This is a genomic window from Desulforamulus putei DSM 12395, from assembly GCF_900129195.1.
Classification (GTDB): Bacteria; Bacillota; Desulfotomaculia; order Desulfotomaculales; family Desulfotomaculaceae; genus Desulfotomaculum; species Desulfotomaculum putei.
The window spans coordinates 57,672-115,342 of record NZ_FQUY01000007.1 but is presented as its reverse complement, the minus strand read 5'-3'; the positions used below and the strand labels follow the sequence as shown (position 1 = coordinate 115,342).

The following is a 57,671-nucleotide window of genomic DNA, read 5'->3' as shown; positions in this document are numbered from 1 at the left end:
CGCAGGTTTCTTCCACCAGACGTCCCCAAAACAAGGTATCTTGGGTTCGGTCCCCTGGATGAAGTAAGCTGACATGGTACCGCTGGATAGGGCCGAGGCCTTTAACCCATCCGCAGTACAGACTTCTTCCCGAACAACTCCGGTGGGTACTTCAAAGTCCACTACCCTGGTACCCTTGAGGGCCTCTTCGATAAATTGCCCCCAGATGGGAGCTGCAATGTCCCCTCCGGTCAAGCCAACTTTTTTCTTCTTGTCGTCATACCCTACGTACACGGAAGCTACTAGATCTGGAGAGTAACCCACAAACCAGGCATTGGTGTAATCTTCAGTGGTGCCGGTTTTTCCTGCCACCGGCCTTGACACCATCCAGGACAACTGGGCGGCCGTACCCCCGGGCTGCACGGCGGCCTTCAGCATATCCGTGACAATGTAGGCCACCTTTTCATCAATGACCTTGGCCAGTTGGGGCCGGTGTTCCTCCAGTACTCTACCGGAACTATCGGTAACCTTTACGATGTAAAGAGGTTTGCATCGAATTCCCTGGTTGGCCAGGGGCCCGAAGGCAACCGCCATTTCCAGGGGGGTTACTTCCGAAGTCCCCAGCGCCAGAGACAGGTAGGGCCTTAAAGGGCTTTCAATTCCCATGGCCTTCGCGTATCGTATGATGACGTCGGGGCCAATCATATCCGCCAGCCGGACGGCAACAACGTTGTCGGAGATGGCTAGGGCCTGTTTCAGAATAAAGGGCCGGTAGTGATATCCAACCTTGTGGTCCTTCGGGGTATAGGGCTCTGCCCCTGCTTGCCGGTAAGTGACTGGCTCACAAAAAACAATGCTGGCGGCGGTGTAACCGGAATCAATAGCTGCGGTATATAGGAAGGGCTTAAAGGCTGAGCCTGGCTGCATTTTGGCCAGGGTACGGTTATACTGTGACTTTTGCCAGCTCCTGCCGCCTACCATCGCCTTTATATAGCCGTTTTTGGGGTCAATGGCCACCAGTGCCCCGTTAATTTCTTGATTTACCTTTCCCAATCCCTGTTCCAGAGCCCTTTCGGCGCTTTTTTGCATGGCCAAATCCAATGTGGTTTGAATGGTTAAACCGCTGGAATATAACATTTCCATACCGTTGGGATATTTATTTTTAAAGTACTTGATAATTTCCGCCACAAAATAAGGTGCCTGTTGTAATGCTTCGGTTTTGGCCTGTGGTTCGATATGTTCGGCCAGGGCCTCTTTCATAGCTTCTTCAGAAATCATGCCTAACTGCAGCATACGCTTTAATACGATTTTCTGTCTTTCCTTGGCCCCTTTCAGGTTGGTGGTAGGAGCATAATAACTGGGCGCCCTGGGTAAACCCGCCAGCATGGCACTTTCCCCCAGTGTCAAATCTTTGGCGGACTTATCAAAATAGGTTCGGGCCGCCGCTTCAACCCCATAGGCCCCCTGGCCAAAATAGACACGGTTTAAGTACATATTTAAAATTTCTTTTTTTGTATAGGTTCGTTCCAGTTGAATGGTATAATAAAGTTCCTTTATCTTCCTGCCCAGTGTCCGTTCGGGACCCAAATATAAATTTTTGGCCAACTGTTGGGTGATGGTGCTGCCCCCCTGTACGATATCACCGCTGCGCAGGTTTTGGTAGGCTGCCCGGGCCAAACCCCTAAAATCAATGCCCCGGTGCTGGTAAAACCGTTCATCTTCAATGGCCACAATGGCCTGTTGCATGGACAGGGCGATTTGGTCCAACTGCACCGGCACGGTATTCACCGGGGCAACCGTCGTGATTAATTTATTATTTACATCAACAATTTTGGAAGGCATGGGAATATCCGGGGGCTGCCCTTGATCTACTGTGGCACAACCGGAAACGCAGTAGAATAACATAATAAAACCTATGATGAGGAAACATTGATTGACCCGGTTCAATTTCTCCCTCCACCATTCCTGCTGGTTTGTGATCTTAACTATTATATCACTCAATCAGGTCCTTATGCTTTGCAAAAAAGCGGCACCCCAATGTGCCAAAAGAATATTATGTTATAATAGAAAATTTTGGGATGGTGATTTTATGCCAAGGCACGTCGTCCGGTCTGGTGATACAATAAAAGCCATCGTAAAAAAATATAATGTCAGTCTCAGTAATCTTTCCATTGCCAACACTAATCTGGAAAACCTGGATCGTCTTAATCCAGGAGACGTTATATATATTCCCGACCCTTCCGACGGCACATTCAGTCTCATTGAAAGTCGTCCACTAAAGGTCCAGCTCCTGTCTATGATCGGTTTTTCACCCAGGCAAATCCAAGAACACTATAAGATTTACCAGGGTTATGTTAATAAGACCAATGAAATCAGGATAAAGCTGCGCTCCATGGAACATGGCGAAAGCAACTCCACCTACAGCGACCTGCGATCTTTAAAAAACGCAGAGACCTGTACGGTGGGCAGTTATAAACTGCATGAATTGTATTTCGAAAACCTCGGAGGCAAAGGAGGATCTGCCACAGGAGCAATCCTGGAGGCCATCGTCAGAGATTTTGGGTCCTACGAGTTTTGGGAAAAGGACTTTCGGGCAACAGGGTTGGCCAGCCGTGGTTGGGTGATTCTGGGTTACGATTACGACGACGGCCACCTTCATAATTACGGACAGGATACCCAGGGACCGGTGATCCGCCTGGAGCCCTTGCTGGTCCTGGATGTACATGAACATGCCTATTTTCTTGATTACGGGACCAATTGTGCCAGCTATATGGATGCTTTTTTTCGCAACCTTGATTGGTTGGTTGTAAACTCCCGGTTAACCAATCTGAAGAACAATCAGGACAAATCATTCATAAATAAATTAGGCTAACCTTTTTCATAAGGGTTAGCCTTTTGTGGTATTATACCTTGGTGGCAAAAACATGGTTGCCAATTCGGGTAACTACGGGAAGGGTTTTTATCCATTTATCTGTAGCAACCACCGGGTTGTAAAAGAATAATGCTCCGCCGGTAGGGTCACGCCCCATGAGAGCTTCTATAGCAGCCCGCATGGATTCTTCATCAGGCTTAAGGTTGATGGAGCCGTCCTGAACGGGCGAAAACTGGTAAACCCGGTTGTTGTTTTGCAAAATGACGTCTCGAATATTTTTGGGGAAATCCGGGCTTGCCAGGCGATTAATGATGACGGCCCCTACAGCTACTTTTCCCTCAAAGGATTCTCCCCTGGCCTCGGCATGGATGAGTCTGGCCAGCAGTTCGATATCATCCCTGGAGATATCCCCCCGGGACAGTACCATGCCGTAGGCAGATACACTGCCTGTTGGAACGATTAGCTTTTGATTTGGATAGATTACCGTACTCTTTAAATTATTGGCCCGCATCAGTTGACCGAGTGACACATTGTAGTCCCTGCAAACCTGATACAGGGTGTCTCCCGGCCGGACAATGTAAGTGACTTCCTGGCATGATCGGTCCGGATCAGACCCTTCATAATCTAAACCGCCCGCACCGTCGCAAGTCTCCCCTGCAGCTGCCGTAGCGCCAACCAAGCCAGAGGTGACTGCCAACACAACCGCCAGTACAGTGGCGATCTTACGGTACTTCTTGTTCATTGGTTCCTCCTTTCTTACCCATATGATAGTTTGTACAATTATGTTAAGAATATACACATTAACTACAAGAAAAGCTCTGTCATTTTATATGGGCAGAAGGACAAAATATACTCAGTTATCAGAATTTTATAAATGCAGGACCTTAAATAATAAAAACGCCCCTCCGGGCGTTATCTGGGTAATTAACTATACATTGATCTCATCAATGTCTTTTTCTTTTGATCCGCTTTATTGACGGATTCCATACCGGTCTTTCGTTGCATTTGCCTGGCCCTGTTCTGTTCAAACCGTTGCTGGTAGGCTTCCACTTCCTGAAGGGTCCGGATATTGTTTTTGTGCCATTCCCTGAGAATGCTGCCGATGTATTTAAAATTATGTTTTCCCCTGATTACTGCCTGCCTTAACGCTTCTAATATCAGTTCAGTGTCATGTTCTTCCAGCCAGCCGATGATTTGTTCGATCTCCATGGGGGAGAGCAACCGGCCAAATTCATTTTCAAAGGTATGGCACAGATCCTGTTCCCGGGGGGTCAAAACAATTCCGGTCTTTTCCTGATCACGGCTCACATGGCCTGGAGAAGAATGCAATCTTTCAGCAATGCGGTCCAATTCTTTTTTTTGATTAAGGGCCCAGACCTCTGAAAGTTCAAACACCAGAGGTTCAAAGTCATACCCCTGTTTAATTGAACCGTCGTCACCGGTGAAATAATTTGTAATGCCAATGACTTTTTTGTCAAGTAAATTTTTAATCTGTCTTTCGATTTGTGCCGGTTCGGCAGACAGGCAGCCGGCCAGGGTCTCTATACTGGGCATTAACAGTTGTTCTTCATGGCGTAGTCTTAACAACTGAATAATCAGCATCATTTCGGAATCCGTGATACCCACGTCACGGTAATATTTTAGGAATAAGTTCGGTATACTTGTCATGCCGCCCGTAAAGATGGCAGAACCAAAGTAAACGGTCATGTTGGTAGCATCAAATTCTTTTTTGACTGCGTAACTGTTCTTATGCGACATGCCCCAACCCCCTCCTGAATTCCTTCCATTATTTTATGGTAAGGTTGGCAGCCTTGTCCACATCTGTTTGTCGACAAAGTTGCAGGAAAAGCTCCCTGATATAAGCCTATTTACAGGATGGTTTGGTTTTACTCCATTTAGTTCCAATCCGTGATTTTTTAACAAAATATGATTCATCTTATTTCACGGCAGTGGGGATTCTTTTCTCAAAACTATGCAAACACAGGCCGTGTGTATGAAGTAATTCCGTTGCTTGCACCAGCCCCTGGCCCAGTTCAGATATTCTATGGGCATCGGAACCCATTGTAAATATGGTAATGCCACATTCCTTGGCTAACTTCAGCAACCTTCCGGAAGGAAAAAAATCCTGTCCCTTTCGCCTCCCCGATGTGTTGATTTCCAATCCCATGCCCTGCCGGGAGATTTGCTTGAAAATCCTTTCCGCATGCTCCAATTCCGCCTGGTTAATTTCCTCTCCCAGGTAGTCAAGCCCATGTCTTCGATAGATATCAAGATGCCCGACACAATCGAAGAAACCCGTGGATACGGCTTCTTGCAAAATTTTATAATAATCCAGGCAAACCTGCTTTGCAGTACGACCCCGGAAATAAAAAGGACTTTCCCGGCCGGAGGAGATGGCAATATGGTTCAGGCAGTGCACAGAACCCAGGATAAAATCCCAGGGATAGTTGGTAACCAGTTCTTCAATAACCGCTTCCAGCCCGACATCATAGCCCACCTCCAATCCTGCTTTCACTTTTAGACCTGCCGATTTAAAGATACCTTTGGCCCTTTCAATATCATGAAGATAGTGATCAATCCAGGACCACCGGTCCATGGGATGGTACCGGCCGTTCAAACGCACCAGCCAGTCGATATGCTTTCGCCGCGGGTCACACTCAAAATGGGTGGTAAAGCATATTTCTTGAAGCCCCAACTCCACTGCCCGCTGGCAGTACTGTTCAATGGAGCAGGGTTCTGCATCCATAGAATAACCGGGGTGAACATGATAATCAGCCAAATACAACGGGGTCCCTCTCCTTCAGAATAGAATGATTTTCAATAGGGGATTATAGAACAAAAACGGGGGTATAAATGATGTTAACGGACCGTTTATGGGAGCAAATTAAATCCTTACCTCCTGAAGAACAAAGGTCTCTGCTCGACAATTTGTCGGATCATTTGTATCAGGAAGAGGAAAATCACGACCCGGGTCTTTATAACCTGGATATCTTTTAACATTATATCATTTACTTGAAACGCATAAGCAGTGCCCCGGGTGAGGCACTGCTTTTTTATGCTGCCAGGTTCGAACTCATTTTGCGCATAATTCGGTTGGCAATGCTATTGATAATAAAAATGAGGATTATTAATACCGTGGCGGTAGCATAGGCCTTTTCCATGGAAATACCTTCCATAGCTAATATATAAAGATGTACCGACATGCTGCGGGCCGGGTCCATAATCGAGGAAGGAATATTGAGAGAGCTGCCGGCTGTCAGAATGACCGCTGCAGTTTCCCCCACAACCCGGCCAATGCTTAAAATGACACCGGTCACAATACCGGGTAAAGCACTGGGCAGTACAATCTTCCAAACCGTTTGCCACTTGGTGGCCCCCAGGGCCATACTTCCTTCCCGGAAGCTTAAAGGCACACTTTTAATGGCTTCTTCACTGGTCCGGACAATGGTTGGTAGTACCATAAAAGCCAGGGTTAAACCGCCCGACAGCAAAGACCAGGAAAACCCCATGAATAAGACGAGAAAAGCAAAGCCAAACAAACCAAAAATAATGGAAGGAATACCGGCCAGGGTTTCAGTGGCAAACCGAATAATTTTTACCAGGGGACCCTTTTTTGTATATTCCGTAAGCTGTATGGCTGCCATAATGCCGATGGGTGTGGCGATGGCCAGTGAAATTAAAATAAGATAAACGGTACTGACTATGGTAGGGAAAATACCCCCTTCCTTCCCCATAAAAAGAGGCTCCCTGGTTAAAAATTCCCAATTTACATGCACCAGCCCGTGCTGCAGTATGTGAAAGATAACTGCCAGCAGCGCCCCAATGGTTACCAGTACCGAGGCCCAGAGAAACCCCCGGGCAATTTTTTCCTCCCAATATACGAATGATCTGACTTTCTGCATTTTATTCACCTATCCTTTTGGGCACTAGCGTTACCATGAAGTTTAAAATCATGATAATAACGAATAAAACAATACCTGTGGCAAACAATGCCTGGGCATGCTCCCCGGCGGCATAACCCATCTCGATGGCAATGTTCCCGGTGAGAGTTCGGATGGGATCAAGGATGCTTTCGGGAAGAGTAGCCACGTTACCAACCACCATAATCACTGCCATGGTCTCGCCGATGGCCCTTCCCATGCCTAGCACAATGGCTGTGAGAATACCGGAACGAGCGCTGGGCACAATGACCTTTTTAATGGTTTGCCAGTGGGTGGCGCCTAGGGCCAGGGAACCTTCTTTATATTCCTTTGGCACCGCCCGAATGGCATCTTCGGATATATTTACAACAGTGGGTAGGATCATAATGGCCAGGACGACGGAACCGCCCAGAATACTGAAACCTCTGCCACCAAATAGTTCTCGAATTAACGGAACAAGAATAACCAGTCCGTAAAACCCGTATACCACCGAAGGAATACCGGCCAGCAACTCAATGGCCGGTCGAATGATTCTTGTCACTTGCTTTGGCGCAATTTCCGCCAAAAAGATGGCACAGCCCACGCTGAGGGGAACCCCGATAATCAAGGCGCCCAACGTAACCAAAAAGGAACCCGCAATCATCGGCAACAAACCAAATTGTTTATCCAACGGATGCCAATCACTGCCGGTAATGAAATGAGCAATCCCATATTTCTGCATGACCGGGAAACCGTCGGCAAAAATAAAGTATGTGATTAAAGCGACCACCAAAACAGCAACCACGGCGCTAAACAGTAATAATTTTTCAATAATAGTTTCATGGATTTTTCTCATACCACTTATCCTCTCGCAAAAACAGGGACAGAGGGTTGCCAAATACAACCCTCTTCCCGTTTCATTTTGTCAGGCTGAGTACTGTAACTTCTAAACTTGACTTATTTCACAGGGATGAAATGAGCTTCTTTAACAATTTTCTGGCCTTCTTCACTCATTACAAAGTCGATATATGCTTTGGTGACTTCGTTCATTTCACCTTTGGTCAGGTACAGGAAGGGACGGGAAATTTTGAAGGAACCGTTTTTCACGTTATCAATGGTGGGTTCTACACCGTCAACCTTTACACCTTTAACTTCTTCGTTCAGGGTACCCAAGGAGATGTAACCGATGGCATTTTCGTCGCCGGCAACGGTGGTCCGTACAGCGCCGGTGGAAGGCTGGGTCAGAGCTTTATCGGTGAACTTGGTACCTTTACCCAATATCAGTTCTTCAAAGGCGCCACGGGTACCGGAACCTTCTTCACGGTTTACAACACTGATGGGAGCATCTTTGCCGCCTACTTCTTTCCAGTTGGTAATTTTACCGGAGAAGATACCTTTAATCTGCTCCATCGTTAATTCAGAAACCTGATTCTTGGGGTTAACCACTACAGCAATACCGTCCAGGGCAATCTTGGTTTCAGTAAGGCCCAGACCCTTTTCTTCTTCTTTCAGGTCACGGGAAGAAGCGCCGATCTGAGCAGCACCTTCGTTAGCAGCCTTAACACCGGCGGAGGAACCGCCGCCTTGCACGTTCACAGTTACGCCAGGGTTCTTAGCCATGAAAGCTTTTGCTAATTCTTCAGACAGGGGTTGTACAGAAGTGGAACCGGCAATGGTGATGGAACCGGACAGACCTTTCTTCTCGCCGTCAGCCTTGGGAGCCTCTTCCTTCTTTGCTCCACAGCCGGCGAAGGCAACAGCGGCTGCCAGGATTATGGCAAATACCAGCATAAGTTTTTTGGTGTTCTTAAACATAATACTCCTCCTTATTTTTATACATTATTAATTAAACTTAATTAAAAGGGCTTTATATTTTTAGGAACTCTTAAGGCTTTTTCCGAGTCCCGCTTTTCTTTCTTCTCCCCACCTCCTTATTGCATTTTATCTGTCCTTTGTTAATAAACAAGTTATTTCCGGTAAACAATCGGTTAAACTGATGTTAAGTTTCTATTAAGGCGGGTTTCCCAGTTAGGCTGCCTGTTCGATCAGCATCTTTTTCATCCTTTGGTCCCTCTTCCTCCCCCCGGGGCCTCTGCCGCAGGACTTCCTCTTCAGGAACTTTGTTCAAGGTAAAACCCTCCAATTTTGCCCTTAATGTCTCTGACAATTGATTCAGGGTGTTGGCGGTGTTGGCAATTTGACGCGCCGTAGCCCTTTCGTTGTCCCTGCCTGCATCACCCATGCCACCGGCCAGTTGTTTAATTAATTCTTCCACGGTAAATGTCCCCTGGGAGATTTTTTCAGCGCCATAGTGTATTTGGATAATCTGTTGTCCCGTTAGTTCAATGGTTTCAGAAATGCGTCGCAGGGCTTCCTCAGCACTCAAGGTGGCCGTTAAGCCTTCCCCGGCGATTTTTTTACTCTGGTCCACCTTATTTAATACCTCGGAGCTTTCCCGGACAATGGCAGCAATAATCTGTTCCACCTCCCTGGTGGTGGCTGCCGTTTCCTCTGCCAGGCGCCTGACTTCCGTAGCGACCACGGCAAATCCTCTGCCGTGTTCACCGGCCCTGGCTGCTTCAATGGACGCGTTGAGAGCCAACAGGTGGGTATCCTTGGAAATCTTCCGGATCAAATCCAGCAGTTGGCCAATCGCTTGAATACGTTGACCTAAGCTGCCAATAGCCATGGCCTGTTCTGAAATCACCCGGTGATTTTGGTTAATAACCTGGACAAGCTTTTTCACCGCCCGGGTTCCTTCCTCCGCCGAGTCCATCATGGCTTGGCTGGAAACTTGTGTTTCTTGAACAATTTCCGTGATTTGTTGAACGGAAGAAGACATGACCCGGACGGCCCGGTCGGTTTTTTCCACAGCAGCCAACTGCTGGTTTGCAACTTTACTCATCCCTCTGCTGCTCTCGGACAGTACAGAGGCGGTCTGATTAAGTTCGCACAATAAAGACCCGAAATCCGCCAGCATGGCATTAAAACAGGCTCCCAGTTGGTTAAACTCCGGGCCTGTGCCGGTTTCCTGCACCCTGACGGTCAAATTCCCGGCACGGGCCTGTTCCATGGTGGACATCATTTGTTGCAAAGGCCGGCAAAATTTCCGCGTCCCAAGCACACATACCATTGTAGCAATGGTAAAGGCCAAAAGCCCCACCACAAAGGCAGTGATTTGCATATGCTTGACCGGCGCCAGAAAATCTTCTTCCGCCACCCCCGCCACAAAATACCAGTCTCTGCCGGCAATAGGCTCCAGCACCACCGTACAAAGGGTACCCCCTAAAGGGGCGGAATAGGTACCCCCGTTCTTTGTCTTTTGAAGCAAAGAGATCAACTCTGAGTCTTTCGGTTTAATGGGTTGTTCCTGCTTGCCCGTAACCACAGACTTGCCATTTGTGTCTATCACATCTACATAGGCCCGGTATTTTAGGACTTTATAGGCATTTCGCTGCTTGGTAAGGTAATAGTCGGTCTTATTGGCAATTTCCCTTTTGTCCATGCTGTGTAACATAATTGAAATCTTATCGGCATTATCCGCTGCAGTAATTTTTATCCTGTTAGCCATTAACTCACTGACAGTTGATTCCGCTTCCTTAAAAATGGTGACAACCATAGCCACATTGATTAAAGCGATGATTATAGCAAAAGTTAACACCAATTTCCACTGCAACGACCAATTTTCCAAGGAGAATTTGTCTTTTGGAAAACGTACCTGCAAATTTCTTACAGCCAATTTCTTCAGTGAAAGCTTGAATGCCTGTTTGTCAAACCCTCTACTTCCTTTAAGCTTCTTTAATACGGTTAAAAACTTTGACAATAAATGTTCCTCCCATCGAATAGGCAATGTGGCCAGTTTTTACTAAATATAGATTAATACAGTCGATTTACAGCAGTGTAAAGGTAACGTTAAATTTCCCTAAATAAAAGTAATACTTTGACCAGAATCAATTTGACCATTATAAAATAGGAAATTTTACCTATCACTAATTGCCAAATATTGTTTGAAATCGGGAGGATATTCAAATTTTTCCACGAATTACGGGAGATAAGTTAAAAAACTATGAATGGCGGGTCTGGCTAATGAATATTGACATTAAAGCCCTGGACAACATCATTAAAGAGACCGTTTCTGTCATTGAAAAGAGCAAGGAACAAATCTATGAAATTGCTGAATCAGCCCGTTTGGAATGCCAGAGGGTTGAAGAAGAAATTCAACAGGTAAAAAGTCAAGTGGCAAAAATTATTGAGCAAGTAAATCAACTGGAGCTGGCCGAACGGAAAGCCAGAATTCGGTTAATGGAGGTAAGCAAGGATTTTCGCCGTTTTTCTGAGGAAGATATTAAGGAAGCCTACGAGAATGCTCAGATGATTCAACTGAAGCTGGTCATGCTAAGAGAGGAAGAAAAGACCTTACGTTTTAAGCGCGATCATTTGGAATTATCCTTAAAAAGGATGAGGGATACTGCAGATAAGGCTGAAAAACTGGTATCTCAGGTTGGTATGGCCATGCAGTTCCTGAGCAACGATTTATCGGGGTTAAGCGAAAAACTGGGAAATTTGCACGATATGCAGCAGTTGGGGATCTCCATTATCCGGGCCCAGGAAGAGGAACGAAAACGGGTGGCTCGGGAAATTCACGACGGTCCCGCCCAATCCATGGCCAATATCGTTATGAGGGCGGAGTTTTGTCTAAAGCTCCTCGAGGTGAACCCGAGCCTAGTCAGAGGAGAATTGATTTCCCTGCAGCAACTGGTCCGCCAGAGCTTGCAGGACGTGCGTAAAATTATCTTTGACCTGCGTCCCATGGTGCTGGATGACCTGGGGTTGGTACCGGCTATTAAACGTTATCTGGAGGACTACAAATCACAAAACAATATTCATGTAGAATTTGTTTTCCTGGGCAAAGAACGAAGGTTTGACACTTCACTGGAAGTGGCAGCCTTCAGGATCATTCAGGAAGCTTTAACAAACATTAAAAAACATGCCAAAGCCCAGCATGTTATAATAAAAATGGAGCTAATACCAACTCGCATTAACGTATATATAAAAGATAATGGTTGTGGCTTTAATATGGAGACTAAAAAACCTCGAAGTGACGGCAGCGGCTACGGTCTCATGGGGATGAAGGAAAGAATACAACTTCTTAAGGGAGGTTTAGCGGTATATTCAGCTCCCGGAAAAGGAACAGAGATAAATTTTTGGCTGCCACTGAACGATCAATCTTAATCAGGGAGGTGTTATTTTGGACCAGTCAATCAATTTATTAATCGCCGATGACCATGCCCTGATCAGAGAAGGTTTGCGAAAAATACTGTCCATAGAACCCCGCATCAATGTTGTAGGAGAAGTGGCCGACGGACAGCAAGCCGTGGAATTCTGCACCCGTAACCAGGTTGACATTGTGTTAATGGACATTAACATGCCTGTCATGAACGGCATTGAGGCCTGTCGGAGAATTAAAGAAATCAAACCAAATATCGGTATTATTGCCCTCACCATTCATGATCAAGACGAATATTTGTTTGAGTTGATCAAATATGGTATATCAGGCTATGTGTTGAAGGACGTGCATCCCGACCAGCTCATTCAAACCATTTACGGCGTGGCCCGGGGTGAATCCTTCATTCCCCCTGCCATGACGGCCCGGGTTTTAGCGGAATTCAGCCGGCTCACGTCCGGAGACCATCATGAAAGAAAACACCAGGCACTGACGGACCGGGAGATCGAAGTACTCAAGCAGGTGGCCAAAGGCCAGAGCAACAAGGCCATTGCCAAGGCCTTATATATTAGTGAAAAGACTGTAAAAAATCACCTCACCAGTATATTCAATAAGATTGGCGTGGAAGACCGAACCCAGGCCGCCCTGTACGCCATCAAAGAAAAACTGGTAGACCTTTAAACAGCTTAACCCTGAGCGATGCTCAGGGTGTTTTTTTTCGCTAAATAGGTCATAGGGCCTATTCTTTCAGTGACGATAGGCAACCTTCAAATTGTGACGATGGTCAGATAAAGTTTATGACTGTAGAATCATATCAGTAGCGGTAAAAACTGTTAATCTATAAACATCAAGGCAATACGGAACTCCCATTGAGAGGGGTGGTGGCTGAGACTGGATCGAGTAATGCAGTTGTGGTACGAAGAATACGCCCAAGGGATGGCTGAATATGGTTTGATTATAACACTTATAGTTTTATTTATCTTAGCATCTTTTCAATCAATGGTTAAAGCGATCCCGTCGGGCATCGAACCGGTTGCCAACAAACTAACACTTTCTGAACACAATTAATAAGAAAGGGGATCTCTCTATAATGAAAGAAGTGATTATGAACCTGCTGAAAGACGAAAATGGTCAAGGTATGGCGGAGTATGGTCTGATTTTGGCCCTGATTGCTGTGGTAGTGATTGGAACCTTACAATTATTAGGAACTAACTTAAATACCAAATTTACTCAAGTAAAAGATGCTGTAGGCGGCGCCGGCGGCACCGGCAATTAATGTTAACGCACCAAGTTTGTAAAATATCACGACCCTACTTAGCCCTCTAAGTAGGGTCGATTGTTAAGAAGGGGCTGGCGATAAATGTTGCCGGATATAGCTTTAGTTATAGTTATTTTAATTTCAATTTATACGGACCTCCGATACAGAAAAATTTATAATGTTGTTCTATTTCCTGCATTTCTTTTGGCTCTGGCATACCGTGTGTTCAACGGGGGCCTTGATGGATTGATCACCGGCATACAAGGTGCGCTTCTGGGGTTATCTCTACTGTTAATACCGTTTATTTTAGGTGGCATGGGAGCCGGGGACGTAAAACTCCTGGCAGTTATAGGCGCCTGGCAAGGTCCGCAATTTGTTTGGTTTTGTTTTCTTTGCACGGCCATTGTCGGTGGAGTCATTGCCATCGTCCAACTGACAAGAACAGGACGGTTATTTCAAACATTAAAAATGATTATTTTCACCTTCATTCCAGGTACGCCTAAAGTAAACGCCTTTGGCACCCTTGCCACGGCTAAAGCCGGTGAGGCTTTCCCCTATGGAGTAGCCATTGCTGTGGGTACACTGGCCACCTATGTCCTGAGGTGATCGACTTGTTTGTATACTTGAAAAAATTAAGAAAAAACCAACAAGGTCAAACGCTGGTGGAATTGGCCCTTATATTGCCAATCTTAGTTATTCTCCTGATGTGTACCATAGAATTCGGCCGCATTTTCTTTACCTACTTAACCGTTACCCACGCTTCCCGAGAGGCTGCCCGGGCTACGGTGATTTATACGGGCAAAGATGATGCTTTCATCAAACAGAAAGTACAGGAATCAGCTTCCTGGCTAAACGCCGGCAAATTGGTTGTAGAGGTTACCCCCTCCTCCCCTGCCAGTCGGACCACCGGTGTACCGCTGACTGTTTCAGTAAAATACCCGGTGGATTTATACACCCCTGTACTCAGTGATATCATGACCAACCCCTTCACAGTACAGGCTCAGACTACCATGCGCATTGAATGAGGTGAACCGGTATGAAAATTGGCAGGATCATAAAAAGATTAATGAACGAAGAGCGGGGATTGGCGGTTGTGCTGGTTTCTCTGGCCATGACAGCGCTGATCGGCGCCATTGCGCTGGTAACGGATTTTGGACTGGTGGCCTTAAACAAAAACAAACTGGCTAATGCTGCGGACGCTGCAGCGTTAGCCGGGGTGCAGGAATTACCTGAGGATCCGTCGCTTGCCTCGCAGATTGCACGAGATTATGCACATGAGAACGGCCTGACCGATGAACAGGTAGAAGTAAAACTTGTGCCTAACCTGGCCACCTCCCAGTTTGTAGGTGTTCAGGTAACCACCTGTAAAGCCGTGGATTACATCGTGGCCAAGGTTTTGGGCTTTACCTCAATTGATTTGCAGGCCAAAGCCACCGCCCAGGTGATGCCCATTACTTCGGTCTACGGCGCGGCCCCCCTTTTTATTCCGGATACCCAGCCTTTGGTGTTCGGCCAGCAATACACCCTGAGGTCAAAGGACTCAAATTTTGGACCAGGTAACTTCGGCGCACTGGATTTTCCCTACAGTTCCGGCGCCAAAGATTTTGCATACTACCTGGCAAACGGTTATGACGGAGTAATTAAGGTCAGTTACCAAATCGATACCTTAACCGGTGTAAAGAAAGAAAAAACCATAGAAGGCATTTCAAAGCGCATATCCCAGTGCAAGCACGGTTGCACATATGATAACTTTCAACCCGACTGCCCCAGGTTATTGAAATTACCTGTGGTTCATTACGATAACTTGAACGGTCATAAACCTGTAACAGTGGTCGGTTTTGCGGCATTTTTAGTGGATGATGTCCGGGACTCCGGCTCCATTGACATCACCGGACGTTTTGTGAAGACCCTCGCCGAAGGTGAAGGAAGCCTTAACCAGACAGACTACGGACTACGTACAGCGAAACTGGTCCAATAACAGGAGGAAATAAGATGCGAAATAAACTGATCTTCATTCTTGCCATTGTATTTGGGCTGGCAGCCGCCTTTGGTGTCTATCAATACCTGGACAATTTGAAAAAATCCTACCGTTCTTCCGGTAACTTTAAACAGGTGGTGGTTCCCAAACAAACCATCGGCCCCAAGACTATGGTTACCGAGCAGATGGTTAAGGTTAAAGATATTCCGGTGGAACTTATTCAGCCCGGCACCGCCATGGAACTTAATGAAGTGGTGGGCAAAATCACCCGTACCGAACTGTATCCTGAAGAACCCATTTTACTAAGCCGCCTGCATAAAGACAATGATTTGGAAGGCGGGCTGTCTCTCACCATTCCCGAAGGCCAGCGGGCCTTGACCGTAGCGGTGGATGATGTCAGCGGGGTGGCCGGTTTGCTGCGGCCCGGCGACCATGTGGATATTCTGGTGACCTTTGATCATGAAACCGAAAAAACCACCCTCACTTCCCTGCTGTTGCAGAACATCTCCATATTGGCAGTAGGGCAATCCTTGGACAGTGCACAAAAGGGTGATAAAAAGGTGAATACCCAGACCGTTACCCTGGCCGTCAAACCGGATCAGGCCCCACCCCTGACCCTGGCTTCCGAAAACGGTAAGATCCGGCTTATGTTACGCTCACCCAGGGAAGAAAGCACCGTAAGCCTGCCCTCCGCCCGTATGCAAAACCTGGTTCGTTAAATAAGGAGGATGTCGCCATGTCGGAAATTAATGTTTTGGTGGTTGATGATATTGCCAATACCCGGGAAGATATCAAACGACTGCTTTACTTTGAGGACGACATCACCGTCATTGGCGAAGCCGCCGACGGTGAGGAAGCCATCGCCATGGCAGCCGGTCTGAAGCCTGACATTATTTTAATGGATATCAACATGCCAAAAATGGACGGCATTCAGGCAACCGAAAACATTGCCAACAATTGCCCGGAATGTTCCATCATCATCATCTCCATTCAAGGGGAGCAAGAGTACCTGCGCCGTGCCATGGCTGCGGGGGCCAGGGAATACCTGGTAAAACCCTTCAGCAGTAATGAGCTGGCAGATGTGATCCGCCGGGTATACGAGTCCAATAAAAAGCGGTTAAGTCTTATGGGGCTGCAGAGCCAGGCCAGTCCCCGGCTAAAAATCCAAAAAGGTAAAATGATCACCCTGTTTTGTTCCAAGGGCGGTGTCGGTAAAACCGTCCTGGCCTCCAACCTGGCCATTGCTCTGGCCCAGACCACCAAGAAAAAAGTGGTCCTGGTGGATTTGGACCTGCAGGGCGGCGATATCGGTGTTATGCTCAATATCACAGTTAAGGGCACCATTGCCGAATTGGCCCAGGAAAGCGATGCTTTGGACATCAGCCTGGTGGACAGCTACCTGCTGCCTCATCTGTCCGGAGCGAAAATATTACCGGCGCCCCTGAGCCCGGAACAGGCCGAATTAATCTCATTGCAACGGGTGGAAGAACTGCTGCAAATTTTGCAGGAAAACTTTGATTACGTTGTCATAGATACATCCCCCCTGTTTAACGACATCAACTTGGCGGCACTGGATGCGGCCAACCAAATCCTGGTGTTACTCAGTCAGGACCTGCCCTGTGTAAAACACGTAAAAACCACCATGGATATCCTTACCACCCTAGGTTACAGTGACAAACTAAAACTGGTTATCAACTGCGCCGGTATGGAAGGTGGCATTAAAATTGCCGACCTGGAAAAGTCCTTTAACCAGACTGCCTATGCAATTATTCCCTATGACGTTAAGGTAGTCCGCAGCTCTATAAACAAGGGGCTTCCGGCGGTTATGACCCAACCCAACAGCAAACTGGCGGAAGCCGTTATAAATCTGGCCCATAGTCTTGTCGGTTCTAAACCGGAAAGTATCGATAACAAAGCGGTGGAAGCGCCCAAGCGTTCCATTATAGGCCGATTATTTAGCTTCTAGGAGTGATCCGGATGTCACTGTTACAGAGGTTAGAAAAACAAAAATCACTGCAGCAGGAACAGGCAGAACAGCAGGAACTCTCCCTTGTTCGGCGTGATATACGCCAGCATAACAGGAGCCAGCTCCAGGAACTAACCCTGAACCTGCACAAAAAGGTGATTGCCAAACTGAAGGATTTACCGGAGGATGTCAAAGAAAACCCGGAATTATTGGCCCAAAAAATTGATACCCTGGTCAACGAATTGCTGGATGAAGAAAATGAAAACATTGCCCGTACCCAAAGACAGCTCATTGTGGCAGAAATCATCGATGAAACCATCGGTTTCGGACCCATCACTCCCCTGCTCAACGACCCGAATATCTCGGAAGTAATGGTGAACGGACCAAATCAGGTTTATGTGGAACGGGATGGCAAGCTGATATTGACCGGTGTAAAATTTCGGGATAACGCTCACGTCCTTCATATCATTGAAAAGATTGTGGCGCCCATTGGCCGGAGAATCGATGAAAGCATGCCCATGGTGGACGCCCGTTTGCCGGACGGTTCCCGTGTGAATGCCATTATCCCTCCCCTGGCGTTAAACGGACCCACCGTCACCATACGAAAATTTTCCAAGGATCCCTATACCGTTGACGATCTGATCAAATTTGGCACCCTGACACCCCAAATGGCACAATTCCTAGAAGCCTGTGTCAAGGCAAGACTTAACATTGTGGTCTCCGGCGGTACCGGCAGTGGTAAAACCACCACCTTAAACGTACTCTCTTCTTTTATTCCGGCGGATGAAAGGATCATCACCATCGAGGACGCGGCTGAACTTCAATTGCGGCAGGAACATGTCATCACCCTGGAGAGCCGCCCACCGAATATTGAAGGTAAGGGCGCCATCACCATCCGGGACCTTGTGCGCAACAGTTTGCGTATGAGACCCGAACGGATTGTGGTGGGTGAGGTGCGAAGCGGCGAGGCGCTGGATATGCTGCAGGCCATGAACACCGGCCACGACGGCTCCCTGACCACCGGCCACGCCAACAGCCCCAGGGATATGCTGTCCCGTCTGGAAACCATGGTGTTGATGGCCGGTATGGACCTGCCCGTACGGGCTATCCGGGAACAGATCTCCTCTGCCATTGATTTAATCATCCAGCAAAACCGTTTCCGGGACGGTTCCCGGAGAATCACTCATATTACTGAAGTTCAAGGCATGGAAGGCGAAGTCATTGTTTTACAGGATTTATTTACCTTCCGGCAAACCGGAGTGGATGAAAACGGCAGGATTAAAGGCACTTTCCAGAGCACCGGCATTCGGCCCAAATTCATGCACAGGCTGGAGTCCAGCGGCATTAAACTTCCTCCGGATATTTTCAGTCCTTCTATTTTCTAAACGGGGAAAATTTCATTAATTATTAATTTAGGAGGTGCCTCAATGTCCCTGGAAAAGATCGCTGTTCTTATATTTATCGCCGGTAATTTAATGGTTTTGGGTATCCACCAGCTCCTTACCAAGGACAGCTCGGAAATCAGCCGGCGTATGAAAAAACTAACGGCTAAAACCTTTCGACAGCGTTTGGCCCAGAGCGGCCATGAGGATACTCCCCATACCACCTGGCGCCAATTGCTGGAACGTGCAGCCCGGATTTTTGCCAAACGCGGCATCAGCAAACGGATGGAAGTTGAGCTGACCAAAGCAGATATTCCCCTGCGGGGTGAAGAATTTGTTGTACTGGTCCTGCTGGCCGGTTTTGGCTGCACGTTATTTTTCCTGATGTTGACCCTGAATCTGACCTTTGGCGTTATGGCAGGAATCTGCGGCTTTATTATCCCTTTTTTGCTGGTGCGTATCGCCCGCCAAAAGCGGTTGGCCAATTTTAACGCACAAATCGGCGACGCCCTGGTGATTATGTCAAACTCACTGCGTTCCGGCTTCAGCTTTTTACAAGCCATGGATATGGTCCGTAAAGAACTGCCCGCCCCTATTTCCAAGGAATTTGGCCGTACCTTTAAGGAGATGAATCTGGGGACCCAGGCGGAAGAAGCGCTGCAAAATATGGCCCAGCGGGTAAAAAGTGATGACCTTGATTTGCTGGTAACAGCAGTATTAATCCAACGGCAGGTGGGCGGCAACCTGGCAGAGGTTCTGGACAATATTGCCGAAACCATCCGGGAGCGGGTGCGCATCAAAGGCCAAATCCGTACTCTCACTGCCCAGGGCAGAATTTCCGGGTTTGTTATCGGCCTGCTCCCGGTGGGACTGGCGGCGGTCATGTTTATAATCAGCCCGGGATATATTATGACCTTGTTTACCAGCCGGATTGGTTTGATGCTGGTTGCCGCCGCCATATTTTCTGAAATCATCGGTGTCATCTTTATTAAAAAGATCGTAGATATCGAGGTGTGAATCATGGAGAGTTGGCTGTATATTTCCCTGGGTCTTGTTTTCTTTGCTGTTTCCTTTGGCACACTGGTGATCTACACATTTCTTTTCGGGGAACGCATACAAATGGCCCAACGTATCGATCAGGTGGTTTCCCCCGCCCCGGTGCCGGTACGGGAACTGGAATTGAGCGTTCCCCTTTACCAGCGGGCCATACGCCCTGCCCTGGCCGGCATCGCCGGGCGGCTGGTGAGAATTATCCCCGCTGCCCGGGAGGCGGAGCTACAGAAAAAGATCATTACCGCGGGCAACCCGGGAAACCTCAGCGCCCGGGAATGGATGGTGATCAAATACCTGGGGGCTGTGGGCCTTGGTTTTCTGTTCTGGTCCTGGGCCGGGCTGACAGATAAATCTCTTCCCCAATCCATCTTTCTGGCCGGCGTGGGAATACCCCTGGGCTGGTTAAGCCCCGATCTGTACATTCATTCCAGGATCAAACAACGGAAAACCCAGGTGGAAAAAGCTCTGCCTGACGCACTGGATTTATTGACCGTCAGTGTAGAAGCAGGCCTCGGTTTTGACGGGGCCTTAATGAAGGTGGCTGAGAAAACCAGGGGTGTCTTAGCCGATGAATTTGTCATTATGCTGCAGGAGTGTCATATGGGGAAACCCCGCCGGGAAGCCCTGCGGGATATGGCCGACCGAGTGGCGGTGGATGACCTGTCCGGTTTCTGCGGCTCTGTCATTCTGGCGGATACACTGGGGATCAGCATTGGCAACGTTTTACGCACCCAGTCCCAGCAAATGCGCCAAAAACGCCGTCAAAGAAGTGAAGAAATGGCCATGAAAGCCCCTATCAAAATGCTGTTTCCTATGGTATTCTTCATTTTCCCGGCCATATTCGTCATATTGTTGGGCCCGGCAGTGCTGCAAATTATGAAAGCCTTTGCCAGTTAAGGAGCAAGTTATGCAGATCATCAACCGTTCCAAAGAAAAGGTCATAGCAAATACCGTTATGATGGCCGATACCTTTTGGTTGAGATTAAAGGGACTGTTGGGTCGTAAAGGTCTCCCTGCCGGTGAGGCTCTGGTTCTCTATCCCTGTTCATCGGTTCATACCTGTTTCATGAGGTTTGCCATAGACGTGGTTTTTCTCAACCGGCAGGGAAAAGTTGTTTACCAGCAGGAAAACTTGGTTCCCTGGCGATTCAGTCCCATGGTGCGGGACGCAGTTGCTGTGGTGGAATTACCCCTGGGAAGTATTAAAGCCAGTGGTATTGAACCAGGAGATACACTGGCATTTGTCGGAGGTGTTTCAAATGTTTAAACGCAAAAAAAATTCCATCAGCCCGCAACGGATCGGTAGGTTCTCCCTGGGTTTTAAACTTAGTTTAGGCATCACCCTGTTAATTATGTTCCTAATGATTTGTGTCGGAATCAATTCTTATCTTCGTAACCGTGCCATTATGCTGGAAGAAGCTCAAAACCGCGGTTGGATCACTGCCAGAACAGTTAGCGCCTTTGCGGCGGATTACCTGCGGGGAAATAACACCGCCCTGTTAGGCAACATCATGGACCACCTGGAACGGGATCCCTTTGTTAAAAGGGTGGCCATCTTGGACTTGTCCGGCACTGTGGTGATGGCTTCGGATAAGAGCCTCATCAATCAAAAATTGGAGAGTAATGAGATAAAATCAGCCATGGTGCAAAACAAAGATACGCTTAACTATAGAACAGACATCAAAGGGCGCCCCCTGGCCATGGAATTCACCTCCCCTATTGCCCCCCGCAATGAATCGCCGATAGGTTATTTTTGGATGGAGGCAGATTTGCGTTATATCAGCGCCCACCTGTTAAGTACGGCATATAACCAACTGTACACTTCTCTGCTGGCCATTCTGGCAGGTCTAATTATAAGCCGGCTCATCATCCTCAGGGTGGTCCAGCGACCTGTCAAGGAATTAGTTAAGGCCACTGACCGCGTTTCCACCGGTGACTTTTCCGGGGAAGTCCGGGTGTTTAACCGGGATGAACTGGGCAGACTTGCCACCGCTTTCAATACCATGACAGGGCACCTGAGTGTTTTATTTCAATCCATTCGCTCCTCTGTGAATGACATCAATCACACTGCCCAGGTGATTATTAACCGGTCCGAGCAATCGGATATTGCAACCAGAAAAATTCTTAAATCATTAAGGGAACAGTCAACCTGCTCGGAATTACATCAAACATCCCCTCCGGAGATTACTATAGCCGACCCCGACAAACTGACGGAGACCACTCTTAGCCAGCAGGAACACCTGAAAGAAATTAGAAATGCCTCCAAAAAACTGATTCGTTACATTGACCGGTTAAACAGCATTTCTTTACAATTTAAGTTTAATGAAAAATAAGAAGTGGTGAAAGTTACATCACTTCGTCTCTTTTACTAAAACATCAAAAATCTCTTGCGTAAAAATTTATAGAGAAGGACATAACCAAATCCTGATAAAGCAAGCAGCACCACGGCCATAACATGATATAAACTGATCCTGCCTTTCAGAGCATTTATCTTTTGATCCCGGATTTCAATTTGACGTTGAATATCTTCCTTTTCCCTGGCCACGATTTCTTGCTGTTGTTTAACCCGCAGTTTCTCCTTCTGCAATCGGCTCATTTCTTCCAGTAGCTGCGCATTGGCCAGACTAAGATCCTTTATTCTTTCGTTTAAAAGATACTCACCGGACTGACCGCCGATCTCTTTAAAGGAGTTCCATAATACCATCCCTGCAATGTTTTCCAGCTTAATGCCGTTCAGGTAGCCAATCGTAGGGGCAACATCGCAGATGCTGACCGGTGGGAGTTGGGTGCTCTCCTTAAAGGGCAGCCCCTTCATAATGAAGGGCGGTGATCCTAGGGTTCCGGTAATAATAAACATACTGTTATCGTAGCTGTTTTCATCGTGCAATTTCTTTAACAGTCGGCCAATCTGGCCGTCTGTCTTGGTAACTGCCATCTTATACTCATTGCTGTTGATGCCGTGTTTATTAAGGACGCTGCGAAGCTCAGGCAATACAATGATGTTTAAATAGGATTGACTCTGGGACCATTCATTTAAAAGATTCGTCATAACCAATTCGTCCTTCCCGTTAAAGGGACCGCTGCAATTATGACCTCCCTGGGCCAGCAAATTCTTTAATTCACCGTCAGCGCCAAAAAATGCGGTTTTAATCTTTTTTCCTTCCATTAACACCTGGATGGTTTTCCCCTCCGGTTTGTCTCCCTCTTGAACAAACTTATGTTGTTCCGGCAGCATACCGGTTAAGATGGAAGCCACTGTGGCCTGGGTGGTGTCGGGTAACACCGAAGTAGCCTTTGTAACTCTGACCCCGGCATTGGCAATTCCATTGATATTGGGAGCAGAGGTCTTTTGTAATGTCTCTGCCTGAAGGCCGTCGACAATAATGACAAAGATTTTACTGGTTACTTTAGATCCATCTTCTTTTTCTTTGGCCGATTGGTTGTTTGACGCCGGTTCCGACATGGCCAGAGATGATGTGGAAAAACATATCAATAAAACAATGATTAAATATAAGATTCTATTACGATACATAACCTTAACCCCCCTCCGGGCTGGCAATATTTATAAAATATATATAGGGGATTTGTCCAAGTTATGACCAATATTTTCCTGTATTTCTTGACAAGTTTCATATTTTCCAATAGATCGTGAATAAATTTTATTTTATTTGTCAAAAATATTAATACTCCGCTTTGGTGAGTTCTATCTCTCCCCGTCCAGCAACACGGCTGGACTGTTTTTTTATGGTTATTTTAACTATTGCCAAGAACCTATAAATTTGCTACAATAGCATTTGTCAGTTAAAGCAATCGGGGTGTGGCGCAGCTTGGTAGCGCACCTGCCTTGGGAGCAGGGGGTCGCACGTTCGAATCGTGTCACCCCGACCACAAAAGGAAATCCGTCAGTCCATAATCGGTCTGACGGATTTTTTGCATGCAAGGGGAGCTCGATAGGCAATACATTAGTTCGCTCTATCTTCCAGTATCCCTTGATTTTCTTTTTTCCCGAGTTATCAGTACTGTACTTATGACAATACCTAAGAAAATGGCAACTCCCGTAACTACTTGTGTAATTGTAATAAACCTTGCCGCTTGGGTAAGGGGGTAAACATCCCCGTAACCCACTGTGGTCATGGTTGTCAGACTATAATACCAAAAATCAATCAGGTGATTTGCGGGGGAGAGTCCATAAAAAGAGTTCGGCTCTATCACAGTCAGAAATTTATACATCATGGCAAATACACCACTGACGACCAACATTATTAGCATGGCAACCAGATAGTTATATTTTTTTATAAAATTTAACATAAGGACTCCCCCCTCTTTTGAGACCAGTTGTCGTTAAGCAACTTGCTGGGGCTTTGTATGTTTGCCATGAATTGCCTTCTTCTTAAACCTGCCACCCTGTACATCATGTACTTCTTCAATGGCCAGGAACGCTTCGGGGTCAAAGTCATACACTATATTTCTCAGCTTGGATATTTCAAGTCTTGTAACAACACAATAAAGAACTTCTTTATCCTCCTGGGTAAATCCCCCCTTGGCATAGAAATGGGTGACACCCCTGCCCAAACGGTGCAAAATAGCTTCGGAAATTTCTTGCGACCTGTCTGAGATTATCATAACCGACTTGGATTCATCAAAACCTTCCAACACCAAGTCAATGGTTTTATAGGCTATAAAATATGCAATTAGAGAATACATTGCATTTTCCCAGCCGAATACGAACCCTGCACTACCCAATATAAAAATATTAAAGAACATTACAACTTCTCCTACAGAGAAACAAAAGCGAGGGCTAATAATAAGTGCGGTAATTTCAGTCCCATCTAACGACCCGCCATATCGTAAAATGAGACCAACCCCAATCCCAAGTACAATACCGCCAAATACCGTTCCTAATAGTATATCGTTGGTAAAAGCAGGGAATGGGTGTAACAGTGTAGTAAAATAGGCCAGAGCAGAAACCGAGTATAGTGTGGATAAGGCAAATGTTTTACCGATATGAAGGTAACCCAAGATCAAAAACGGAATATTCAAGCCGACGATAAATACAGCCAGTGGTAGTTTGGTTAGGTAGCTGGCCATTATTGAAATACCGATAATACCGCCGTCAACTAGTTTGTTAGGAATTAAAAACAGCTCAAGTCCTACGGCAGTTATTAAAGCCCCAAGAGTTAAAAATACCGCTCTCTTACAAAATCTGAGACATTCTTTTCTTGCCATAGAACTCTCCTTTCTATTCATAGATATATCAAATCATAGATGTATTCAAAAACTACCTTCAAATGTCAAAAGGGATAGGACAGCATATGCTGACTACCCCCCCTGATAGCCAAAAAATCCGTTGCCAACCCTAAAAAGGTTCAACCCGAAATAAAATTATTATTAATATGCTTTTATATTATACACAATTTTAAGCTAGCCAGCAATTAAGCCCTAAAATCATCTCTTTGGTTTATAAGCCGGTTGGGCCATGACACGCTCTCTGGCATAGCCATAAAGCAGTCCCCCAAGCATCAGCAAACCTGCATAACCAACAGCGGGATAGAGCACCCGGACCAGGGTGGAAAAACCCAGTTGCCCGGCACCAAATGCTACGATGCCGGTTCCTATGACAACCCATTTAAATAAGGGCTTACCCTGATCGGTAATTCTCTCGGCAAAACCAAATAAACTTCCCACCGCGGTGGTGTAGATCTCGGCCAATAAAACGACACTGTAAACGGCTTTGATAAAGGGTGAATACTGAGCGGCAATGGATACCATCGGTACCTCGTAGCGAGAAACACCCGGAACATTGGCCAGCAGGGTCAGATTGATGATCAGCGCCCCGATTCCTAACCCAATCCCCCCGTACAATGCTCCTCTCTGCAGTGTTTTCGGGTTATCCACATGCCGGCCTAAGGGCGCCAAAACCGATACTCCCAGTACCAGGTTATAGGATACATAAATGATGGCCGAGAAAACCCAGAAAGGCACCGGAGCACGGTTGGCCTGGGCCCACTGGTTCACGGCATCAAAATTGACGGGTGTAGTAAGGAGAGTAGCAAAGGCAATACCAAAAACAGATACCAGCATGACCGGCACCACGTAACTGATGGTGGTAATGACTCCCGATATGCCGAGCAGTACGGTAAATGCGGTTGCTGCCACCAAAAGCAGGCTGCCGAGTAAATGAGATAAACCGAATTGTTCTTGAAAGATTGCACCGGCTCCGGCGGCCATGGCCGTTAAAGCGCCAAACAAGAAGAACGTGATGACTCCGTCCACAACGGAGCCAATCCAGCGACCTCCGGCGTATCGAATGACCTGTTGATGCGAATCGGCCCCTAATCTGCGACCCAGATCCAAGATGATGACTCCGAAGAAGACAAATAGCAATGTTGATAGGATCAACCCAAGGATACCGGTGGTTCCAAAAAAGCTAAAAAATTGGAGAACTTCTTGACCTGAGGCAAACCCCGCCCCCACCACAGTCCCAATGTATGCTGCCGCTACCTTAAAGGTGGCAATGTTTTTTGTATTGGTATTCATGAAAATAGTTTGGTCCCAAATCCTTCATTTTATCCGGCGGTTGACTTGACAAAAACAAAAACACCAGGAAAATCCGGTGTTACTTGATAAATTGTAAATCTTTAAGACTTTTATATTTTCTTTTTTCGTTTTTTGTTACACTCTTCTGCTCTTCATAGAGCTGCATGAAAGCCTTGATTTCGTCTTCAGTTATTTTTTTGTTTATTTGAAGATAATTCAAAAAACACATGAGCATGTCCTCATTTTCACTTAGCAGTTCATGAAGCTTAAAAATGGCCATGACCCCCAATCTATGTCATAAGATATACAAAGTCATTTTTAAGACAAATTCTACATTTCACAAGCTTTTTCCTGCTAAGCAAAAAAAAAAGATATTTAAAATTGAAAAGATTGAACTTTCTTGCAAGATCAAATAGTAATACTAGTCTTTTTCGTTTTTAGAATCGACGTTTGTACATTCCTGACATTGTCTGACGATGCTAATAACTTCATCCTCGGTAAGTCTTCCTGTATCTATGAGGTATTGCAAAAAAGCGATAAATTTTTCCCTGTCTTTGGAGATTTGTTCTAACAATGCTTTCACTACAAATACCCCCCGCCCCATTGCGATTATACTTGTTCTTCTTTCTACTTTTATAAAAAAACTCCTGCTGAAACGCCTTGTTTTTTTAAAATATTCCGAACATTAAAATTTTTTTTAGTGATCCATGGTACATGTGAATGAAAGTCTAAGAGGAGGCGCCGGCCTCCTCTTACATAAGATTACAGTCTTCCGATTTCCCGTACCCAGCCAAAGGGGTCTTCTTCTTTACCATATTGAATATTGACCAGTTTGTCATAAAGTTTTTGCGTCACAGGACCAACCTCATTATTGTTGATAATATATTCTTTATCTTTAAAGAACAGTGATCCTACAGGTGAAATAACTGCGGCAGTGCCGGAACCAAATGCTTCTGTAATTTTACCGCCGGAGATGCCTTCAATTACTTCATCAATACTGATGGTTCTTTCTTCAGTTTCTAATCCAAGGTATTTTGCCAGTTCCAGGACGGAAGCCCGGGTAATGCCGGGTAAAATAGAACCGGTCAGTTCCGGAGTTACCAGTTTGTCGCCAAAAACAAAGAACATGTTCATGGCGCCCACTTCTTCAACATATTTCCGTTCCCGGGCATCCAGCCACAGTACCTGTGAAAAGCCCTTCTGTTGAGCCCGGTAGCCTGCCATCAAGCTGGCAGCATAGTTGCCGCCGGTCTTGATATCCCCTACTCCTCCTACGGCTGCCCGTACATAGGTATCTTCAACGTAGAGCCTTACAGGTTTGAAGCCACCCTTATAATACGCACCCACGGGACTTAAAATAATGTAAAACAAATACTCGGAAGAAGGATGAACACCTAAGAACGGCTCGGTGGCAATCATGGTAGGCCGAATGTATATGGATGTACCAGGGGCCCGGGGAATCCATCTCTTCTCTGCCACAACCAGTTCCTCAATGGCCTGCAGCATATCTTCTTCCGGAATGGTGGGCATAACCAAACGTTCGGCAGACCGGTTCATTCTTTTTACATTCTGTTCCGGCCTGAACAACAGGATTCTGCCATCTTCCGAAGCGTAGGCTTTCATGCCTTCAAAAATTTCCTGAGAATAGTGAAATACACAGGCGGAAGGATCGAGACTGATGTTCCTGTATTTTTCAATGCTGGGCTCGACCCAGGCATTGTTTCTATATTGCATGGTAAACATACGGTCTGTAAAAATTCGACCAAAGCCCAGTTGGGATGCGTCTTGATACAGAGGTTTAAGTTCTTGTTTCTGTAATTGTTGTACCGTTATCTTCATTTTCTCACTCCCTGTTTTTCTGCCAACGGCTCATTTTTCATAAATATTCGCTCATCATGTCCAATTATCCTGTTAGCGTGGACAAAATATAATTTTCACATAGTAATTTAGCCCCGAAAGCCGGGGCTGGAGGTTTGTCTTTTAATTTTTTCACTGTCCTGTTAAAGTTCTTCTTCCAATACCTGAGTATATAATTCTCGCAGCCGGCCCACCAGGCTTCTGACTTGTTCCGCGTCCTCTTGCGCGGCTGCCCGTTCAATGTCGGCGCCCATGGCTGAGAATTCAGGAAAACCATACGCTCCTCCGGAACCCTTCAGGCCATGCCCAATATACCTTACCGTTACAAAATCATTGATCTTGGCGGCATGTTTTAACTTTTCAATTTCTTCGGCCAGGTCCTGTAAGTACCAGGGTACCAGCGATTCGACCCCCTGATCCCTGGTCCGGTTCTTTTTTGCCCTGCCCGCTGAGGGTAAAACAAACTGTTTTATGGTCTTCACCAACATATCACGCTTGACGGGTTTAGCGATATAGCCGTCGCACCCGGCGGCCAGGCATTTCTCATAATCCCCTTTCATGGCGTAGGCTGTTAGAGCTATAATGGGGATCGATTGATATTTGTCAGTGAGCCGGATTTGCCGGGTAGCCTCGTAGCCGTCCATGACGGGCATTTGCATATCCATCAAAATAATGTCAAACCGGTCCCGTTCAAGGGCTTCCAGGGCCTGCAGCCCGTTTTCCACCACCGTCACCTGATATTCATCAGACAACAGTTTGACAATGAGGCGCTGGTTAAAATGATTGTCTTCCACCAGCAGGATATGAATACGCCTTTGTTCCTGCTGCTCCATACTTTTTCTGGCTACGCCGTTTTTAACCAGCTGTCCCAATTCTTCCAACAAGATATCAGCACGCACAAAACTTTTATTTAAGATCCTCTCATATTTATCATTTAACTTTTGGTAGTCTTGTTCGGTTAAATCTTTGCCTGTATTGATTAACACGGGGATGTGCTTGAATTTAGGTCCCATGCGTAGCCTGTCGAGAAACTCAAAGCCGTCCATTTTAGGCATCATGAGGTCTAAAATAATAGCATGGGCTTTTCCGCCGGAAAAGATATAGTTTAAAGCATCCTCGGCCATCAGGAATTCATGGGTTTGGTAACCGGCGCCGCCCACTACGGTTTTCAGGAACTCCAGTACGGGTTTCTCATCGTCAACCAGCACAACATGGGTGTCATGGGTCTTGCTGGACATGGTAAGCTTGTTCAACCGCCTGATCAGGTTTTTTTCCGAAACAGGCTTCTGAATGAAGTCTACCGCCCCCAACGAAAAGGCCCTTTCTTTTTCCGGCAGCACCGTACAAACCACAATGGGAATATCCTGAGTTTGTTCATGCTTTTTAATTTTTTCAAGGACCTCCCAACCGCTTAAATCCGGCAGCAGGATATCTAAAATAATCACATCGGGACGGTAAATCTTCGCCAGCGTTAAGGCCTGCTTGCCCTGGTCGGTGGCGATGACGTCGTATCCTGCCCTTTCCAGGTAATTGGCGACTAACTGTTTGGTGGTCCAATCATCCTCCACAACCAGGATGACGCCCATGCCCGCCCGGATTTGCTCGTTTGAATCAACAGGGCTGTCTCTTTCCGCAACAGATACCGGAATGGCAAAGGAAAATTTAGAACCCCGGTCTACTTCACTTTCTACACTGATCTCCCCGCCCATGAGCTGCGCAAGATTTCTGCTGATGGTGAGGCCCAGGCCGGTTCCGCCATATTTTCTGGTGGTTGAACCGTCCGCTTGGGTAAAGGCCTGAAAGATCAGTTCAAGTTTTTCCTTGGGAATGCCAATACCGGTATCTTCTACTGTGAACTTTAATTTGATTTGATTGTTTTCCTGCTCAACCGCTTCACTGCGGACAGTAACTTTAACATAGCCCCGGTGGGTAAATTTTGCTGCATTGGAAAGCAGGTTGTTTAATATTTGACGAATCCTTGTGGGATCCCCTTTAAGTTGATCCTGCAGGTCCTGTTGTAGATCGATTTTCATCTCAACATTGCATTCCGCCAGTTTGGGTTCAACCAAATTGACCGCTTCATGGATAAGCCTGCGCAGGCTGAAATTGGTTTCTTCCAATACCAGTTTTCCGGACTCAATTTTGGAAAGATCCAGTATATCATTAATGAGTTCCAGCAGTTGTTCGCCGCATTGCTGGATCACTTTGACGCTTTCCTCTTGCTCAGGGGTCAAATTTTGTTGTAAAAGCACCTCTGCAAAACCAAGAATCCCGTTCATGGGGGTTCTGATCTCATGACTCATATTGGCCAGAAACTCTGATTTGGCCATGCTGGCCATTTCAGCAGCCAGCCGGGCTTGTTCGGCCTGTCTTTTGGCCTCGGCTACCTCGGTAACATCAAACACCATCAATAATATCCCGTCGTAAATTTTATCGCGGTAAACAGGTTGAATGCTCATAATGACGTCCATATTGCCCAACCGTCTGGTAATGGTGGTCCGGGGGTGGTTGGGCTGAGTACGATAAATATGCACCAATGTACGGACTTTTTCCAGGGTTTCCCCACTGTGCAGTTCCCAAAGTTTTTTGCCGATCAGTTCTTCCCTAGACTTACCTGTCATGACAGTGCATTGTTCGTTGACTTCGGTAATCACATCATTGGCATCCACCAGAACAATGCAAGCATTCATGACCGAAACAATGGCCCGCAGCTTGGCGGCCTCCCGCTCGGTTTCTTCCCTAGCCTGTTGCAGCTTTAACTGGGTCATTTTATGGTTGGTCATATCCCTGGCCGCCACGAAAAAGCCGATGATTTTTCCTCCCGGCAGGCGAATGGGGTTGGCGTGCACATAAAGAATATAACTGTTTTGAGTTAATTCCCCCCGCCAGGAATCTCCCCGGATCAAAGACATCAGCACCTTCTCCCCGCCCTGGTAGACTTCCTCGATGCCCATTCCCAAAATTTCCCTTTGGTTGCGTCCAAGCAACTCTTGGGCAGCAAAGTTGGCATAGATTAACTGGGCGCTTTCATCAAAGATGGTGACACATTCGATGGAACTGTTATTAGCATGCATGTGTAAACGCAGGGTTTGTTCCATCAAGGTTCGCTCGGTAATATCCACAAAAACACACACGCCACCGGCATATTTCCCGCTAATATCCTGGAGAAAAGAACCGCTGGTAAGAATACGCCGGCGCCCCCGCCGGGTATTCACTTCAAACTCAACGTCTTTGTAACAACCGCCGTTCTTCATGGCCTGATAGAGGTGGCAGTTTTCCTTTTTACAATCGCAACCCAACAGGTGAGAACAGTTCATTCCTATGATATCTTCCGGGTTGATCCCAAAATAAGCAGCGGCGGCTGCATTGATTTCGGTAATTTCCATATTGGAATCAACCACAAAAACACACTCGGTCATACTTTCAAAGATGGTTCTTAATTTATTTTTTTCGTTGGTCAGGCTGCGATTTACTGCCTGTAATTCAAGAAGTCTGGAATCCGGCCCTTCGCCGGCCCATTCACTGCAAAAACCCAATTCAAAGCGATCAAAAAAGGTGTTCAATGTTTTTTTCGCCTCGGTCTTTTCCCCGGGCGAAAGATCACTTTCATTAATAACTTCAAGATAGGCCCTGCGGTAATATTTGAACAACCCTAAAAACATTTGAAGGGTGATTCCCCGGGCCCTGTGGGCCCTTGCACTTTTTATACCAAATTGCGTAACGGGGTCCTCCCCCGCTTTATCCTCGATACGAATGATATCGTTAACGTAATTATATAAATAATAAGCAAGACTCCGAATAATTTCTCGCACGGAAAGACGCCAGTCCTCGTGACGGGTAGAATTAAACCTGGTAAAGCCGCCGGCCTTGGCGTAATCAATCAGTTTTTCGATGATCTTATCTTCATTTCGGGTGAGTATTTCCAGTACCTTTTTTCTCACGCCGCTACCTCCCACCACTGATAATAGGCATACTTTTTGACACATTTCTGTCTTTCCCTTTAAGCGATTTAAGAGAAAATAGTTTTACCGCTTCATTCCCGGAATATATCTGATCATAGCAGATATCTATTGATTTTGGTTAACTAAAATCTTACAAAAGGATTAACTTTACCTCCTTACTCTGCAATGAAAATGTCATTTTTAGAAGCAGGTGACGATAAATATTCCTGTCCAAACTCCGGGAAATCGGTAAATATCTAAAAAAAGACTGACTCAACTGTCGTCAGGTCAGTCCCGGGCCGGCAACAAATCTGCTTCATGATTTGTCCGCAGTTTAAACATTACTTGATAATGGACTTAAGGTTTTCTGTGGCGGCAAAAAGTTCCTGGGAGGAGGCGGCAATTTGCAGGCGCCGACACAGATGCGTGAGGAATCAGATGATCTCAGAACAACAAAAAACTTATTAAAAATACTTGCTACCGGTAAAATGTTTTGTTATAATAAGTTTCGTCGCTGGTAAACAAACTCCGGCCCCTTGGTCAAGCGGCCTAAGACACCGCCCTTTCACGGCGGTAACACGGGTTCGAATCCCGTAGGGGTCACCAATTTAATATGGAGGGATTCCCGAGCGGCCAAAGGGAGCAGACTGTAAATCTGCCGTCAGATGACTTCGAAGGTTCGAATCCTTCTCCCTCCACCACATTGGGGCGTCGCCAAGCGGTAAGGCACCGGTCTTTGGAATCGGCATTCGTTGGTTCGAATCCAGCCGCCCCAGCCAGCAAGAAAGGTGAGAGCAAAGATCTCACCTTTCTTATTTTACTTTATTAAAATCTCACCTTTCACCTCCCACTTTTAAGTTGATGGCCGGTTGATGCCGCTTATTCTCTGTCTTTTCTTCATATCATTGGCCCTGCCCGCATCCCACGTTGCATGGTAACCGCCGGTTTTGCCGACTAGGGCGGATTCACCTGTTGTACCCGAATTTTTGATGAAACCCTTGATTCTCTTACGCATTCTCTTTGCCTCCTGATTCAGTGTTACCACTATTGTCTCCTTATCTTTTCAATGTTATTTAAGTGAAACCCAAACTTCACGTAATTTAATGAATTGTCAGGCAGCTACCAGTATAATTCGTCAAAATGTGACATAATAAAATTACACTTGAAAGTTACGTCTCTATTCCCGGTAAATAAATTGTACCGGGCTTTTTTTTGAAAGGGAAATGTTTCTTAATTTAGTACTTGCACTCTCCGATAATCTTTGCTATAATCACTATTGCATTGAGCCAATTGAACTTTTTATAAAACATGCGGCAGTGGCGGAATTGGCAGACGCGTAAGATTCAGGTTCTTATGTGCAGTAAGCACGTGGGGGTTCAAGTCCCTTCTGCCGCACCAACAATACCCTGGGGTTTTCTCTCCAGGGTATTTATTTTGCGCCTTCTTGCAAATAATGAATGTTAATATTTTATTGAATTTACTCTTGCATGTCCGGTTTTGATAAGGTATAATAACATTTGTCGGCGGGGCAACGGCTCTGTCGGGAAATAAATATGCGGCAGTGGCGGAATTGGCAGACGCGTAAGATTCAGGTTCTTATGTGCAGTGAGCACGTGGGGGTTCAAGTCCCTTCTGCCGCACCAAAATAACATCCGGTTGCATACCGGGTGTTTTTGTTTTGATAAAAACAGTGGTAACTGATGGTTACCACTGTTTCCTTACACATCGACCCGTTTTTCCCCGGCACGGATTTTAGAGTTAATGACTTCAACCAGAAACATGGTTGAAAAGATATGGTAAAGTTCTCCGACAACTCCTTCAACAGAGCCCAGCCTGTCATTCAAGGGGCCTTTGAGGACAATTGCAAAGCCATACCGTTCTTCCATTAAACGGATAAAGTCTTTGATAATCCTTTCTCTGATTTCACTGCTGCTGATTTTATTCCAATCATCCCCGGGATTGACCGGACAACCGGTAATTTGCCCTGCCAAAGACAGAAAATCATTGCGAAAAGCAATAAAGGTAGGCTTTTCGATATTCCCAATCTTCATTTTGCAACCCCCTGTTTTAAAACTCTACAACCAATTATAGGGTTTCATTTTATACTTTTTCAAGGCTGTCCAGCGGAAAGAGGGCTTTAAAGAAAATTAAAAAACCCTATGTCACAATTATTATTTATTATATCCTAAATAGGCATCCTTGACAAAAAACAGCTCCCCGGGAAATTGATTCCTGGGAGCTGTTTGGAAAGGCAACCCCATACCTTTCCCCAGGTGTCGGTTTTTCCAGTGGTTTTGTTGACACCTTTGCCCGTTAACTTTTCCGCGCATCCCACAAGCGACGGGTGGGTTTTGTTTTAGTATATCCCAATAAATTCTCGGTATCCCCCTCTGTCGGTCATACAAAGGTGTTTATTGTTCCAGTGTACCGGTGAATTCGGAAATATCATTATAAAACACCAAATCATCCACTCGAAAGATACTTTTATGTTTTTCCAGCAGAGTTTTTAACGGGTAACCCTCTGCGGTATCTACGATGGTTACTTTTTTGAGGCATTTGTTATCCACCATGGCTTTGCGAAACATCCAATTTGACCTGAAGTCGGTGGTGGGAAAGGAATATCCGATGACAATGATTTCCGACGCCCGCCGCAAAGCTTGACGCGCCTGTTGCCATAACTCCGGAATAAAGGGGATGGATTGATAATTTTTCATCAGGGTAGGTGGAATAATCACCCTGCTTAACCTGTGACAGCAGTGTTCGGTGGTACATTGTATCATATTGGCCATGCCGTTGATAATCACACTTTGTCCCCTAGCGTCCCTGTGTTCATAGGCATACAGTTGACCGCATTGCGGACAGTAAAGCCAGTTTAAAGAACCATGAAGTTTTAAAAGTATAACATTGGAGCCACCGGCTGCCGCCCCTGCAGGTAGGTTCCTCTTGTCATAAGAGCCGGTCAGGTGATCACAGGAAATCCCATAGCCGTCCTTTATATGCCACCGGGTGTCGTTCCGCTCTAAATGATGCAATGCATAGTCCATCAGTAATTCATAATTAAATGAGATTACCGTGTCGCCGGGTTTTAACGACCGGGCGATGCGCCGGTGATGGGGACATGGTTTACCGTAAAGGATTTTATCAAAGGTAAGGGCCATTAACAGCAGGTACTCCTCATAGGCCTGTAACAACCTGTCCCTTCCCGGTATATCCTCTTCCATTTCAATATTTAACAGGGTTAAGACTTCTTCCATGTCCAGGTTTGACCGGTGCACCTGTTCCCGGGGAATGCCCCAAAATTTTTTAATAAAATCAAAGATATGATCAAACTTGAGGTCTTCATCGCCAAAATACCGGTCTTTAATTCTATGGATATTAATAACCCGCATCGCCTTTTGAAAAAAGTTTTTAGCCACGGGGCTGGTTTCTCCGAGATAGGAGCCTGTATAGGCCGCCGCTGCACCCGCCCCCAAGACATACACTTTTGTCACCGGATGCCTCCCTCAATCTTATCCATCCCCCTTAGTATGGTACCGGGACAAAAAAAATAACCCGGGTCTGTGTGCCCTAGTTATTAAGAAACTAAAAACCTGATTAACTGAGCGGCAAAAAAGAAACCGCTCAATGTACAGATCCCGATGGTAAACCTCCTGGCTATGGGTGTATCTTCATGTTCTAACCAGCCCAACACTTTATCCACCAGAGAGCTCTCTTGAGATTCCGTGGACAGGTCCTTGACCGCCGGAGGAAAAGTCATACGAATTTCCGCACCCTTTATCATTTTAAAACCCCCGAACATTTGTTTTTGTTATAGTGATTTTATATCCAAACAAATGTTCTTGTCAACCAAAAAAATTAAAATCCTGCCAAAAAAGTCGACAGGATTTTTCCGGTGACGCCTCTTAGGGTTTGCCTTTTACGTTGTAAGGTATGATTCTTTTTTCCCAGGTCCGCAGGGTTACATGGTTATTTTTATTTTCGATTATATATTGCGGAAGAACCGGTGTCTTTCCATAACCGTTGGGCGCGTTAATAATATAGGTTGGAACAGCCAGTCCGGAGGTATATCCCCGTAATTGGTCCATAATGGTAATTCCCTCATCGACGCCGGTGATAAAATGTCTGGTCCCTTTGACGGCTTTGGCATGGAAAATATAGTAGGGGCGTACCCGGATTTGCAGCAGACTCTGGTTCAGTCGTTTCATGACGTCCGGGTTGTTATTGATATTCTTCAACAAAACCGCCTGGTTCCCCAAAACAACCCCTGCTTTTACCAGCATGTCACAGGCCTTTTTGGCCTCCGGCGTGACCTCCAACGGGTGATTAAACTGGGAATTTATATAAATAGGCGGGTGACTTTCTAAAATGGCACAGAGTTCAGGGGTAATTCTTTGGGGCATGGTAACAGGCGTACGGGTTCCAATACGCTTGATCTCAACGTGGGGTATATTGTCCAATTCGCTTAACAACCAGTCAATCTGTTTATCCGGTAAAAGCAAAGCATCTCCGCCGGTGATTAATACATCTCTGATTTCTTCATTTTCTCTGACATACTGAAGGGCGGCCTCTAAAACTTTACGAGGCTTGTGAACATCAATCTCTCCTATGTTCCTGCGGCGCTGGCAATGACGGCAGTACATGGCGCACTGGTTGGTTACGTTAATAATTAAACGATCGGGGTAACGCCTGGTAATTCCTGGAGCAGGAGATGTAAATTCTTCTCCCATGGGGTCTTCCAGACCGGAGCAATCTTTAATTTCCTCAATGCTGGGTACAGCCTGCAGCCAAATGGGGCCTTTGACGCCACCAGCCATGGCCAGGGCCATGTAATAGGGGGATACTGCCCAGCGGTACTGCCGACCTACCCGCTCGATGGCGTTGATTTCTTCCGGGTCTAAATCAACCAGCTGACTTAATACCCTGGCATCCCTGATGCGGTTTGCCATTTGCCAGTGCCAGTCATTCCACTGCTCTTCACCGGCCTGAAAGAACTTCATCAGCTTATCCTTTGCCCGGTTATATTCCCCCTGCACCTCAAAACCGTTTGGGATGTTGGCTTTGTTGCTTAGATAACCGGAGATACGGGATTTTAGCTCCCTTGCCCTTTTTAGGGCAATCATTCTTTTGTTCTGCTCTAATTGTACTTCTTCATGCTGTAAATAAACAGACATGAACATCCCTCCCTTTCTTTATAGCTTACGAAGTTAGCTGACGGGTTCGGGTCGAAAGGTTAAAACCCTACCTGGGCCAAAGCACAGGATTCACCCCACAATTGGTTCCTCCGCTCCCATTTAATGGGATTAAGCTAATATTTTCCAGGCAACGTCGTAAAATAAACAAGTTGCCACAGCTATTATATCATAAATTAATTTTTCCGGCAATTAAAAAAGGCGCCTCAGCACCTTTATACTCTGACCAGTCCTTCCCTGGCAGCGGGATCCAACCGGCCATAGATGGTTAAAATATCCCCGTTTTGAATGATGATGTCCGGTGGTGGGTCGAAAATATCCTCCTGCCCCTTCCGCTGGATGGCCAGCACCTTTCTGTTATGAAGCTTGCTCTCGGCCAGGGTTTGTCCTACCAGAGGAGAATCGGGCAGTACTTTCCACTCTTCAATTCTGTACAGCTTGGCCTCCAAATGGATGGTATGTTCCATTAATTCTTCCATCAACTTGGAGATCTCGTGATTTAATCGGTCTCTTTCCTTTACTAATTGGTGTAATCTCTCGTGAATACCTGCCAGTACCCGCCGTTGATCAAAATCATCTAAATACTTGCGGGCTGCCTCTGATGACTTGACCACTACTCCCACACCGGGAACCACTTCAACGATGCCCACTTCCTGCAGCAACGTTAAGGCACGCCGAATGGTTTCCGGAGACACATTATATTTACCTGCCAGGGTTGAACGTCCAAAAATCTTCTGACCTTCCAGGTATTCACCCCGCACGATACGATCCGCCAGATCCGCAGCAATGGTTATGTACCGCGCTAAATGCACCTCATTGTTTGGCAAAACAAAAACCTCCTGAAGTATAATACTAAGTAAATATTATACCTCCGAAAAGAAAATTAAAAAAGCGGGTGGGTGGTTCTACTGTCCCCGTTCGCTTCTGTCTCCGCACAAGTCGCTCACCAAGGATAACAAAACCACCCCTACAAATGCAAGCCCTTTGTCAACACTCAGACACGGCAACAAGTTCCGTGCTGCGGTCTTTGTGATAATATATAGTCTTCACTAGAAGTACAGGTCTCGCTCCCCGGCTTCGATTTGTTTGAGTCTTTCTTCTGTAATTTTGCGGATCTGCGTATTGCTAATTTCTTCCAGATGCCGGCGGATGGTTTCTTCCCCCACTTCCCTGGTTTCCGGAGACGCGTAGTCCATCAGGTATTCCTTAAATGTAAGGATGGCGTTGGGCTGACAGACGTTTTGAATTTCACCGCTCTTAGCCAAGGCCATGAACCTGTCGCCGGTGCGTCCCTTCCGGTAGCAGGCGGTACAGTAGCTGGGCAGCCAGCCGGATTGGCAGACACTGCGCAGCACCTCATCGGGACTCCGGTGATCATCCACGTGGAATTGCGGGGCCTCTTCTTCGCCGGTGCCGCAATTGGAACCGCCCTCCGCAATACACTGCTTGCGTTCCAGTTCTCGCTTGTAGCCGCCCACCCCGGTGCAGGATCCGGCGGAAATTTGCGAGATACCGTAGTTTAACAGCATATCCCGGTATTCGGGCCGCTCGCGTGTAGAAATAATCATACCGGTATAGGGCACAGCCAGGCGAATAATGGCAACCAATTTCATAAACTGTGCATCATTAACCAAATAGGGGAAGTTATTGTAATCCACTCCCCGGGCCGGGCGCAGCCGCGGCACGGAAATGGTATGAGGTCCTACGCCAAAGCGCTCTTCCAAATGCAGGGCGTGCATCATCAGTCCCAAGACCTCAAATTTGTAGTCGTAAAGGCCAAACAGAACACCCAAACCAACATCGTCGATGCCGGCCATCATGGCCCTGTCATGGGCTGTGGTATGCCAGTCATAATCAGCCTTAGGGCCGCTGGGGTGCATTTTTTTGTAAGTTTCCCGGTGGTAGGTCTCCTGGAACAGAATGTAAGTCCCAATGCCGGCGTCCTTCAGTTTTTTGTAATTTTCAATGGTAGTGGCAGCAATGTTGACATTGCAGCGGCGGATGCTGCCGTTGTCAAATTTGATGCTGTAAATGGTTTTCAGGCATTCCAGCACGTACTCAATGGGACATTCGCCGGGATGTTCCCCTGCCTCCACCGCCAGCCTCTTGTGTCCCATGGACTCCAGAATTTTTACTTCCTCTGCCACTTCCTCCTGGGTCAGCTTGCGGCGCTTAAATTTGTTATCACGGCGGTAACCGCAGTAGACACAGTTGTTGACACAGTGGTCACTGATATACAGGGGGGCAAATAACACCAGGCGCTTGCCGTAGATCTTCAGCTTGATTTCACTGGCCACCCGGTACATCAGGTCCAGCAGTTCCTGATCCTCGTTTTGCAGTAAAATGGCCACTTCTTCCGGAGTTAACCCCCTGGCCTCCCTGGCCTTTTCGATGATCTCCCGCACTCTGGCCGGTGACGCTTGCCTGGCTTCCTCCAGCAAACGGTTAATTTCCTCTTCGTTAATGAAATCTGCCGGTTCCCACTGGTTATTATAGATCTCCGCCTTGTTAACTGCCATCAGGATCACCTTACCTTTCTCCGGCTCAACGGGCCGGACGATTTTTAAATTGTTCCTTGGGGCTGTCGCCCCGTCCCTTACTGATATGACGGCCCACTTCCTTGACTAACGAGGTAATTTTTTCGTGGGATTCGTCCGCGTTTTCTTTGCTGCCGGCCTTTTCAGGATAGATTTGATACATCTGCCGATAACCGGCCGGTGATAAATTTGGCATGATGACATTGGCGCCACAGGCCAGGGCCATCTTGCGGCCTTCTGGGTGTAAGGTGCCGATTGCCGTTGTGGCCGGCAGGTGCGTTTGCGGCAGGACTAATCTTGCCACCGCTAGGGTTTTGAGGGTTTGCTTTAAATCACCCTTGGAACAATCTCGTAAAGGAGTCTGGTCATGGGGGATAAAGGGGCCGATGCCTGCCATCTCAACGTCCAGTTCCTTTAAGAGTAAGATATCATCCGCCAGTGTTTCCACCGTCTGCCCCGGCAGGCCCACCATATTGCCTGAACCCACCTGGAAACCAATCTCCCGCAGCCATTGAAGCCGCTTGATCCTTTCTGCCAGTGACGTGCCGGGCCTTAGTTTGGCAAACAGCGCCGGGTCCGCCGTCTCATGCTTTAACAGGTAGCGGTCCGCACCGGCCTCTTTCATTAATTCATAGTCCTTACGGCTGCGTTCGCCCACACACACGGTGACGGCAAAGTTGCCCGACTCCTTTACCTTGCGAATCATCTCAGCCAGTTCTTCCCCGGAGTAATAGGGGTCCTCCCCGGCCTGTAATACAATGGTTCCGTAGCCCAGCTCCGCTGCGTATTTCGCTGTATCTACAATTTCTTCCAGCGGGATACGGTATCTCTGGATTTCTTTGTTGCTGCGCCGCAGGCCGCAATAATGGCAGTCATTCCGGCAGTAGTTGGAGAACTCGATGATCCCCCTGAGGTGTACTTCATCACCGAAATTTTCCTGCCGCACCCGGTCCGCCAGCTCAAACAGCTTTGTTTCTTCTTCTCCCGGCAGGGCCTGCAGCAGCGTAATAATATCTTCCCTGGTTAATTCAATTCCGCCGGCCGCCCTGGTGAGGGCTCTTGCAAAATCTTCTCTCAAGGGAATCACCCCTTCCTTTAACAATTCTAATCTTCGTCATCCAGCATCTCTTGAAGCATGGGGAAGGGGGACAGGGCCCGTCTGAGAATGCCCTGCACATAGGCGATACACACCCCGTAGTTTACAATGGGGACGCCGGCCTGCTGAACCTGCATAATGCGGGACAGCATTTCCCGGCGGTTGATCATGCAGGAGCCGCAGTGCACCACCAGCTTATATTCCGATAGGTCTGTGGGGAACCGGTGACCGCTGCTCCAGTGGAAGTCCAGTTCGCCTCCGACGATCTGGCGCAGCCAGCGGGGGATCTTGACGGTTCCGATGTCGTCTTCCATCCGGTGATGGGTGCAGGCCTCGGCAATCAGCACCTTGTCGCCCGGCTTTAACTTCTCAATGGCTTTGGCCCCTGCCACCAAGGTCTCCAGGTCCCCTTTATAGCGGGCGAAGAGAATGGAGAAGGAGGTTAAGAGCACATCCGGCGGCGTATCGGCGTCCGCCTTGAGAAAGGCCTGGGAGTCGGTGATGACAATTTTGGGCTTTTTGTTTAACGTGGCGATGCATTCCTTTAATTCCCGTTCCTTCACCACATAGGCCATGGCATCGTGATCTAAAATGTCCCGAATGGTCTGCACCTGGGGTAAAATTAAACGTCCCTTGGGCGCCGCCAAATCAATGGGCACCACCAGCACCGCCACGTCACCGGGGTTGAGCAAATCCCCCACAATGGTCTGGTCATCCCAGCTGGGGGGCGCAGATTTCACAAGGGCGATCTTTAAATCAGAGATTCCCGCTCCGGTCAGAGCGCTGACCGCCACCGGCTCCAGGCCAAGCTTTTCTTTCATTTCGTTCATTTGACTTTCGGTCACCGGGTGGACATCGGTTTTGTTGAGCACCGCCACCACCGGCAGTTTTTTCTCTTGGCAGCGTTCGGCGATGTCCAGCTCAAATTCGGTTAACCCGGCCCCGGCGTCCATAACCAGCAGGACCATATCGGCTTTATTTAATACATCCAGGGAACGCTGTACCCTCAGTTCCCCTAGGTGGCCGGTGTCATCAATCCCTGCCGTATCAATAATGACCACCGGACCCACCGGCAGGATTTCCATGGCTTTGTAAACCGGGTCGGTGGTGGTTCCCGGCACATGGGAGACAACGGCAATATCCTGGTTGGTCAGTGCATTAATGAGACTGGATTTACCTGCATTGCGACGTCCGAAGATGGCTATGTGAAGTCTGTTTCCCCTTGGCGTACTGTCCATGGTCTCGCCCCCTTTCATAGAGCTGTCAATTTCTTTTCTTGCGTTTTCCCGGAATGCCCGGCCGGGTCACTTCCTCCGGCCTGAGCAGTTCATCCAATTCAGTTGCCGTGAATAAACCTGCCTCCAGAATCACGTCCCTCACCGGCCGACCGGTTTTCAAAGCTGTTTTGGCCAGTTCAGAGGCCACATCATAGCCCACATGGGGCGAAATGACGGTGATGATGCCGACACTGTTGTGCAGGTGTTCCAAACATTTTTCCGGCACCGCTTGAATCCCCTTGATGCAGCGTTCTGCCAGCAGGTTCATGGCCTTGCTGAGGGTTTCCATGGCCGGTAAAAGATTGGCAGCCACCAGGGGCAGGAAGGCGTTCAGTTCCAACTGCCCCGCCTGTACGGCCAGGGTGATGGCCAGGTCCTGGGCCATGGCCTGGTAAGCCACCTGGGTAATCATTTCCGGCAACACCGGGTTCACTTTACCCGGCATCATGGAGGAACCGGCCTGCAGGTCCGGCAGCCTGATCTCTCCCAAACCCGCCCTGGGTCCGGAGGATAGAAGCCTGAGATCTCCGGCGATTTTAGCCAGGCTGGCGGCATTGGCCTTCACCAGTCCGGAAACCTCCACAAATACATCGGCGTTTTGGGTACCGTCGATCATGTTTTCATTGCGGGCCAGGCCCAGGCCGGTCAGCGCCCTGAGCCGTTCAATAACTGAATAGATATATTTACGCTCAGCATTCAACCCGGTACCCACCGCTGTGCCGCCTAGGTTGACCTGCCGCAATCGCTCTTCCACCTTGTATAAACGCCAGCGGTCCCGGGCGATGGCTTCGGCCCAGGCGGAGAACTCCTGGCCTAGGGTAATGGGAACGGCATCCTGCATTTCCGTGCGACCTACCTTCAACACCCCGGCAAACTCCGCCTCCTTGGCCTGCAAAGCTCCCTGCAGGTTGGCGCAGGCCTGGGACAGGTACACAAGCAGCCGGATGGCCGCAATCCGCAGGGCCGTGGGGTAAACATCGTTGGTTGACTGGGACATGTTGACATGATTCACCGGGTGTACCAGAGAATAATCCCCTTTGTTGCCGCCCAGGATTTCAATGGCCCGGTTGGCGATCACTTCGTTGACATTCATGTTGGTGGATGTGCCGGCGCCACCCTGCAGGGCATCTACGATAAACTGGTCGGCAAATTTTCCCTCTGCCACTTCCGTAGCGGCTTGGAAAATGGCACTGCCTATGTTCGGGTCCAAAAGACCCAGGGAAATGTTGGTTTCCGCCGCTGCCTGTTTGACCACTGCCATGGCTTTAATCAGTTCAGGATGAACCCTTTGCCGGGACACGCTGAAATTTTCCGCTGCTCTGGCGGTATGAATGCCATAGTAGGCGTCCACGGGAATCTCTTTAGACCCGATGAGATCCTGCTCAATCCGGTATTTCAGCTTGCCCACCCCCTAGTATTTTGTGCTGAGAGCAGATTTCACCTGAACACCCTTAATATTTCCCAACTTGCCTGTCATGGCTCCAATTTCATCATTGGTTCCCTCCACAATGAGAGATATTACAGAAAGGCCTCGTTCCTTATGAGGGATCCCCATGCGCCCTATGATGATTTCCGAGTACCGGCTCAGGATGTTATTAATCTCCGGGGCTTTGTTGCGGTCTTCAATAACAATCCCCACCACACCGATGCGACGATTTATAGCAACCACCCCCAAAAATAAAACCCGTCAATGCCGGAGAAAGGCATAGACGGGCAGCGTACACCGGTAAAAGGCATACCCCTTGGTCCAAGGCCCCCGGCCCTTCTCCTCAGGGAAACACTCTGCGTTGTCACGCCCTCCAAACCAGGAAACCCCGGATTTGTCAGGCTTACTTTAATTATACTTGTAAAGAATTATCAGTCAATTGATTCTGGATTTTTTATATAGAAATTAATTTTTTGTAATATTTTATCCCCAATATCCTAGGATTTTATATAATGTCAGAAAATACAAACCCAGACACCTTTTCTCTCAGAGGAATAATTCTCCCCAGTGTAGAATATTTACTTAATGCCTCAAGGTTGCAGTACGTGTTATCAATTAAAGGAGTGATTTTTATGGCAGTTGGCCAGGAAGAACAACTGGTGGTATTCCAGCTTAACGATCAGCAATACGCCCTCCCTATTAATGAAACTCAGGAAATCATTCGCATGGCGGAAGTAACCCGCCTGCCCAATACCAGCTACTATATCGAAGGCATTATTAATTTGCGGGGGACCATCCTGCCTGTGATCAGTCTCAACCGTCGTCTTGGCCTGCCGGAAACCGAGCGGAATGAAGATACCAGAATTATTGTGGTGGAAAACAAAGGCAACAAAGTAGGTATGATTGTGGACAGCGTTCTTGAGGTAGGCCGTTACACGGAAAGTGAAGTGGAACCCCCCAACATGATCGGAGACAATGTGGACTTCCTGAAGGGCGTTGTTAAAAAAGGCGACCAGCTCTGGCTGCTGATTAATCTTGACACGGTACTTTAATGGACATTATGAAAGCACGGCCAATGACCGTGCTTTTCGTTTTGGTTAAATTGTCACTGCTGTGCCGCTGGCGGTTACCATAAGCATTCCTTCCCGGATAACTTCATAATCCAGGTCCACGCCAACCACAGCATTGGCCCCCATGCGGTGGGCCTGTTCTTTCATTTCTTCCAGGGCCAGTTCCCGGGCATGGGCTAATTTCCCTTCGTAAGCCCCGCTCCGCCCCCCGACAATGTCGGTGATGCTGGCAAAAATATCCCTGACAATGTTAGCCCCCATAATGGCTTCCCCGCAAACCAGCCCGTAATATTGTTTGATGGGTTTTCCTTCAATGGTGGGAGTGGTGGTAATAATCATAGCATTCTCCTCCTGTTATAATTGTATTTCCTTTACCAGGCGAAAGGGTTTAAACAAAGGACAGGTCCTGTTTTGCGAGCCTGTCCTTTGTTTTTTATTATTATATTTGTGCGGCAGCCTTATATGCGTGGTAAGCGGCTTCCACGGTACGTTCTATGTCGCTGTCGGTATGGGCCGTGGAGACAAAGATTGCTTCAAATTGGGAAGGCGCCAAATAGATGCCCTGCTCCAGCATGCTTCTGAAGAAAGCGGCGTAACGCTTGGTATCGGAAGTGGAAGCGCTGGCGAAGTCGTTCACAGGGTGCCCGGTAAAGAAACAGGTTTGTAAGGATTCTACCCGGTTAAAGCTTGCCGGCACACCGGCAGCCCTGGCGGCCTGGCTTAATCCCTGGGCCAGCAGGGCAGACTTGCGGTTCAGTTCTTCATAAACCCCCGGCTGCTGCAATTGTTCCAGGGTGGCGATGCCCGCAGTCATGGCCAGGGGGTTGCCGGACAGGGTGCCGGCCTGGTACACCGGGCCCGCCGGTGAAACCATTTGCATAATTTCCCTGCGCCCGCCGTAGGCGCCCACGGGCAAACCACCGCCAATGATTTTACCCAGGCAGGTTAAATCCGGCATCACGTTATAGTAAGACTGTGCCCCGCCATAGCTCAGGCGGAAGCCGGTGATCACTTCATCAAAGATTAACAGGGCGCCATACTTGTTGCAAAGATTGCGCAATCCCTGCAGAAATCCCTCTGCGGGAGGGACAACCCCCATATTGCCGGCCAGGGGTTCCACAATCACCGCGGCGATCTCGGAGCCCGCTTCGGCAAAGATTTTCTCCAACAGTTCCAGGTCATTGTAACGGGCATTGATGGTGTTGCCGGCGATATTCTCCGGAACCCCCGGGCTGGTGGGTACGCCATGGGTTAGGGCGCCGGACCCCGCTTTGATCAGCAGGGAATCGTGATGGCCGTGGTAACAGCCCTCAAATTTAACAATTTTACTGCGGTTGGTATAGGCCCTGGCCAAACGCAAGGCGCTCATGGTGGCCTCGGTGCCGGAGTTTACCATGCGGACCATTTCCACCGACGGCAGCGCTTCCACCACCATTTGGGCCAGGGTTAATTCCAGGTCGGTGGGGGCGCCGTAGGTGGTTCCCCGTTCCAGACACCGCTGGATGGCATGCATCACTGCAGGATGGCGGTGGCCCAGAATAAGGGGGCCCCAGGAACAGACATAATCAATATATTCATTGCCGTCCGCATCCCACAGGCGGGAGCCGTTGGCCCTGGCAATGAAAGGGGGTGTCATACCTACGGACTTGAAAGCCCGCACCGGGCTGTTGACCCCGCCGGGGATCACCATCTGGGCCTGTTCAAACATCTCCTTGGATTTTTGGTAACCGGGAGCCATGGGGTAACCCTCCTAATCCATGAAATATTTCATGCTGCTTTTCTTCAGTTCTGCCACACTATATAAAAGTCGGTAGTTATTTACACCGGCTATTTGGGCTAACTTCTCGGCAATTCGCTGGCATTCTTCCCGGCTGCGGCCGTGCACCATAGTATAAAAGTTATAGGGCCACTGGGGTAAAGATACCCGCTGGTAGCAGTGGGTCACCTCAGGCAACCGGGACATTTGTTCTCCCACTTCAACAATTCTTTCCTCGGGGATCTGCCATACAATCATGGCGTTGGCGGTAAACCCCACCCGGTGATGCCGCAGGGCAGCCCCAATTCGCCTCATAATTCCGGCCTGTTGGATGGCATGAACCCTGGCCAGAAACTCTTCTTCCGTGATCCCCACCCGCCTGGCCAGGGCCTCAAAGGGCCGGCTGACCAGGGGCAAACCCGACTGCAATTCCATTATGATGCGCTTATCCAGCTCACTTAATGTCATATTCTCCCTCTCGCAACTTAATCTTCACCTGAAAGGTCAAAATTCACCAGAACCTTGAAGAACCTTTGAGATGGAAGGTTGATAATATCCTCAATACCTGTTCTTTCTCTGATTTCATTGAGAATCTGTTCCACCTTAGCCGGAGATTGGGCCAAAATGGTAAACCACATATTGTACTCGTGGTCTCGTAAATAATTATGGGTGATTCCTACATAACTGTTGATTACTGCAGCCACTTCATCGATGCGGTCTTGAGGAACTTTCATGGCACACAGTGTTCCCTTGTACCCCAATTTGCGGGAATCAAAAATCCCTCCCAAACGGCGAAGAACATCCTGCTGCATTAATCGTTCCAGACGTTGTAAGACCTCCTGTTCGGTGATCCCCAATTGCTCTGCCAGTACCTGGTAGGGCTGCGGACAAATGGGAAAATCCGATTGAACCAGGTTGAGAAGTTGCCTGTCCAGATGATCCAGCTGCATTTAATACCCCTTTCGACCATGGTATAAGCACCATGGTTCCTCAGCCATATAATCTCCGTGATAAAAATATGCCCTGGCCCGGCAACCGCCGCAAAGTTTCTTAAACCCGCAGGCGCCGCAGCCACCTTTATAGTCCAGGGTACGCAGTTCCTTGAGCACCGGGTTGTCCCGCCAGATGTCCACAAAGGAAGTTTCTTTCACATTTCCTAAGGGAATGTTCAAGTAGGCGCAGGGCTGCACATCTCCTTTGGGACTGATGATGCAGTACGAAATTCCGGCCAGGCAGCCCCGCCGGAAGCGGGTAGGAACCCCCATTTGTCTGGCAATCCGCATAAACTGGGGCGCACAGGTGGGCTTTAACTCGATGTCCACCTGCTTTTGTTTTTCCATAATCCTTTGCAGCAATCCCTCATACTGTTCTGCCCGTAAGGACTCCTCTTCAATGTTGACCGCCCTCCCGGTGGGTACCAGAAAGAAAAAGTGATGGGCCATGGCGCCTTCTTTGACGGCCAGGTCGGTCAGTTCCTCCGCCTCGTGGTAGTTCCAATCCATCACCGTGGTATGAACCTGGAAGGGCAGCCCGGCTTGGTGGCAATTACGCATTCCCTCCACAGCCGCCTGCCAGCAGCCCTCTTTGGCCCGAAACCGGTCGTGCTTGGCCGGGTCTGCACTGTCCAGGCTGATGCCGATGCCGGCAGCGCCGCATTCTTTGAGACGCCGGGCCACCTCCGGGGTAATCAGCGTGCCGTTGCTGCCAAAGACCGGCCGCAGGCCCTTTGACCTGGCATGGGCCACCAGTTCATAAATATCCGGTCTCATCAGCGGTTCCCCGCCGCTGAAGATCATAATCTTAAAGCCCGCTTCGGCAATCTGATCTATAAGCCTTTTACCTTCCTCTGTATTGAGTTCTTCCTCCGCTTTCACGCCGGCATCCCGGTAGCAATGGGCGCAGTAGAGATTGCAGGCGTTGGTGGTATTCCAGGAAATAATCATGTTGTTAAACCTCCCTTAACCAGCGGGCAACCTCCAGGGCATGGTACGTAATAATAATATCTGCCCCGGCCCGCTTGAGGCCGGTCAATGTCTCCAGCACAATCCTCCGTTCATCGATCCAACCCAATTGGGCGGCCGCCTTGACCATGGCATACTCGCCGCTGACATTATAGGCAGCCAGGGGGTAGCCGAACTCTTCCTTAATCCGGCGGATGATGTCCATATAGGCTAGGGCCGGTTTTACCATTACAATATCGGCCCCTTCTTTAATATCCTGGGCAGTTTCCCGCAAGGCCTCATCCCCGTTGGCGGGGTCCATCTGGTAGGTCTTCCGGTCGCCAAACTGCGGGGTGGAGCCGGCAGCCTCACGGAAGGGACCGTAATAAGCAGAGGCATATTTGGCCGAGTAGGCCATGATAGGAATATCGGCATAGCCCTCGGCGTCCAGCTTGGCCCGAATGGCTGCCACCCGGCCGTCCATCATGTCCGAGGGGGCCACCATATCCGCTCCCGCCCGGGCGTGGGACAGGGCGGTTTGAGCAAGCAATTCCAGGGTGGGGTCGTTGTCCACCGTGTGTCCTTTAATCAACCCACAATGGCCATGGCTGGTATATTCACACAGGCAGACATCGGTAATCACCAGTAAATCCGGGAAAGATTTTTTAACGACGCGCACTGCCTGCTGCACAATGCCGTCCGGGTCATAGGCGCCGGCCCCCGCCTCATCCTTCTCTTCTGGAACGCCGAAGACGAGAATACCGGGGATGCCCAGCTCCTCTACATTTTTTATCTCTTCCAGCAACAAGTCGACGGAAAGATTATAGACCCCCGGCATGCTGGGAACTTCCCGGCGCACGCCCCGGCCGCAGGTTACAAATACCGGGTAAATGAGGTCATCCACTGACAGGTGGTTTTCCCGCACCAACCGCCTGACCCTTTCGTTCAGTCTTAAACGGCGGTGCCGGATATTTGGAAAAACGGGCAAGGTAAACACCTCCGGTTTTAGCTGTTAGTTATCAGACATCAGCCGTCAGCTTTTTGTTGCTATATGATGGCTGACGGCTATACAACTCCTATTTCTTCATCCGTTAAATAACAGGCGGGGTCTTCGGCCCAGAAGTCGCCGTGGACCGCCTCCGCCCGGGCCCGGAAATTGCCGTTGCACAGGTCCAACCACTTGCATTTGGCGCAGCGGCCCTGCAGCAAAGGTTTGCGGTTCTTGAGACCGGCCAGGATGGGATGGCTGAGATCGGTCCAGATGTCCCCGAATTTCCGTTGCCGCACATTGCCAAAACAGTGATTGCGGGTAAACTGGTCGGCATGGACATTGCCCTCCCAATCCACCTCGCCAATGGCGATACCGGTCCGGTTGCCGCCGTTGCGGGACAACAGTTCATAAACCTGCCGGGCCCGTTCCGGGTTTTCCTTAAGCAGCTTGAGGTAAATATAAATGGCATCGGCGTGGTTATCAACGGTTAATATTTCTTTATCCAGACCCCGGCGGTGAAAGTCAAGGGTCCGCTCAATAATTAAATCCAGGGCGGCGCGGCTTTCTTCATGGGTAATGTCTTCCTTAATCATTTCACTGCCCCGTCCCGAGTAAACAAGATGATAAAAGCACACCCTGGGGATATTTTCTTTTTCAATCAGGTCAAAAATATTGTTCAGTTCTTTGTGATTATGACGGTTAATGGTAAAACGGAGGCCCACCCGCTGGCCTACGGCCAGGCAGTTGCGAATGCCCTTTAACGCTGCCTCAAAGGCGCCCTTGCGGCCCCGGAACCGGTCATTGACCTCCCCGATGCCGTCCAGGCTGATGCCTACATACCCGACGCCAATGTCCTTCAGACGCCGGGCAACCTCGGGCGTAATAAGGGTGCCATTGGTGGAAATGGTGGTACGGATGCCCCTTTGACCGGCATACCGGGCCAGTTCAAAGAAATCCGGCCGCACCAGGGGTTCACCCCCGGAAAACAGCAAAACAGGCACCTTGAATTCGGCCAAATCGTCAATGAACTGTTTGGCTTCCCGGGTACTAAGTTCATCATATTTTTTACTGTCGGACTCAGAATAACAATGGCGGCATTGAAGGTTGCAGGTCCGGGTGGAGTTCCAGACCACCACCGGCCCGTGACCGGCCACAGCGCCGTGGACTTGCCCTTGGGAACCGTGAGCGTAGCGCAGGGAATCGCCAAAGTTTTCTGTGCCACAGAGTAATTTACTAATACTTATCATAATACTCCCACTTTTCTATACGCAATTTTCTACTAATTAGAAAAGCCGTAAGGGCGCTTAATGTCTACCTTTTTATAAATTTATCCGGTCGGGAGATGCTAGGCATCTTCCCGGCCGGTGAAATAATCGGTTATGGCTTGTACCAGGCCGTCAATGGTGTATTCCTTTGCTTCAATATCCACCCGCAATCCCAGTTCCCTGGCAGTACGGGAGGTAATGGGGCCAATGCTGGCCACCGCCACCTTCTCCATCAACTGCGGCAAACCTTCTTCACCTAATAGTTTAACAAAATTTTGAGCAGTGGACGAACTGGTAAATGTAACCACACTGACTTCACCGTCAGCCAGGGCCTGCCGGATGGCGGCGGCATCCCCGTCTCCTAAAACGGTGCGGTAGGCTACCACCTCATGGACAACGGCCCCCATCTCTTCCAGCGCCCGGGGCAGCAGCTTGCGGGCAATATCCGCCCGGGGCAACAGCACCCGGTCGCCGGGCAATACCTTGCCCCTTAATCCCTCGACAATTTCTTCCGCCCGGTATTCACCGGGCACATAGTCCACCATCAGGCCCCGCGCCTCCAATTCCTCCCTGGTGCGGGGTCCGATGGCACACAGCCGCACGTCGCTTAAATCCCGAATATCCTTTTTATTCTCACGCATCCGGTCAAAGAACATTTTTACACCGTTGACACTGGTGAAGATCACCCAGCGGTAGGAACGGACATCGGTGATGGCTTTGTCCAGCGGGCTAAAGTCCTCCGGGGGAGCGATTCGGATGGTGGGAAATTCCCATGGTTCGCCGCCCAGGGCCTCAATGGCGGTGGACAAGACACTGGCCTGTTCCCGGGAACGGGTCACAATCACCCGCTTGCCAAACAGGGGCCTGTTCTCAAACCAGGCCAATTTTTCCCTTAGCTTCACAACTTCTCCTACCACAATAACGGCAGGATTCTTAAAGTTTGCTTCCGTAGCCCTTTGGTGGATGTTCTCTAGTGTGCCGGTAATGGTTCTCTGTTCCGGACGGGTACCCCAGCGAATCAAGGCAACGGGAGTTTCCGGTGACCGGCCAAACTCCATCAGCCTGGCGCAAATACCGGGCAGGTTCCCCATTCCCATCAAGAAAACCAGCGTCCCGGCGCCGGTGGCAATTTTATCCCAGGCAATGCTGGAATCATCCTTATTGGGATCTTCATTGCCGGTGATAATGGCCAGCGTAGAGGTGTAACCCCGGTGGGTGACCGGAATGCCGGCATAGGCCGGTACAGAGATGGCGGAGGTGATCCCCGGCACCACCTCAAAGGGAATACCATTTTCCACCAGGATTTCCGCTTCTTCGCCTCCCCGGCCAAAAACAAAGGGGTCGCCACCCTTTAACCGGGTAACAACCTTACCCTCTTTGGCTTTGTCCACCAGCAGTTGGTTGATCTCCTCCTGTCGCATGGCGTGCCGGTCCGGGGATTTGCCTACGTAAATTCGTTCGGCGTCCGGACGTGCATAGGCCAGCAGCCGTGGACCGGCCAGGCGATCATAGACCAGCACATCCGCTTGGCGGATGCAGTTTAATCCTTTTACTGTAATCAACCCCGGATCTCCAGGACCGGCGCCTACCAGATAAACGAAACCCTTTGTCATTTTCATCATTCCCCTGACCTAACTTGTTGCAATATTTTTTTACCGCCCATGTCCAGTAGTTTCTCAGCCACTTCGATTCCCAACTGTATAGCCTGGTCTACCGCCGCTTCCCCCTGGGCCCGGATCACCTGGCTGCCGTCCAGCGTGGCCACAATGGCTGTTAAAGTAAGTTTCTCCTTGACCACTTCTCCGAAGGCCCCGATGGGGATCTGGCAGCCCCCTTCCAGGCGCCGCAGCAGCGCCCTTTCTGCATTGGTAGCAGCTCGGGTGGCAGGGTGTTCCACTCCTTTCAGAAGTTCCACAATATCTTGATCGTCTTCCCTGCATTCCACAGCAATGGCTCCCTGCCCCACAGCAGGTAAACATATATCGAAAGGAATGATCTCCGCAATCATGTCCTCCCAACCCATACGGGTGATGCCTGCCGCAGCCAGAATAATGGCATCCAGTCTTTCGGATACCAGCTTCTTCATGCGGGTATTTAAATTCCCCCTTAAGGATTCCAGTTGAAAATCCGGACGGTAATTTAATAACTGAGCACACCGGCGCAGTGAAGATGTCCCGATTCTGGCCCCCCTGGGAAGTTCCTCCAGCTTGCGGCCATCCTTGGAGATCAGCGCATCCCCTGGATTGTCTCGCTTACACACCGCTCCGATGGTGAGTCCCTCCGGCAGGACAGTGGGAAGATCCTTCAGACTATGAACGGCAAAATCAATTTCCCTTCGCTGCATGGCCACTTCCAATTCTTTGGTAAAAAGACCTTTATCCCCGATTTTGGCCAGGGCCACATCCAGCATTTTGTCCCCTTTGGTCTTCATGGTGATAATTTCAAATGTTACTTCCGGGTTTTGCTTCTCCAGTTGTTCAACCACCCACCGGGTCTGCCACAGAGCCAGAGCGCTGTCTCTGCTCCCTACGGTAATTTTACGTTTCATGGTAGCCTCCCAAAATTTATTCCCTCGGCCTGCCGTTTGCCGCCATTGCTGTAACTCCCTTGTCCCAACCGGAGGCGGAACAGGATGCCACCTTTTTCTTTTTTTCAGACGGGGCGATTTTTTCCTGGGGCCGCTGCCCTTCCACGTTCAGATTGAAGATGTTTTGGGCAATCTCGATATATAAATGACCTTCCGGTGTTAAGGCAGCTTGTTTAAGCTTGATCACCGGGTTATGGAGCAATTGGTTAACAATTGAATTGGCCAGCGAACTGATAATTTTTCTTTCCCGCTCATTCAAATCACCCAGCCGGTTAAAGGCTCGCTGCAGTTCCCGCTGCTTGATTTCCTCCCCCATCTTCTTTAAGGCGCTGATGGTGGGCACCACAAACCGGGTGGAGAGCCAGCGCATAAATTCGTTTAACTCTTCTTCGATAATTCCTTCTGCCTGTACCGCCGCTTTCCGCCGTTCGGCCAAATTGGCATCCACCACGTTTTGCAAATGGTCTACATCATACAGGTTGACGCCGGGTATTTGGCGGACTGCCGGATCAATGTCCCGGGGCACCGCGATGTCGATCATCATAATGGTCCTGCCGCCCCGCCGGTCCATGACCTCCTCCATATCGGGATATTTAATTACATAATGCTGGGCCGCTGTGCTGGAAATAACAATATCGGCCTCGGTCATATAGTAAAAGAGCCGGTCAAATTTCACCGCTGCCCCGTTAAACTTTTCCGCCAGCTGCACCGCCCTGTCATAGGAACGGTTGGAAACAATAACACTGGAAACTCCGTTGGCCACTAAATGGAGCACCGTCAGCTCACTCATTTCCCCGGCCCCAACCACCAAAACAGAGCGGCCCTCCAGCGACCCTAAACTCTGCTTGGCCAGCTCAACGGCCGCATAGGGGATGGATACCGGGTTTTGATCGATACCGGTTTCGGTCCTGACCCTTTTACCGGTGGTAATGGCCTGTTGGAATAAGGTATTGAGGACAACGTTGGTGGTCTGGGCTTCCAAAGCGATTTCATAAGCCCTTTTCACCTGGCCAAGGATTTGTGTCTCTCCCAGGATCATGGAATCCAGGCCGGACACCACCCGGAACAGGTGACGGATGGCGTCATACAAAGTATGGCAAAAGGTGTAGTTTTTTATCTCAGAAATATCCAGGCCGGATTTCTCAGACAAAAAAGACCACACGGAGCTCATGCCTGTGTCCAGCTCCACCGGAGCAATATAGATTTCGGTCCGGTTACAGGTAGAAACAATGGCACAGCCGTCAATGCCCGGGTATGACAGTAGTTTTCGCAGCCATTCCTTGGTTCCCCACTCCGGAAAAGCCAGTTTCTCCCGCACCTCCAGCGGCGCTGTGCGGTGATTAACTCCGATTACCGCGATAAGCATTTTGAATGCGCTCCTTTACCTGGTCGTACTTCTTTTTTCTTAAAAGATCGAGAATATCAGATTCCACCAGGTCGTTAAAGATTCTCTTCCTCTGCTGAATGTCCGCCACGCCCTTCAACACCTGGCGGCGCACCTCCGTAAGAATATCCATGAATTCCTGGTACTCGGGTCCGAACTGCAGTTCCAGCTGGCGCCTGATTTTGGCAGCCAGGGCCGGGCTGGCGCCACCGGTGGAAACCGCAATGGCCAGTTTTCCCCGGCGAATCACCGATGGTACAAAGAAATTGCAGGCGCCAGGGTCATCCACCACATTGACCGCCAGGCTTCTTGCCGAACATTCCTCAGCCACGCGCCGGTTAACCTCTTCCCGGTTGGTGGCGGCAAATACCAGAAAGACCCCTTCCAGGTCTGAAGTTTGGTACTGCCGCTGACGCAGTTCCAATTTGCCCTGGTCGGCCCATTCCTTGATGGGAACGGTGACCTCCGGGCTTACCAGTCTTACCCTGGCCCCACACTCCAACAGTGAACCGACCTTTCGTTCCGCCACTTTCCCGCCGCCCACCACCAGGCAAAGCTGACCTTCCAACTTTACAAAAATAGGATATAAATTTTCCATATGTGGGAACCTTTAAAACCTCCTGATACCAATAAAATCCGCAATCTCATAAAAGGTCTGCTTTACCGGTCGGTCAGGAAGGAATGTCAAGTTCATCTTTGCCTTTTCAATATATTTCCGGGCGACGTTAAAAGAAAATTCAATGCCTCCCGCTTCCTTGATGATTTCAATGGCCTCTTTAACCTGATCGTCAGTCTTGTCTTGAATCTCAACCAGTTCACGCAGGCGTTGGCGTCGGGGACTTTTCTCCATCGAATAAATGACCGGCATGGTTAAAATCCCCTGGCGCAGGTCACCGCCGATGGGTTTTCCCAGCAGGGTCTGGTCTGCCACCATGTCTAAAACATCATCGGTAATCTGAAAGGCCACGCCCAGCTGGTGGCCAAACCTTCTCAGCCGTTTGTGGTCCTTTTCCGGCGCGCCGGCCGCCACGGCCCCCAGCTGGCAACTGGCCGCAATCAGCAGGGCTGTCTTGCGCTCAATACGATAAAAATAGTCCCGCCAACTTTGATCGGCGCTGTAGGCGGTGGAAATTTGGTGAATTTCTCCCTCGCACATCTTCACACTGGTTTCTGCCAGCACCCTTGCAATGACAGGATTCTCATACTGCGAAATCAGTACCAGGGATTTGGCAAAAAGATAGTCGCCTGTATGCATGGAAATTTTATTGCCCCAATTGGCCTTTACCGTGGGGGTACCCCTTCTGGTCATGGAGTCATCTACCACATCGTCATGCACCAGCGAAGCCATATGAATCAGTTCCAAAGCCACAGCCAGGGGTAAGAGTTTTTCCAAACGGTAATTGTATAATTTTCCGGCCAAAAGCGCAAAAGCCGGACGCAAACGCTTTCCTCCGGCATTTAACAAGTGCATGGAAGTTTGAGTTAAAAGCGGGTCCCGGGATTGAACAACGGCTTTAATTTCATGCTCAACCACTTCCAGGTCTTCCCTAACCTGTCTGAAGAAATCCAGCATAATGTAATCCGTCACCTACTTGAGTACATATCTTACCACCATAACAGATACTTATTCGCCAATAGTTAAAAAATTCCTCTTCATTTTGATGGACCTTCTTTAAGCTATCCATAACATTATTTTTCTAAAATTGGAAAACAATTATCCATGCAGGAAAAAATCACCCGGTGGTGAAATAACAGTTAAAACATAACACCTCAGTTAGGAGAGATCATTCATGACGAAAAGATTTATCCCCAGAAAGGATCTTGTGGATTTATTAGATGCGGAAACCATGCGCAGCTTCCTCCATAAAGTTCTCCAGCACGTAGAGGACAGCCAGTCTCATCCTTATTATAACCCGAATCTGGATAAACTGGGTCATGAAGTTCTCAAGACTGCCTTCGAATACGGTTTAGTCAATCTCAACGGGGGGTGTCCCGGCTGTGGGGGCGGTTGCCCCGGTTCAAAGGGACCAGAAAAACCAAAACCGGCAAACTCTCCCGAAAACGGCAAAATCATTCCCTTTAAAAGGTTTGATTAGGAATCAACAGGCCCTTCTTTCCGGTAGACTCACATAGACTCACAGGGACGGTTCTCTTGAGACTCACAGGGACGGTTCTCTTGAATCTTTTTCAGATAACTCATGACTCCATGATCATGACTCAATGATTTAAAAGAACTGTGACTTACAAAAAGCAATGATGATAAAGAAAATATAATGGTTTGTTGCCTTAAATTTCTTGCCGTGTTATAATATGATTTGCATTTGCTAATCAGGACAACAGTTCTTGGGAGTGGATGGTGCCTGGTGGTGCTCCTGGTCTTCAAAACCAGTCGTGAGGCAGCGTTCCTGTCTCTGGTGGGTTCGATTCCCACACACTCCCGCCAGTAATTTCAAGGCTTCCGAGGTTTCGGGGGCCTTTTCATTTTGCGTGGGATGATGATTCATCCCACATTTTATCCAACATCTTATTATTTTTGTTCTGGTTTCTTCTATAGACTCACAGGGACGGTTCTTTTGAGTCTTTTTCAGACGACTTATGACTCATAGATTCAAGAGAACCGTCCCTGTGAGTCTAGATTCAAGAGAACCGTCCCTGTGAGTCTGTCTGTGTGGATTCAAGAGAACCGTCCCTGTGAGTCTATGCTGCTAATTTGCCAGGGGATAACCATTTTCCATATTTTCCAGTAAATCATAGTACCAAACTTGTTTTTGTTGTAAAACCTTGAGCTTTCGTAACATGCGGCGTCGTTCCTCAGCGTTTTCAATATCTAACAGTTGGTGTTTTATCCTACGGATTTCCTTCTTGTTGCGAGCTAAGGCTTCAACAAGTTCATTCCGTCTCATAATATCACCTCCAGCTATTTTATTATAGACAGAATGAATTATTTTTCAATGACTTTTTCTAACGTCTGATATTGATCTTATGGATAACCCGGAAAATAAAAATTCCTGGTTACTTTTTCTTTCAATGACACCGTGTAACATTCTGCAATGATTTCCATATTATGAATTATCAACCAAAAGTTATCTGGGGAGCTCACTTTAAGGAGGTAAGAATATGCGTTGGATACGTCGCGTTCAATGGCTTAACCGGTTACGGTGGGGGGTCTGGTGGAAATGGACTAAGTGGATCAAAAAATAAAACCCG

The 57,671-nt window shown here is 48.3% G+C and carries 56 protein-coding genes, 7 tRNA genes and 1 riboswitch (1 of these 64 only partly in view); of the genes, 24 read left to right on the top strand and 39 right to left on the bottom strand.

Annotation, left to right across the window (positions count from 1 at the left end; translation table 11 throughout):
* Window positions 1–1,884 carry the 5' portion of a transglycosylase domain-containing protein gene (locus BUB67_RS06740; protein ID WP_073237736.1) on the bottom strand. 105 nt of this gene lie to the left of the window's left edge, so the window shows 1,884 of its 1,989 coding nt (coding positions 1–1,884); it begins with the start codon at window positions 1,882–1,884; the stop codon falls past the left edge of the window.
* Window positions 1,885–2,068: 184 nt separating this feature from the next.
* Here BUB67_RS06740 and BUB67_RS06735 point away from each other — a divergent pair, with 184 nt between their 5' ends.
* Window positions 2,069–2,851: a Fe-Mn family superoxide dismutase gene (locus BUB67_RS06735; RefSeq protein WP_073237697.1), complete on the top strand. Its 783-nt coding sequence runs from the start codon at window positions 2,069–2,071 to the stop codon at window positions 2,849–2,851.
* A 31-nt stretch (window positions 2,852–2,882) separates the two neighbouring features.
* Here the strand turns inward: BUB67_RS06735 and BUB67_RS06730 are convergent, their stop codons facing one another.
* The 3 genes from BUB67_RS06730 to BUB67_RS06720 all read right to left on the bottom strand — a co-directional run bounded on the left by BUB67_RS06730 (window position 2,883) and on the right by BUB67_RS06720 (window position 5,636).
* Window positions 2,883–3,593, bottom strand: coding sequence for a cell wall hydrolase (locus BUB67_RS06730; protein WP_073237694.1), 711 nt, complete (start codon window positions 3,591–3,593; stop codon window positions 2,883–2,885).
* 182 nt (window positions 3,594–3,775) lie between these two features.
* A complete protein-coding gene (locus BUB67_RS06725) occupies window positions 3,776–4,609 on the bottom strand; it encodes a DnaD domain protein (protein WP_073237691.1) in 834 nt (277 codons plus the stop codon).
* 178 nt (window positions 4,610–4,787) lie between these two features.
* On the bottom strand, window positions 4,788–5,636 hold the full coding sequence (locus tag BUB67_RS06720) for a histidinol-phosphatase (protein WP_073237688.1): 849 nt from the start codon (window positions 5,634–5,636) through the stop codon (window positions 4,788–4,790).
* A 71-nt stretch (window positions 5,637–5,707) separates the two neighbouring features.
* Here BUB67_RS06720 and BUB67_RS16370 point away from each other — a divergent pair, with 71 nt between their 5' ends.
* Window positions 5,708–5,848, top strand: coding sequence for a hypothetical protein (locus BUB67_RS16370; RefSeq protein ID WP_159431814.1), 141 nt, complete (start codon window positions 5,708–5,710; stop codon window positions 5,846–5,848).
* A gap of 56 nt (window positions 5,849–5,904) precedes the next feature.
* Here the strand turns inward: BUB67_RS16370 and pstA are convergent, their stop codons facing one another.
* The 4 genes from pstA to BUB67_RS06700 all read right to left on the bottom strand — a co-directional run bounded on the left by pstA (window position 5,905) and on the right by BUB67_RS06700 (window position 10,573).
* Window positions 5,905–6,753: a phosphate ABC transporter permease PstA gene (gene pstA / locus BUB67_RS06715; protein ID WP_073237685.1), complete on the bottom strand. Its 849-nt coding sequence runs from the start codon at window positions 6,751–6,753 to the stop codon at window positions 5,905–5,907.
* 1 nt (window position 6,754) lies between these two features.
* Window positions 6,755–7,606 (bottom strand): phosphate ABC transporter permease subunit PstC, encoded by an 852-nt coding sequence (gene pstC, locus BUB67_RS06710; protein WP_073237682.1) that lies wholly within the window; start codon window positions 7,604–7,606, stop codon window positions 6,755–6,757.
* 101 nt (window positions 7,607–7,707) lie between these two features.
* Window positions 7,708–8,565 carry a phosphate ABC transporter substrate-binding protein gene (locus tag BUB67_RS06705; RefSeq protein WP_073237680.1) on the bottom strand — a complete coding sequence of 286 codons (858 nt, stop codon included), beginning with the start codon at window positions 8,563–8,565 and terminating at the stop codon, window positions 7,708–7,710.
* Between the two features lie 184 nt (window positions 8,566–8,749).
* Window positions 8,750–10,573, bottom strand: a complete 1,824-nt coding sequence (locus tag BUB67_RS06700) for a methyl-accepting chemotaxis protein (protein WP_238456978.1) — start codon at window positions 10,571–10,573, stop codon at window positions 8,750–8,752.
* Window positions 10,574–10,836: 263 nt separating this feature from the next.
* Here BUB67_RS06700 and BUB67_RS06695 point away from each other — a divergent pair, with 263 nt between their 5' ends.
* The 13 genes from BUB67_RS06695 (at window position 10,837) to BUB67_RS06635 (ending at window position 21,944) form a co-directional block, all read left to right on the top strand.
* A complete protein-coding gene (locus BUB67_RS06695) occupies window positions 10,837–11,982 on the top strand; it encodes a sensor histidine kinase (protein WP_073237678.1) in 1,146 nt (381 codons plus the stop codon).
* Between the two features lie 16 nt (window positions 11,983–11,998).
* Window positions 11,999–12,655, top strand: coding sequence for a response regulator (locus BUB67_RS06690; protein WP_073237675.1), 657 nt, complete (start codon window positions 11,999–12,001; stop codon window positions 12,653–12,655).
* A 409-nt stretch (window positions 12,656–13,064) separates the two neighbouring features.
* Complete coding sequence (locus BUB67_RS06685) at window positions 13,065–13,250, top strand: Flp family type IVb pilin (RefSeq protein ID WP_073237673.1); 186 nt, start codon at window positions 13,065–13,067, stop codon at window positions 13,248–13,250.
* An 84-nt stretch (window positions 13,251–13,334) separates the two neighbouring features.
* Window positions 13,335–13,838: an A24 family peptidase gene (locus tag BUB67_RS06680; RefSeq protein ID WP_073237670.1), complete on the top strand. Its 504-nt coding sequence runs from the start codon at window positions 13,335–13,337 to the stop codon at window positions 13,836–13,838.
* A gap of 5 nt (window positions 13,839–13,843) precedes the next feature.
* On the top strand, window positions 13,844–14,257 hold the full coding sequence (locus BUB67_RS06675) for a TadE/TadG family type IV pilus assembly protein (RefSeq protein WP_073237667.1): 414 nt from the start codon (window positions 13,844–13,846) through the stop codon (window positions 14,255–14,257).
* A gap of 11 nt (window positions 14,258–14,268) precedes the next feature.
* On the top strand, window positions 14,269–15,210 hold the full coding sequence (locus BUB67_RS06670; RefSeq protein WP_073237664.1) for a pilus assembly protein TadG-related protein: 942 nt from the start codon (window positions 14,269–14,271) through the stop codon (window positions 15,208–15,210).
* A 14-nt stretch (window positions 15,211–15,224) separates the two neighbouring features.
* Window positions 15,225–15,929, top strand: coding sequence for a Flp pilus assembly protein CpaB (gene cpaB, locus BUB67_RS06665; protein ID WP_073237661.1), 705 nt, complete (start codon window positions 15,225–15,227; stop codon window positions 15,927–15,929).
* Window positions 15,930–15,946: 17 nt separating this feature from the next.
* Window positions 15,947–17,176, top strand: coding sequence for a CpaE/TadZ family protein (locus tag BUB67_RS06660; protein ID WP_073237658.1), 1,230 nt, complete (start codon window positions 15,947–15,949; stop codon window positions 17,174–17,176).
* A gap of 11 nt (window positions 17,177–17,187) precedes the next feature.
* Window positions 17,188–18,561, top strand: a complete 1,374-nt coding sequence (locus BUB67_RS06655) for a TadA family conjugal transfer-associated ATPase (protein WP_073237655.1) — start codon at window positions 17,188–17,190, stop codon at window positions 18,559–18,561.
* Between the two features lie 42 nt (window positions 18,562–18,603).
* Complete coding sequence (locus BUB67_RS06650; RefSeq protein WP_073237650.1) at window positions 18,604–19,575, top strand: type II secretion system F family protein; 972 nt, start codon at window positions 18,604–18,606, stop codon at window positions 19,573–19,575.
* A 3-nt stretch (window positions 19,576–19,578) separates the two neighbouring features.
* The gene (locus BUB67_RS06645; protein WP_073237647.1) at window positions 19,579–20,508 is read left to right on the top strand and encodes a type II secretion system F family protein; all 930 of its coding nucleotides are present in this window, start codon (window positions 19,579–19,581) and stop codon (window positions 20,506–20,508) included.
* Between the two features lie 10 nt (window positions 20,509–20,518).
* Window positions 20,519–20,878: a DUF192 domain-containing protein gene (locus tag BUB67_RS06640; protein ID WP_073237644.1), complete on the top strand. Its 360-nt coding sequence runs from the start codon at window positions 20,519–20,521 to the stop codon at window positions 20,876–20,878.
* Entirely contained in the window at window positions 20,871–21,944 is a 1,074-nt protein-coding gene (locus BUB67_RS06635; RefSeq protein ID WP_073237641.1) for a HAMP domain-containing protein, read from the top strand. Before BUB67_RS06640 ends, BUB67_RS06635 begins: the two co-directional genes overlap by 8 nt.
* Window positions 21,945–21,979: 35 nt before the next feature.
* On the opposite strand, the gene BUB67_RS06630 is transcribed toward BUB67_RS06635, so the two are convergent.
* Window positions 21,980–23,143 carry an alkaline phosphatase family protein gene (locus tag BUB67_RS06630; RefSeq protein ID WP_073237637.1) on the bottom strand — a complete coding sequence of 388 codons (1,164 nt, stop codon included), beginning with the start codon at window positions 23,141–23,143 and terminating at the stop codon, window positions 21,980–21,982.
* A 279-nt stretch (window positions 23,144–23,422) separates the two neighbouring features.
* Here BUB67_RS06630 and BUB67_RS06625 point away from each other — a divergent pair.
* Window positions 23,423–23,499 (top strand) — tRNA-Pro (locus BUB67_RS06625).
* A gap of 84 nt (window positions 23,500–23,583) precedes the next feature.
* On the opposite strand, the gene BUB67_RS06620 is transcribed toward BUB67_RS06625, so the two are convergent.
* The 6 genes from BUB67_RS06620 to BUB67_RS06590 all read right to left on the bottom strand — a co-directional run bounded on the left by BUB67_RS06620 (window position 23,584) and on the right by BUB67_RS06590 (window position 31,946).
* The gene (locus BUB67_RS06620; RefSeq protein WP_073237633.1) at window positions 23,584–23,919 is read right to left on the bottom strand and encodes an ion channel; all 336 of its coding nucleotides are present in this window, start codon (window positions 23,917–23,919) and stop codon (window positions 23,584–23,586) included.
* Between the two features lie 33 nt (window positions 23,920–23,952).
* Window positions 23,953–24,837 (bottom strand): YitT family protein, encoded by an 885-nt coding sequence (locus tag BUB67_RS06615; RefSeq protein ID WP_073237630.1) that lies wholly within the window; start codon window positions 24,835–24,837, stop codon window positions 23,953–23,955.
* Between the two features lie 219 nt (window positions 24,838–25,056).
* Complete coding sequence (locus tag BUB67_RS06610; RefSeq protein WP_073237627.1) at window positions 25,057–26,148, bottom strand: YkvI family membrane protein; 1,092 nt, start codon at window positions 26,146–26,148, stop codon at window positions 25,057–25,059.
* A 421-nt stretch (window positions 26,149–26,569) separates the two neighbouring features.
* The gene (locus BUB67_RS16605) at window positions 26,570–26,731 is read right to left on the bottom strand and encodes a hypothetical protein (protein ID WP_200798137.1); all 162 of its coding nucleotides are present in this window, start codon (window positions 26,729–26,731) and stop codon (window positions 26,570–26,572) included.
* Window positions 26,732–26,910: 179 nt separating this feature from the next.
* Window positions 26,911–27,987 (bottom strand): branched-chain amino acid aminotransferase, encoded by a 1,077-nt coding sequence (locus BUB67_RS06595; RefSeq protein WP_073237618.1) that lies wholly within the window; start codon window positions 27,985–27,987, stop codon window positions 26,911–26,913.
* A gap of 161 nt (window positions 27,988–28,148) precedes the next feature.
* A complete protein-coding gene (locus BUB67_RS06590) occupies window positions 28,149–31,946 on the bottom strand; it encodes a response regulator (RefSeq protein ID WP_073237614.1) in 3,798 nt (1,265 codons plus the stop codon).
* A gap of 530 nt (window positions 31,947–32,476) precedes the next feature.
* On the opposite strand from BUB67_RS06590, the gene BUB67_RS06585 reads away from it, so the two are divergent.
* The 3 genes from BUB67_RS06585 (at window position 32,477) to BUB67_RS06575 (ending at window position 32,725) form a co-directional block, all read left to right on the top strand.
* A tRNA-Glu gene (locus BUB67_RS06585) sits at window positions 32,477–32,552 on the top strand.
* A 9-nt stretch (window positions 32,553–32,561) separates the two neighbouring features.
* Window positions 32,562–32,647, top strand: a tRNA-Tyr gene (locus BUB67_RS06580).
* Window positions 32,648–32,650: 3 nt separating this feature from the next.
* Window positions 32,651–32,725 (top strand) — tRNA-Gln (locus BUB67_RS06575).
* A 74-nt stretch (window positions 32,726–32,799) separates the two neighbouring features.
* Here BUB67_RS06575 and BUB67_RS16600 read toward each other — a convergent pair.
* Window positions 32,800–32,961 (bottom strand): hypothetical protein, encoded by a 162-nt coding sequence (locus tag BUB67_RS16600; RefSeq protein ID WP_200798136.1) that lies wholly within the window; start codon window positions 32,959–32,961, stop codon window positions 32,800–32,802.
* A gap of 295 nt (window positions 32,962–33,256) precedes the next feature.
* Here BUB67_RS16600 and BUB67_RS06570 point away from each other — a divergent pair.
* Window positions 33,257–33,344: transfer RNA gene (locus BUB67_RS06570), tRNA-Leu, on the top strand.
* A 157-nt stretch (window positions 33,345–33,501) separates the two neighbouring features.
* Window positions 33,502–33,589: transfer RNA gene (locus tag BUB67_RS06565), tRNA-Leu, on the top strand.
* Window positions 33,590–33,664: 75 nt separating this feature from the next.
* On the opposite strand, the gene BUB67_RS06560 is transcribed toward BUB67_RS06565, so the two are convergent.
* The 10 genes from BUB67_RS06560 to BUB67_RS06515 form a co-directional block, all read right to left on the bottom strand.
* Window positions 33,665–33,997: a hypothetical protein gene (locus BUB67_RS06560; protein WP_073237611.1), complete on the bottom strand. Its 333-nt coding sequence runs from the start codon at window positions 33,995–33,997 to the stop codon at window positions 33,665–33,667.
* Between the two features lie 360 nt (window positions 33,998–34,357).
* A complete protein-coding gene (locus BUB67_RS06555) occupies window positions 34,358–35,437 on the bottom strand; it encodes an SIR2 family NAD-dependent protein deacylase (protein ID WP_073237609.1) in 1,080 nt (359 codons plus the stop codon).
* 83 nt (window positions 35,438–35,520) lie between these two features.
* A complete protein-coding gene (locus BUB67_RS06550; RefSeq protein ID WP_073237606.1) occupies window positions 35,521–35,727 on the bottom strand; it encodes a hypothetical protein in 207 nt (68 codons plus the stop codon).
* A gap of 121 nt (window positions 35,728–35,848) precedes the next feature.
* The gene (eam, locus tag BUB67_RS06545) at window positions 35,849–37,117 is read right to left on the bottom strand and encodes a glutamate 2,3-aminomutase (RefSeq protein ID WP_073237603.1); all 1,269 of its coding nucleotides are present in this window, start codon (window positions 37,115–37,117) and stop codon (window positions 35,849–35,851) included.
* Between the two features lie 7 nt (window positions 37,118–37,124).
* A riboswitch (cyclic di-AMP (ydaO/yuaA leader) is annotated at window positions 37,125–37,263 on the bottom strand.
* An 87-nt stretch (window positions 37,264–37,350) separates the two neighbouring features.
* Window positions 37,351–37,962 carry a GntR family transcriptional regulator gene (locus tag BUB67_RS06540; RefSeq protein WP_073237598.1) on the bottom strand — a complete coding sequence of 204 codons (612 nt, stop codon included), beginning with the start codon at window positions 37,960–37,962 and terminating at the stop codon, window positions 37,351–37,353.
* 222 nt (window positions 37,963–38,184) lie between these two features.
* A complete protein-coding gene (hydG, locus tag BUB67_RS06535) occupies window positions 38,185–39,654 on the bottom strand; it encodes a [FeFe] hydrogenase H-cluster radical SAM maturase HydG (protein ID WP_200798135.1) in 1,470 nt (489 codons plus the stop codon).
* Between the two features lie 25 nt (window positions 39,655–39,679).
* Window positions 39,680–40,750: a [FeFe] hydrogenase H-cluster radical SAM maturase HydE gene (gene hydE / locus BUB67_RS06530; RefSeq protein ID WP_200798134.1), complete on the bottom strand. Its 1,071-nt coding sequence runs from the start codon at window positions 40,748–40,750 to the stop codon at window positions 39,680–39,682.
* A 26-nt stretch (window positions 40,751–40,776) separates the two neighbouring features.
* Window positions 40,777–42,006, bottom strand: a complete 1,230-nt coding sequence (hydF, locus tag BUB67_RS06525) for a [FeFe] hydrogenase H-cluster maturation GTPase HydF (protein WP_073237591.1) — start codon at window positions 42,004–42,006, stop codon at window positions 40,777–40,779.
* A 25-nt stretch (window positions 42,007–42,031) separates the two neighbouring features.
* Window positions 42,032–43,453, bottom strand: coding sequence for an aspartate ammonia-lyase (locus BUB67_RS06520; protein WP_084127659.1), 1,422 nt, complete (start codon window positions 43,451–43,453; stop codon window positions 42,032–42,034).
* 3 nt (window positions 43,454–43,456) lie between these two features.
* On the bottom strand, window positions 43,457–43,705 hold the full coding sequence (locus tag BUB67_RS06515) for a TM1266 family iron-only hydrogenase system putative regulator (RefSeq protein ID WP_073237727.1): 249 nt from the start codon (window positions 43,703–43,705) through the stop codon (window positions 43,457–43,459).
* Window positions 43,706–44,103: 398 nt separating this feature from the next.
* On the opposite strand from BUB67_RS06515, the gene BUB67_RS06510 reads away from it, so the two are divergent.
* On the top strand, window positions 44,104–44,523 hold the full coding sequence (locus tag BUB67_RS06510; RefSeq protein WP_073237588.1) for a chemotaxis protein CheW: 420 nt from the start codon (window positions 44,104–44,106) through the stop codon (window positions 44,521–44,523).
* 45 nt (window positions 44,524–44,568) lie between these two features.
* Here BUB67_RS06510 and BUB67_RS06505 read toward each other — a convergent pair whose 3' ends face one another.
* From BUB67_RS06505 to BUB67_RS06450, 12 genes are all read right to left on the bottom strand, one after another.
* A complete protein-coding gene (locus BUB67_RS06505) occupies window positions 44,569–44,880 on the bottom strand; it encodes a YbjQ family protein (protein ID WP_073237585.1) in 312 nt (103 codons plus the stop codon).
* Window positions 44,881–44,980: 100 nt separating this feature from the next.
* Window positions 44,981–46,279, bottom strand: a complete 1,299-nt coding sequence (gene hemL, locus BUB67_RS06500) for a glutamate-1-semialdehyde 2,1-aminomutase (protein WP_073237581.1) — start codon at window positions 46,277–46,279, stop codon at window positions 44,981–44,983.
* 12 nt (window positions 46,280–46,291) lie between these two features.
* A complete protein-coding gene (ahbB, locus tag BUB67_RS06495) occupies window positions 46,292–46,765 on the bottom strand; it encodes a siroheme decarboxylase subunit beta (protein WP_073237578.1) in 474 nt (157 codons plus the stop codon).
* A gap of 17 nt (window positions 46,766–46,782) precedes the next feature.
* The gene (gene ahbA, locus BUB67_RS06490) at window positions 46,783–47,247 is read right to left on the bottom strand and encodes a siroheme decarboxylase subunit alpha (protein ID WP_073237575.1); all 465 of its coding nucleotides are present in this window, start codon (window positions 47,245–47,247) and stop codon (window positions 46,783–46,785) included.
* Window positions 47,248–48,240 carry a putative heme d1 biosynthesis radical SAM protein NirJ2 gene (nirJ2, locus tag BUB67_RS06485; protein WP_073237572.1) on the bottom strand — a complete coding sequence of 331 codons (993 nt, stop codon included), beginning with the start codon at window positions 48,238–48,240 and terminating at the stop codon, window positions 47,248–47,250.
* 4 nt (window positions 48,241–48,244) lie between these two features.
* Window positions 48,245–49,225 carry a porphobilinogen synthase gene (gene hemB / locus BUB67_RS06480; protein WP_073237569.1) on the bottom strand — a complete coding sequence of 327 codons (981 nt, stop codon included), beginning with the start codon at window positions 49,223–49,225 and terminating at the stop codon, window positions 48,245–48,247.
* 77 nt (window positions 49,226–49,302) lie between these two features.
* Entirely contained in the window at window positions 49,303–50,475 is a 1,173-nt protein-coding gene (gene nirJ1, locus BUB67_RS06475) for a putative heme d1 biosynthesis radical SAM protein NirJ1 (RefSeq protein ID WP_073237566.1), read from the bottom strand.
* A gap of 98 nt (window positions 50,476–50,573) precedes the next feature.
* Window positions 50,574–52,106: a uroporphyrinogen-III C-methyltransferase gene (cobA, locus tag BUB67_RS06470; protein ID WP_073237724.1), complete on the bottom strand. Its 1,533-nt coding sequence runs from the start codon at window positions 52,104–52,106 to the stop codon at window positions 50,574–50,576.
* 5 nt (window positions 52,107–52,111) lie between these two features.
* Complete coding sequence (gene hemC, locus BUB67_RS06465; RefSeq protein ID WP_073237563.1) at window positions 52,112–53,041, bottom strand: hydroxymethylbilane synthase; 930 nt, start codon at window positions 53,039–53,041, stop codon at window positions 52,112–52,114.
* Between the two features lie 16 nt (window positions 53,042–53,057).
* The gene (hemA, locus tag BUB67_RS06460) at window positions 53,058–54,446 is read right to left on the bottom strand and encodes a glutamyl-tRNA reductase (protein WP_073237560.1); all 1,389 of its coding nucleotides are present in this window, start codon (window positions 54,444–54,446) and stop codon (window positions 53,058–53,060) included.
* On the bottom strand, window positions 54,421–55,062 hold the full coding sequence (locus tag BUB67_RS06455; RefSeq protein ID WP_073237557.1) for a precorrin-2 dehydrogenase/sirohydrochlorin ferrochelatase family protein: 642 nt from the start codon (window positions 55,060–55,062) through the stop codon (window positions 54,421–54,423). The genes hemA and BUB67_RS06455 overlap by 26 nt, the downstream gene beginning before the upstream one ends.
* Window positions 55,063–55,074: 12 nt before the next feature.
* Window positions 55,075–56,037, bottom strand: a complete 963-nt coding sequence (locus BUB67_RS06450) for a polyprenyl synthetase family protein (RefSeq protein ID WP_073237555.1) — start codon at window positions 56,035–56,037, stop codon at window positions 55,075–55,077.
* 217 nt (window positions 56,038–56,254) lie between these two features.
* Here BUB67_RS06450 and BUB67_RS06445 point away from each other — a divergent pair, with 217 nt between their 5' ends.
* Together BUB67_RS06445 and BUB67_RS16365 are read left to right on the top strand one after the other, a co-directional pair.
* Window positions 56,255–56,560, top strand: coding sequence for a hypothetical protein (locus BUB67_RS06445; RefSeq protein WP_073237550.1), 306 nt, complete (start codon window positions 56,255–56,257; stop codon window positions 56,558–56,560).
* Between the two features lie 249 nt (window positions 56,561–56,809).
* Window positions 56,810–56,907: transfer RNA gene (locus BUB67_RS16365), tRNA-Sec, on the top strand.
* Between the two features lie 262 nt (window positions 56,908–57,169).
* Here the strand turns inward: BUB67_RS16365 and BUB67_RS06440 are convergent.
* A complete protein-coding gene (locus BUB67_RS06440; RefSeq protein WP_073237547.1) occupies window positions 57,170–57,367 on the bottom strand; it encodes a hypothetical protein in 198 nt (65 codons plus the stop codon).
* Between the last annotated feature and the right edge of the window lie 304 nt (window positions 57,368–57,671).

Coding starts and splice junctions, on each gene's coding strand:
- BUB67_RS06735 (WP_073237697.1), top strand. CDS start 2,069: ATGCCAAGGCACGTCGTCCGGTCTGGTGATACAATAAAAGCCATCGTA.
- BUB67_RS06730 (WP_073237694.1), bottom strand. CDS start 3,593: ATGAACAAGAAGTACCGTAAGATCGCCACTGTACTGGCGGTTGTGTTG.
- BUB67_RS06725 (WP_073237691.1), bottom strand. CDS start 4,609: ATGTCGCATAAGAACAGTTACGCAGTCAAAAAAGAATTTGATGCTACC.
- BUB67_RS16370 (WP_159431814.1), top strand. CDS start 5,708: ATGTTAACGGACCGTTTATGGGAGCAAATTAAATCCTTACCTCCTGAA.
- pstA (WP_073237685.1), bottom strand. CDS start 6,753: ATGCAGAAAGTCAGATCATTCGTATATTGGGAGGAAAAAATTGCCCGG.
- pstC (WP_073237682.1), bottom strand. CDS start 7,606: ATGAGAAAAATCCATGAAACTATTATTGAAAAATTATTACTGTTTAGC.
- BUB67_RS06705 (WP_073237680.1), bottom strand. CDS start 8,565: ATGTTTAAGAACACCAAAAAACTTATGCTGGTATTTGCCATAATCCTG.
- BUB67_RS06695 (WP_073237678.1), top strand. CDS start 10,837: ATGAATATTGACATTAAAGCCCTGGACAACATCATTAAAGAGACCGTT.
- BUB67_RS06685 (WP_073237673.1), top strand. CDS start 13,065: ATGAAAGAAGTGATTATGAACCTGCTGAAAGACGAAAATGGTCAAGGT.
- BUB67_RS06680 (WP_073237670.1), top strand. CDS start 13,335: ATGTTGCCGGATATAGCTTTAGTTATAGTTATTTTAATTTCAATTTAT.
- BUB67_RS06670 (WP_073237664.1), top strand. CDS start 14,269: ATGAAAATTGGCAGGATCATAAAAAGATTAATGAACGAAGAGCGGGGA.
- cpaB (WP_073237661.1), top strand. CDS start 15,225: ATGCGAAATAAACTGATCTTCATTCTTGCCATTGTATTTGGGCTGGCA.
- BUB67_RS06660 (WP_073237658.1), top strand. CDS start 15,947: ATGTCGGAAATTAATGTTTTGGTGGTTGATGATATTGCCAATACCCGG.
- BUB67_RS06655 (WP_073237655.1), top strand. CDS start 17,188: ATGTCACTGTTACAGAGGTTAGAAAAACAAAAATCACTGCAGCAGGAA.
- BUB67_RS06650 (WP_073237650.1), top strand. CDS start 18,604: ATGTCCCTGGAAAAGATCGCTGTTCTTATATTTATCGCCGGTAATTTA.
- BUB67_RS06645 (WP_073237647.1), top strand. CDS start 19,579: ATGGAGAGTTGGCTGTATATTTCCCTGGGTCTTGTTTTCTTTGCTGTT.
- BUB67_RS06640 (WP_073237644.1), top strand. CDS start 20,519: ATGCAGATCATCAACCGTTCCAAAGAAAAGGTCATAGCAAATACCGTT.
- BUB67_RS06635 (WP_073237641.1), top strand. CDS start 20,871: ATGTTTAAACGCAAAAAAAATTCCATCAGCCCGCAACGGATCGGTAGG.
- BUB67_RS06630 (WP_073237637.1), bottom strand. CDS start 23,143: ATGTATCGTAATAGAATCTTATATTTAATCATTGTTTTATTGATATGT.
- BUB67_RS06620 (WP_073237633.1), bottom strand. CDS start 23,919: ATGTTAAATTTTATAAAAAAATATAACTATCTGGTTGCCATGCTAATA.
- BUB67_RS06615 (WP_073237630.1), bottom strand. CDS start 24,837: ATGGCAAGAAAAGAATGTCTCAGATTTTGTAAGAGAGCGGTATTTTTA.
- BUB67_RS06610 (WP_073237627.1), bottom strand. CDS start 26,148: ATGAATACCAATACAAAAAACATTGCCACCTTTAAGGTAGCGGCAGCA.
- BUB67_RS06595 (WP_073237618.1), bottom strand. CDS start 27,987: ATGAAGATAACGGTACAACAATTACAGAAACAAGAACTTAAACCTCTG.
- BUB67_RS16600 (WP_200798136.1), bottom strand. CDS start 32,961: ATGCGTAAGAGAATCAAGGGTTTCATCAAAAATTCGGGTACAACAGGT.
- BUB67_RS06560 (WP_073237611.1), bottom strand. CDS start 33,997: ATGAAGATTGGGAATATCGAAAAGCCTACCTTTATTGCTTTTCGCAAT.
- BUB67_RS06550 (WP_073237606.1), bottom strand. CDS start 35,727: ATGATAAAGGGTGCGGAAATTCGTATGACTTTTCCTCCGGCGGTCAAG.
- eam (WP_073237603.1), bottom strand. CDS start 37,117: ATGTCTGTTTATTTACAGCATGAAGAAGTACAATTAGAGCAGAACAAA.
- hydG (WP_200798135.1), bottom strand. CDS start 39,654: ATGGCAGTTAACAAGGCGGAGATCTATAATAACCAGTGGGAACCGGCA.
- hydF (WP_073237591.1), bottom strand. CDS start 42,006: ATGGACAGTACGCCAAGGGGAAACAGACTTCACATAGCCATCTTCGGA.
- BUB67_RS06510 (WP_073237588.1), top strand. CDS start 44,104: ATGGCAGTTGGCCAGGAAGAACAACTGGTGGTATTCCAGCTTAACGAT.
- BUB67_RS06505 (WP_073237585.1), bottom strand. CDS start 44,880: ATGATTATTACCACCACTCCCACCATTGAAGGAAAACCCATCAAACAA.
- hemL (WP_073237581.1), bottom strand. CDS start 46,279: ATGGCTCCCGGTTACCAAAAATCCAAGGAGATGTTTGAACAGGCCCAG.
- ahbB (WP_073237578.1), bottom strand. CDS start 46,765: ATGACATTAAGTGAGCTGGATAAGCGCATCATAATGGAATTGCAGTCG.
- ahbA (WP_073237575.1), bottom strand. CDS start 47,247: ATGCAGCTGGATCATCTGGACAGGCAACTTCTCAACCTGGTTCAATCG.
- nirJ2 (WP_073237572.1), bottom strand. CDS start 48,240: ATGATTATTTCCTGGAATACCACCAACGCCTGCAATCTCTACTGCGCC.
- nirJ1 (WP_073237566.1), bottom strand. CDS start 50,475: ATGATAAGTATTAGTAAATTACTCTGTGGCACAGAAAACTTTGGCGAT.
- cobA (WP_073237724.1), bottom strand. CDS start 52,106: ATGACAAAGGGTTTCGTTTATCTGGTAGGCGCCGGTCCTGGAGATCCG.
- hemC (WP_073237563.1), bottom strand. CDS start 53,041: ATGAAACGTAAAATTACCGTAGGGAGCAGAGACAGCGCTCTGGCTCTG.
- hemA (WP_073237560.1), bottom strand. CDS start 54,446: ATGCTTATCGCGGTAATCGGAGTTAATCACCGCACAGCGCCGCTGGAG.
- BUB67_RS06455 (WP_073237557.1), bottom strand. CDS start 55,062: ATGGAAAATTTATATCCTATTTTTGTAAAGTTGGAAGGTCAGCTTTGC.
- BUB67_RS06450 (WP_073237555.1), bottom strand. CDS start 56,037: ATGCTGGATTTCTTCAGACAGGTTAGGGAAGACCTGGAAGTGGTTGAG.
- BUB67_RS06445 (WP_073237550.1), top strand. CDS start 56,255: ATGACGAAAAGATTTATCCCCAGAAAGGATCTTGTGGATTTATTAGAT.
- BUB67_RS06440 (WP_073237547.1), bottom strand. CDS start 57,367: ATGAGACGGAATGAACTTGTTGAAGCCTTAGCTCGCAACAAGAAGGAA.